The sequence below is a fragment of the Paenarthrobacter sp. NPDC090520 genome (assembly GCF_044769205.1).
In the GTDB taxonomy this organism is placed as follows: Bacteria; Actinomycetota; Actinomycetes; order Actinomycetales; family Micrococcaceae; genus Arthrobacter.
In genome coordinates this window covers 476,943-534,155 of record NZ_JBIVXM010000001.1, presented here as the reverse complement: position 1 = coordinate 534,155, position 57,213 = coordinate 476,943, and the positions used below count along the sequence as shown (strand labels likewise).

Annotated in this window: 51 protein-coding genes, 2 tRNA genes and 1 riboswitch (1 of these 54 cut by a window edge); of the genes, 9 read left to right on the top strand and 44 right to left on the bottom strand. The window is 64.9% G+C overall.

The genetic code is table 11. The features are described from left to right. The 11 genes from ACIQTZ_RS02550 to ACIQTZ_RS02500 all read right to left on the bottom strand — a co-directional run. Nucleotides 1-451, bottom strand: partial view of a ribonuclease HII gene (locus ACIQTZ_RS02550; RefSeq protein ID WP_402977231.1) — the 5' portion only. Its footprint begins 308 nt before the window's first position; the window shows 451 of its 759 coding nt (coding positions 1-451); the start codon lies at nt 449-451; the stop codon falls past the left edge of the window. Further along, a complete protein-coding gene (lepB, locus tag ACIQTZ_RS02545; protein ID WP_402977228.1) occupies nt 452-1,282 on the bottom strand; it encodes a signal peptidase I in 831 nt (276 codons plus the stop codon). Further along, nucleotides 1,283-1,957, bottom strand: a complete 675-nt coding sequence (lepB, locus tag ACIQTZ_RS02540) for a signal peptidase I (protein ID WP_402977225.1) — start codon at nt 1,955-1,957, stop codon at nt 1,283-1,285. Between the two features lie 79 nt (nt 1,958-2,036). After that, on the bottom strand, nt 2,037-2,390 hold the full coding sequence (rplS, locus tag ACIQTZ_RS02535; protein WP_090818948.1) for a 50S ribosomal protein L19: 354 nt from the start codon (nt 2,388-2,390) through the stop codon (nt 2,037-2,039). A 250-nt stretch (nt 2,391-2,640) separates the two neighbouring features. Then, nucleotides 2,641-3,441 carry a tRNA (guanosine(37)-N1)-methyltransferase TrmD gene (trmD, locus tag ACIQTZ_RS02530; RefSeq protein WP_402977222.1) on the bottom strand — a complete coding sequence of 267 codons (801 nt, stop codon included), beginning with the start codon at nt 3,439-3,441 and terminating at the stop codon, nt 2,641-2,643. Then, nucleotides 3,438-3,983, bottom strand: coding sequence for a ribosome maturation factor RimM (gene rimM / locus ACIQTZ_RS02525; protein WP_402977219.1), 546 nt, complete (start codon nt 3,981-3,983; stop codon nt 3,438-3,440). Before rimM ends, trmD begins: the two co-directional genes overlap by 4 nt. 130 nt (nt 3,984-4,113) lie before the next feature. Beyond that, on the bottom strand, nt 4,114-4,356 hold the full coding sequence (locus ACIQTZ_RS02520) for an RNA-binding protein (RefSeq protein WP_347107714.1): 243 nt from the start codon (nt 4,354-4,356) through the stop codon (nt 4,114-4,116). Between the two features lies 1 nt (nt 4,357). Beyond that, nucleotides 4,358-4,777 carry a 30S ribosomal protein S16 gene (gene rpsP, locus ACIQTZ_RS02515; RefSeq protein WP_017199647.1) on the bottom strand — a complete coding sequence of 140 codons (420 nt, stop codon included), beginning with the start codon at nt 4,775-4,777 and terminating at the stop codon, nt 4,358-4,360. Nucleotides 4,778-5,004: 227 nt separating this feature from the next. After that, nucleotides 5,005-5,445: a hypothetical protein gene (locus ACIQTZ_RS02510; protein ID WP_402977216.1), complete on the bottom strand. Its 441-nt coding sequence runs from the start codon at nt 5,443-5,445 to the stop codon at nt 5,005-5,007. Between the two features lie 112 nt (nt 5,446-5,557). Next, on the bottom strand, nt 5,558-6,430 hold the full coding sequence (locus ACIQTZ_RS02505; protein WP_402977213.1) for a VOC family protein: 873 nt from the start codon (nt 6,428-6,430) through the stop codon (nt 5,558-5,560). Nucleotides 6,431-6,508: 78 nt separating this feature from the next. After that, nucleotides 6,509-7,591 (bottom strand): amidohydrolase family protein, encoded by a 1,083-nt coding sequence (locus ACIQTZ_RS02500; RefSeq protein WP_402977210.1) that lies wholly within the window; start codon nt 7,589-7,591, stop codon nt 6,509-6,511. An 85-nt stretch (nt 7,592-7,676) separates the two neighbouring features. Further along, nucleotides 7,677-7,784: riboswitch (TPP riboswitch) on the top strand. Here ACIQTZ_RS02500 and thiC point away from each other — a divergent pair. After that, a complete protein-coding gene (gene thiC, locus ACIQTZ_RS02495) occupies nt 7,779-9,602 on the top strand; it encodes a phosphomethylpyrimidine synthase ThiC (RefSeq protein ID WP_400330495.1) in 1,824 nt (607 codons plus the stop codon). (Overlaps the previous riboswitch by 6 nt.) Here thiC and ACIQTZ_RS02490 read toward each other — a convergent pair. Beyond that, the gene (locus tag ACIQTZ_RS02490; protein WP_402977207.1) at nt 9,585-10,307 is read right to left on the bottom strand and encodes an alpha/beta fold hydrolase; all 723 of its coding nucleotides are present in this window, start codon (nt 10,305-10,307) and stop codon (nt 9,585-9,587) included. The genes thiC and ACIQTZ_RS02490 overlap by 18 nt on opposite strands. Before the next feature lie 59 nt (nt 10,308-10,366). Beyond that, nucleotides 10,367-11,944 (bottom strand): signal recognition particle protein, encoded by a 1,578-nt coding sequence (gene ffh, locus ACIQTZ_RS02485; protein WP_400269101.1) that lies wholly within the window; start codon nt 11,942-11,944, stop codon nt 10,367-10,369. 111 nt (nt 11,945-12,055) lie between these two features. Here ffh and ACIQTZ_RS02480 point away from each other — a divergent pair, with 111 nt between their 5' ends. Further along, a complete protein-coding gene (locus ACIQTZ_RS02480) occupies nt 12,056-13,456 on the top strand; it encodes a glucose-6-phosphate dehydrogenase (RefSeq protein WP_402977204.1) in 1,401 nt (466 codons plus the stop codon). Nucleotides 13,457-13,556: 100 nt separating this feature from the next. Here the strand turns inward: ACIQTZ_RS02480 and ACIQTZ_RS02475 are convergent, their stop codons facing one another. After that, nucleotides 13,557-13,895 carry a P-II family nitrogen regulator gene (locus ACIQTZ_RS02475; RefSeq protein ID WP_017199639.1) on the bottom strand — a complete coding sequence of 113 codons (339 nt, stop codon included), beginning with the start codon at nt 13,893-13,895 and terminating at the stop codon, nt 13,557-13,559. After that, nucleotides 13,892-15,229, bottom strand: coding sequence for an ammonium transporter (locus tag ACIQTZ_RS02470; protein WP_400330487.1), 1,338 nt, complete (start codon nt 15,227-15,229; stop codon nt 13,892-13,894). Before ACIQTZ_RS02470 ends, ACIQTZ_RS02475 begins: the two co-directional genes overlap by 4 nt. Nucleotides 15,230-15,445: 216 nt before the next feature. On the opposite strand from ACIQTZ_RS02470, the gene ACIQTZ_RS02465 reads away from it, so the two are divergent. After that, on the top strand, nt 15,446-16,681 hold the full coding sequence (locus tag ACIQTZ_RS02465; RefSeq protein ID WP_402977202.1) for an MFS transporter: 1,236 nt from the start codon (nt 15,446-15,448) through the stop codon (nt 16,679-16,681). Here ACIQTZ_RS02465 and ftsY read toward each other — a convergent pair. Continuing rightward, nucleotides 16,678-17,883, bottom strand: a complete 1,206-nt coding sequence (gene ftsY, locus ACIQTZ_RS02460) for a signal recognition particle-docking protein FtsY (protein ID WP_402943187.1) — start codon at nt 17,881-17,883, stop codon at nt 16,678-16,680. The genes ACIQTZ_RS02465 and ftsY overlap by 4 nt on opposite strands. Nucleotides 17,884-17,903: 20 nt before the next feature. After that, entirely contained in the window at nt 17,904-21,491 is a 3,588-nt protein-coding gene (smc, locus tag ACIQTZ_RS02455) for a chromosome segregation protein SMC (RefSeq protein WP_402977199.1), read from the bottom strand. Between the two features lie 347 nt (nt 21,492-21,838). On the opposite strand from smc, the gene ACIQTZ_RS02450 reads away from it, so the two are divergent. After that, nucleotides 21,839-26,737 (top strand): DUF4082 domain-containing protein, encoded by a 4,899-nt coding sequence (locus tag ACIQTZ_RS02450; RefSeq protein WP_402977196.1) that lies wholly within the window; start codon nt 21,839-21,841, stop codon nt 26,735-26,737. Nucleotides 26,738-26,897: 160 nt separating this feature from the next. Here the strand turns inward: ACIQTZ_RS02450 and ACIQTZ_RS02445 are convergent, their stop codons facing one another. The 9 genes from ACIQTZ_RS02445 to coaD form a co-directional block, all read right to left on the bottom strand. Beyond that, a complete protein-coding gene (locus ACIQTZ_RS02445) occupies nt 26,898-27,926 on the bottom strand; it encodes a TolB family protein (RefSeq protein ID WP_402977193.1) in 1,029 nt (342 codons plus the stop codon). Beyond that, nucleotides 27,923-29,209 carry an MFS transporter gene (locus ACIQTZ_RS02440; RefSeq protein WP_402977190.1) on the bottom strand — a complete coding sequence of 429 codons (1,287 nt, stop codon included), beginning with the start codon at nt 29,207-29,209 and terminating at the stop codon, nt 27,923-27,925. The genes ACIQTZ_RS02445 and ACIQTZ_RS02440 overlap by 4 nt, the downstream gene beginning before the upstream one ends. A 7-nt stretch (nt 29,210-29,216) precedes the next feature. Next, the gene (locus ACIQTZ_RS02435) at nt 29,217-29,915 is read right to left on the bottom strand and encodes a hypothetical protein (protein ID WP_402977188.1); all 699 of its coding nucleotides are present in this window, start codon (nt 29,913-29,915) and stop codon (nt 29,217-29,219) included. Continuing rightward, nucleotides 29,912-30,346 (bottom strand): hypothetical protein, encoded by a 435-nt coding sequence (locus tag ACIQTZ_RS02430; RefSeq protein ID WP_402977185.1) that lies wholly within the window; start codon nt 30,344-30,346, stop codon nt 29,912-29,914. Before ACIQTZ_RS02430 ends, ACIQTZ_RS02435 begins: the two co-directional genes overlap by 4 nt. A 60-nt stretch (nt 30,347-30,406) precedes the next feature. Next, entirely contained in the window at nt 30,407-31,354 is a 948-nt protein-coding gene (mutM, locus tag ACIQTZ_RS02425; protein ID WP_402977182.1) for a bifunctional DNA-formamidopyrimidine glycosylase/DNA-(apurinic or apyrimidinic site) lyase, read from the bottom strand. Nucleotides 31,355-31,357: 3 nt separating this feature from the next. Next, nucleotides 31,358-32,086, bottom strand: coding sequence for a ribonuclease III (rnc, locus tag ACIQTZ_RS02420; RefSeq protein ID WP_397325901.1), 729 nt, complete (start codon nt 32,084-32,086; stop codon nt 31,358-31,360). Nucleotides 32,087-32,109: 23 nt separating this feature from the next. After that, a complete protein-coding gene (gene rpmF, locus ACIQTZ_RS02415) occupies nt 32,110-32,313 on the bottom strand; it encodes a 50S ribosomal protein L32 (protein ID WP_207614841.1) in 204 nt (67 codons plus the stop codon). A 33-nt stretch (nt 32,314-32,346) separates the two neighbouring features. Continuing rightward, nucleotides 32,347-32,874: a YceD family protein gene (locus ACIQTZ_RS02410; protein WP_397325902.1), complete on the bottom strand. Its 528-nt coding sequence runs from the start codon at nt 32,872-32,874 to the stop codon at nt 32,347-32,349. A 168-nt stretch (nt 32,875-33,042) separates the two neighbouring features. Further along, nucleotides 33,043-33,543 (bottom strand): pantetheine-phosphate adenylyltransferase, encoded by a 501-nt coding sequence (gene coaD / locus ACIQTZ_RS02405; RefSeq protein ID WP_397325903.1) that lies wholly within the window; start codon nt 33,541-33,543, stop codon nt 33,043-33,045. Between the two features lie 35 nt (nt 33,544-33,578). Here coaD and ACIQTZ_RS02400 point away from each other — a divergent pair, with 35 nt between their 5' ends. After that, complete coding sequence (locus ACIQTZ_RS02400) at nt 33,579-34,817, top strand: aminotransferase class I/II-fold pyridoxal phosphate-dependent enzyme (RefSeq protein WP_402977177.1); 1,239 nt, start codon at nt 33,579-33,581, stop codon at nt 34,815-34,817. A 104-nt stretch (nt 34,818-34,921) separates the two neighbouring features. Beyond that, a complete protein-coding gene (locus ACIQTZ_RS02395) occupies nt 34,922-35,605 on the top strand; it encodes a spermidine synthase (protein WP_402977174.1) in 684 nt (227 codons plus the stop codon). Nucleotides 35,606-35,638: 33 nt separating this feature from the next. On the opposite strand, the gene rsmD is transcribed toward ACIQTZ_RS02395, so the two are convergent. Genes rsmD through thiL form a run of 4 tightly spaced genes read right to left on the bottom strand, consistent with a single transcriptional unit; the run spans nt 35,639 to nt 40,521 of the window. Then, the gene (rsmD, locus tag ACIQTZ_RS02390) at nt 35,639-36,205 is read right to left on the bottom strand and encodes a 16S rRNA (guanine(966)-N(2))-methyltransferase RsmD (RefSeq protein WP_397325906.1); all 567 of its coding nucleotides are present in this window, start codon (nt 36,203-36,205) and stop codon (nt 35,639-35,641) included. Nucleotides 36,206-36,241: 36 nt separating this feature from the next. Further along, nucleotides 36,242-38,497 carry an ATP-dependent DNA helicase RecG gene (locus ACIQTZ_RS02385; RefSeq protein WP_402977171.1) on the bottom strand — a complete coding sequence of 752 codons (2,256 nt, stop codon included), beginning with the start codon at nt 38,495-38,497 and terminating at the stop codon, nt 36,242-36,244. Then, complete coding sequence (locus tag ACIQTZ_RS02380; protein ID WP_402977273.1) at nt 38,487-39,485, bottom strand: DAK2 domain-containing protein; 999 nt, start codon at nt 39,483-39,485, stop codon at nt 38,487-38,489. Before ACIQTZ_RS02380 ends, ACIQTZ_RS02385 begins: the two co-directional genes overlap by 11 nt. A gap of 22 nt (nt 39,486-39,507) precedes the next feature. Next, nucleotides 39,508-40,521 (bottom strand): thiamine-phosphate kinase, encoded by a 1,014-nt coding sequence (gene thiL, locus ACIQTZ_RS02375; RefSeq protein WP_402977270.1) that lies wholly within the window; start codon nt 40,519-40,521, stop codon nt 39,508-39,510. 68 nt (nt 40,522-40,589) lie between these two features. Here thiL and ACIQTZ_RS02370 point away from each other — a divergent pair, with 68 nt between their 5' ends. Next, nucleotides 40,590-41,084 (top strand): DUF3515 family protein, encoded by a 495-nt coding sequence (locus tag ACIQTZ_RS02370; protein ID WP_400330447.1) that lies wholly within the window; start codon nt 40,590-40,592, stop codon nt 41,082-41,084. Nucleotides 41,085-41,127: 43 nt separating this feature from the next. Here ACIQTZ_RS02370 and ACIQTZ_RS02365 read toward each other — a convergent pair whose 3' ends face one another. From ACIQTZ_RS02365 to leuC, 6 genes are all read right to left on the bottom strand, one after another. Further along, a complete protein-coding gene (locus ACIQTZ_RS02365; RefSeq protein WP_402977168.1) occupies nt 41,128-42,267 on the bottom strand; it encodes a D-alanine--D-alanine ligase family protein in 1,140 nt (379 codons plus the stop codon). After that, nucleotides 42,267-43,319: an NAD(P)H-dependent glycerol-3-phosphate dehydrogenase gene (locus tag ACIQTZ_RS02360; RefSeq protein ID WP_402977165.1), complete on the bottom strand. Its 1,053-nt coding sequence runs from the start codon at nt 43,317-43,319 to the stop codon at nt 42,267-42,269. The genes ACIQTZ_RS02365 and ACIQTZ_RS02360 overlap by 1 nt, the downstream gene beginning before the upstream one ends. Then, entirely contained in the window at nt 43,316-44,101 is a 786-nt protein-coding gene (locus ACIQTZ_RS02355; protein ID WP_400330435.1) for a lysophospholipid acyltransferase family protein, read from the bottom strand. Before ACIQTZ_RS02355 ends, ACIQTZ_RS02360 begins: the two co-directional genes overlap by 4 nt. Before the next feature lie 12 nt (nt 44,102-44,113). After that, nucleotides 44,114-45,439, bottom strand: a complete 1,326-nt coding sequence (murA, locus tag ACIQTZ_RS02350; RefSeq protein ID WP_387436059.1) for a UDP-N-acetylglucosamine 1-carboxyvinyltransferase — start codon at nt 45,437-45,439, stop codon at nt 44,114-44,116. A gap of 218 nt (nt 45,440-45,657) precedes the next feature. After that, a complete protein-coding gene (gene leuD, locus ACIQTZ_RS02345; RefSeq protein ID WP_400330433.1) occupies nt 45,658-46,257 on the bottom strand; it encodes a 3-isopropylmalate dehydratase small subunit in 600 nt (199 codons plus the stop codon). A 10-nt stretch (nt 46,258-46,267) separates the two neighbouring features. Next, nucleotides 46,268-47,719: a 3-isopropylmalate dehydratase large subunit gene (gene leuC, locus ACIQTZ_RS02340; RefSeq protein WP_400330431.1), complete on the bottom strand. Its 1,452-nt coding sequence runs from the start codon at nt 47,717-47,719 to the stop codon at nt 46,268-46,270. Between the two features lie 110 nt (nt 47,720-47,829). On the opposite strand from leuC, the gene ACIQTZ_RS02335 reads away from it, so the two are divergent. Beyond that, on the top strand, nt 47,830-48,549 hold the full coding sequence (locus ACIQTZ_RS02335) for an IclR family transcriptional regulator (RefSeq protein ID WP_243541036.1): 720 nt from the start codon (nt 47,830-47,832) through the stop codon (nt 48,547-48,549). Nucleotides 48,550-48,568: 19 nt separating this feature from the next. After that, the gene (locus ACIQTZ_RS02330) at nt 48,569-49,105 is read left to right on the top strand and encodes a DUF1697 domain-containing protein (RefSeq protein ID WP_400330429.1); all 537 of its coding nucleotides are present in this window, start codon (nt 48,569-48,571) and stop codon (nt 49,103-49,105) included. A gap of 23 nt (nt 49,106-49,128) precedes the next feature. Here ACIQTZ_RS02330 and ACIQTZ_RS02325 read toward each other — a convergent pair whose 3' ends face one another. From ACIQTZ_RS02325 to ACIQTZ_RS02290, 8 genes are all read right to left on the bottom strand, one after another. Beyond that, nucleotides 49,129-50,748 (bottom strand): GTPase, encoded by a 1,620-nt coding sequence (locus tag ACIQTZ_RS02325; protein WP_402977160.1) that lies wholly within the window; start codon nt 50,746-50,748, stop codon nt 49,129-49,131. Next, nucleotides 50,745-52,529: a dynamin family protein gene (locus ACIQTZ_RS02320; protein WP_402977157.1), complete on the bottom strand. Its 1,785-nt coding sequence runs from the start codon at nt 52,527-52,529 to the stop codon at nt 50,745-50,747. The genes ACIQTZ_RS02325 and ACIQTZ_RS02320 overlap by 4 nt, the downstream gene beginning before the upstream one ends. A 99-nt stretch (nt 52,530-52,628) precedes the next feature. After that, nucleotides 52,629-52,701 (bottom strand) — tRNA-Glu (locus tag ACIQTZ_RS02315). A gap of 130 nt (nt 52,702-52,831) precedes the next feature. Next, nucleotides 52,832-52,903 (bottom strand) — tRNA-Gln (locus tag ACIQTZ_RS02310). A 137-nt stretch (nt 52,904-53,040) separates the two neighbouring features. Then, the gene (locus ACIQTZ_RS02305; RefSeq protein WP_400330424.1) at nt 53,041-53,769 is read right to left on the bottom strand and encodes an HAD family hydrolase; all 729 of its coding nucleotides are present in this window, start codon (nt 53,767-53,769) and stop codon (nt 53,041-53,043) included. Nucleotides 53,770-53,782: 13 nt separating this feature from the next. Beyond that, complete coding sequence (gene gltX / locus ACIQTZ_RS02300) at nt 53,783-55,303, bottom strand: glutamate--tRNA ligase (protein ID WP_402943240.1); 1,521 nt, start codon at nt 55,301-55,303, stop codon at nt 53,783-53,785. Nucleotides 55,304-55,415: 112 nt separating this feature from the next. Continuing rightward, a complete protein-coding gene (locus ACIQTZ_RS02295; RefSeq protein WP_400330420.1) occupies nt 55,416-56,192 on the bottom strand; it encodes a fumarylacetoacetate hydrolase family protein in 777 nt (258 codons plus the stop codon). Between the two features lie 31 nt (nt 56,193-56,223). Further along, a complete protein-coding gene (locus ACIQTZ_RS02290) occupies nt 56,224-57,036 on the bottom strand; it encodes an MBL fold metallo-hydrolase (RefSeq protein ID WP_402977153.1) in 813 nt (270 codons plus the stop codon). Between the last annotated feature and the right edge of the window lie 177 nt (nt 57,037-57,213).

Genomic DNA, 57,213 nt, shown 5'->3' with positions numbered 1-57,213 from the left:
GGCTGCCGTCCAGCAGCACAATGTCCGGGGTGACGCCGCCAGCCAGGATCTCGAACCAGGCGCGTGTGCCAGCGAGCCGGAGCGCCGCGATGATGCCGATCTCATCGATTTCCTTCGACGAGGCATGGCCCACCGCACTGGCAACGGCCCATTCCCGAACAAGTGGTTCAAGGCGGTCCCTGTCCTCAGGCTTGAGGAGTTTGCTGTCCCGGACGTCGGCAAGCAAGCCATGGTCCTGAAGGTCCACCACGGCAATTCCGACGCTGACAGGACCGGCCAAAGCACCCCTGCCGACCTCGTCCACTCCGGCCAGGAGCCGGGCACCGGACGCAAGGAAAGACCGCTCGACGTCCAGGGTGGGGAATCCCACCACGGTCTTGGGCTTCTTCTTGGCGGCGGCTTTGGCCTTGGGTGCGGCCGTGGTCTTGGTTCGGGTCGGAGCAGTTGCCATTTACTTTCCCGGAGTGGCGGCAGGTACGTTCTTGAAGACATCCGGGTAATTGTCCAGCACGGTCCATCGGTTGATGGGCCATGCTATGACCGTTGCCTTGCCTTCCACATCTTCAATGTTAACGAATCCACCATTGATTTCCTGGTGGCTGCGCGAATCAGCGGAGTGGTTGCGGTTGTCTCCCATGACCCAGACTTTGCCTTCGGGAACAACCACGTCGAACTGCTCCGGCCTGGGGACTTCGGCCGGGTTGATGTATGTTTCGTCCAGCGGCACGCCGTTGATGCTCAAGCGGCCACCTGCGTCACAGCACGTCACATGGTCTCCAGGGAGGCCGATAACCCGCTTGACCAGATGCTGCTCATTGTCGTCGGCCATCAAGCCTACAAATTCGAGGCTGTCACCCACCCAGTCCATGGGGCCCGCGGGCTTCTTTTCCACCGGGGTCAACCATCCCTGCGAGTCCTTGAAGACCACAACATCCCCGTGCTGAAGGTCGAAGGGTCCGGGCACCAGGAGGTTGATGAAAATGCGGTCGTAGACATCCAGCGTGTTCTCCATCGATTCCGACGGAATATAGAACGCCCGGAACAGGAATGTCTTCAACAGGAAGGACAGCACCAGGGCGATGGCCACCACCGTGGCGATCTCCTTGAGCCACACCAGGAGGACGTTCGAACGCTGTTGGGGTTCCTCCTCCCCGTTGGCGGCAGCACCGCCGTCGGACTCGCCACCGTGGTCGGTCGCGGACTCGCCGGCGTTGCTGGTTCCGTCCAAGAGCCGAGCGTCGTCGTCGTGCCCCTCGGGATTGTCAGGAACTCTGTCCGGCATTTACTGTCCGTTCTTCGATGGGTCGGCCTGCTCGGAGCGAGGCATCTCTGCAAATCTATCAAGTGGCCAGATGATCTGGACCGGTCTCCCGATAACCCGGTCCAGGGGCACCATTCCCCCGCCGGGTGCCCCCAGCAGGCCGCGCGAATCCGCCGACCGTGAACGGTGGTCACCCATGAGCCAGAGGCGGCCCTCGGGCACCACTACGTCGAACTTTTGCTTGCTGGGTTCGTCTCCCGGGTAAACATAGGGTTCCTCAAGTACCTGACCGTTCACTGTGAGCCGCCCGGAGGCGTCGCAGCACTGGACGTGGTCGCCAGGCAGTCCGATGACGCGCTTGACGTAGGTGGTGTCACTGCCCGTGAGGCCGAACCACTGGCCGGCAGCATCCACGGCGTCCACCAGAGGGCCTTTTCCACTGCTCAAGGGAGCGAACGAACCGCGGCCATCAAAGACAACGACGTCCCCCTGGCGGATGGGTGCCGAACCAAAAGCCGTCCGCGAGACGAGGATCCTGTCCCCCGTTTCCAGCAACGGTTCCATGGACTCCGAGGGGATGAAGTAAACGTCGATCCACAGGGACCGGACCAAACCACTGATGGCTACCGCAAGCACCAGTGCAAGCAAAACAAAACGCCAGCCCTGTCTCCGGGGCTGGCGTTCTGCTGTGTCCATGATTCGTATCCCTGGTGCGTTGCGGATTGCTCCGGAACCCCGGGCACGAATCCTGGACCCGTTGCGTAAGTTGGTGGACTTACTTGGCGAAGTCGCGCTTTTCCTTGATCTTCGCAGCCTTACCACGCAGTGCACGCATGTAGTAGAGCTTGGCGCGGCGGACGTCACCCTTGGTGACGACCTCGATCTTGTCGATGATCGGGGAGTGTACCGGGAAGGTACGCTCTACACCGACACCGAAGGAAACCTTGCGTACGGTGAAGGTTTCGCGAACGCCGTCACCCTGGCGGCCCAGGACGAAACCCTGGAATACCTGGACACGGGAGTTCTTGCCTTCAATGATGTTGACGTGAACCTTGAGGGTGTCGCCCGCGCGGAACTCCGGAACATCGCTGCGCAGCGAGGCTGCATCTACGCTATCGAGGATATGCATTAATCCACTCCTGGTGAACGCCACAGGTCATTCACTTTGGGTCACGGCGGACAAGCCCGGGGCACGGTGGCCCGCGGAAATTTCCGCCGAAGATTCATCGTGGCCGGCTTCGCCACTGATTGGCGTCGCCGGTTGTCCGACTGTTGGTCAAGCTCCCCCTGTGGCAGGTGCCAGCCCAGTAGACACAAGGGTTAATTCTGCCACATGCGGCAGAATCCGGCCAATCACCGGGTGGAATGCACGACGGCGGTCAGCGGCTTTCGTCGTCGTCAGCACCGCGGGCACGGAGGCGGCCATCCACGACGTCGTACCCCAGGTCCGCGAAGGCAGCGCGATCGGCGCGGAGCAGGCCTGACGCGTCGAACTCCGCCAGGAGGTCCGGCCGGCGTTCAGCGGTACGGCGGTATTGCTCGTGCCGCCTCCACTGGGCGATCTTGCCGTGGTTGCCGCTCAGGAGAATCTCCGGGACGTCGAGGTCCCGCCACGAGGACGGCTTGGTGTACACCGGATATTCGAGAAGGCCGTCGGAGTGCGACTCTTCCACGAGCGACTCCGGGTTGCCCACTACCCCCGGCAGCAGCCGTCCGATCGCTTCAACCATGGCCAGCACGGCCACCTCGCCACCGTTGAGGACGTAGTCGCCCAGGCTGACGGGCCTGACGGTGAAATGGTCGCGGGACCAATCGATGACCCGCTCGTCGATTCCTTCGTACCGCCCGCACGCGAAGACGAGCTGCTCTTCCTCGGCAAGCTCATAGGCCAACGCCTGCGTGAACCGTTCCCCTGCGGGCGACGGCACAATGAGGACAGGCTTCGCAGCGCCACCCTGCGCTACGGATTCCAAGGCTTGCGCCCATGGTTCGGGCTTCATGACCATGCCCGCGCCACCACCATACGGGCTGTCGTCCACGGTGCGGTGGCGGTCTGTGGTGAACGAGCGGAGATCGTGCACGTTCAGCTCCAGGATGCCGTCCTGGCGGGCCTTCCCAATGAGGGAGAGTTCCAACGGAGCAAGGTACTCCGGGAAAATACTGACGACGTCGATCCTCATTCAGGAGACTCCCCGTTGGCTTCTCCTGCTGAATCGTCGTTGATCTCAAACAGGCCGGCCGGAGGGGTGATGAGGATGTAGCCTTCCTCAATGTTCACTTCGGGAACGATCTCGTCCACGAAGGGGATCAGGATCTCCTTGCCATCCTGGCCCTCCACTACCAGGAGGTCCTGCGCGGGCATGGTGTTCAGCGCCGCTACCTTGCCTACGGTGTGGTTTCCCACCCGGGCCTGCAGGCCAACGAGTTCGTGCTCGTACCAGCCCTCTTCGGCGTCCTCGTCGAGGTCTTCGGTCTCGATGAAGAGCTTGGCGCCGCGGATGAGTTCGGCCGCGTTGCGGTCCGCAATCTCATCGAAGCCGAGGAGCAGGATCTCCTTGTTCCAACGCGCGCTGCGGACGGTGAGCGGTCCTGAGGAAGCGGGCTCCACCAGGAATTCCGTGCCGGCCACAAAGCGTTCGGACGGAGCATCGGTCAGCACCTGGACTGTGACTTCGCCGCGGATGCCATGGGGTTTGCCGATCCGTGCCACCTGGAGCTGCATGGGTTCCTCTGAATTCTGGTTTGACCGCAGGCCGGATGGCTGCGGCAGCTGGATTGTTCGATAAAGCAATCCGGCCCCTCCACCATATTCGGTGAAGGGGCCGGACCTAAGGCAAATGATGCTGAGCGCGTTACCGGCGACGGTCGGTGTCGACGACGTCGACCCTGACCTGATCGCCACCAGCCAAAGCTGCAACCACCGTGCGCAAGGCACGGGCGGTGCGTCCCTGGCGGCCGATTACCCGGCCGAGGTCGTCCTGGTGAACGCGCACCTCGAGGGATTCCCCGCGGCGGTTGTTCTTGGCACTGACCTTGACGTCCTCAGGACTGTCAACGATCCCACGGACCAGGTGCTCGAGCGCTTCTGCCAGCAAGTTACTCAGCCTCGGTGGTCTCTGCTTCAGCCTCGGCCGGAGCCTCGGCTTCGTCCTTCTTGGCCTTCTTGGTGATGGCTTCCGGAATGATGACGGAACCCTTCTCCGGAGCCACGAAAGCTTCCTTCGGAGCCTTGGTCTTCAGGGTGCCTTCCTGGCCAGGCAGGCCCTTGAACTTCTGCCAGTCACCGGTGATCTTGAGGATCGCAGCAACCTGCTCAGTGGGCTGGGCGCCAACGGAAAGCCAGTACTGGGCACGCTCGGAGGCGACCTCGATGTACGACGGCTCTTCGGTGGGGTGGTACTTGCCGATTTCTTCAATGGCACGGCCATCGCGCTTGGCGCGGGCATCCATGACGACAATGCGGTAGTACGGTGCGCGCATCTTACCGAAGCGCTTAAGGCGAATCTTTACGGCCACTTTTGTGGTCACTCCTGTTTCTGAAACGAGGGTGAACCCGAGGTTCTGCACCCGTGGGGCGGGCCATACTAAGGGGTTCGAAGGACAAGATACGTGCACGGAGAGAGGGGCCGCACCGATCGAGTACCTGTCCATTGTGCCAGATGGGACGCGCAATTACGACTTGGCCGGTCCAGCCCGGTGTGCCGTTGCCCACACACCGGCAACGGCACAAGGTGGTGAAAGGATCAGCCAACCGACCAGACGTAGAGTCCGGCCCGGTCCGCGTTCTCCACATCCGTGGCCAGCGCGGCGAGCTGCTGGACGTAGCCACGGGATGCGGTTGCGTCGAACGGCATGTCATCCTGCTCCGCCCAGGCGGCTGCGACGTCATCCAGGACATTGCCGTCGCCCTCGCTTTCATAAGTGAGGAGTTCGGCAAGCGCGCGCACCATGGCCTCGGGGACGCCCAGGAGCGCGTCGCTGGTGACGTCCACCAACGCCAGCTCGTAATCGGCGCCGGCAGCATGCACAGCCTGCCCGGCAAGATCGCCCAGTTGTTCAACTTCGAAATCAGTGATGCCATCGATCCGGACGGCGGACCCGGCGACGTCGGCGCCGCCTTCGAGGGCCGCGGCCCGCTTAAGTGCTTCGTCGTGGGTGGCTGCAAAAATTTCGGCAAAGCCCATGGGAACTACTCTCATTCCGTCGTGCTGACAAGTCGCGGAAACGGACCCGCAGGCTCCCTTCCCGCCACTGCCCAGCCTAGTGCAGCCGGCACCCGACGGGCGCGACACGCCCTTAGCGGACGGCAACCCGCAAGTGGTTCCGCCAAGGGTCTTCGAAACGCAGTTCCTTCCCGGTGTGGTGGCTCTGCAGCCCGGCGACCTTGAGGCGGTCAGCCAGGGCCTGCACGTCGTCGTCTCCAGGGACTTCGATCAACACTTCACCGAGGCCCAGGGTGTCGCGGCGCGGTCCTGCGCCGCGGCTGTTCCACACATTCATCGCCATGTGGTGGTGGTATCCGCCGGCCGAAACGAACAGCGCCTGGCCATGCCACCCGGCCGTCCGCTCGAAGCCGAGGGTGTCCACGTAGAACTTCTGCGCCGTGGCCACGTCACCCACCTGCAGGTGGACATGCCCGATCCCCGCGCCGGCCCGGGCCTGTCCGGTCACAGCCTCTTCACTCAGGTACTGCTGGAGGTAGGCCTGCGGCGGAAGCGCCACGTTATCCATCACCACGTTCTTCCCGTCCCACTGCCAGACCTCGCGGGGCTTGTCGTAGTACAGCTCGATGCCATTGCCTTCGGGATCGGTGAAATAGAAAGCTTCGCTCACCAAATGGTCCGCGCTGCCAACGAAGGCCCGCGGCTCGTACTGCGCGGCGGTCGCAATCGTGGCGGCCAAAGACGGCTGGTCTTCGAAGAGGATTGCCGTGTGGAAGAGGCCCGCCTCGCCCCGACCGGGGATCTGAAGGCCGGCAGCGGGGGCAAGGTGGACCACAGGCTTGCCCAAGCGGCCCAAATACACTCCGCCGTCCTGCTCCGCTACCACCTGGAGACCCAGGGCGCGCTGGTAGTAGTCGCTCATGACTTTCATGTCGCCGACCTTGAGCATCACCGTGCCCATGGTGAGTTCGGCAGGCAGCAGGTCCTGGGTGGATGAGGTGGTCATATGAAACTCCCGGTAATGAAGGTGGCCGCTGTTCGGCGCGTTCTACTTATCTAAATTACTTGAAGCTTCAATTTATTCCTAGCGGATCACCGTTCCACGCAACACCACACTCTTCAGCTTGTGGACTGTGGCCAGCTCCTGCCGCGGATCAGCAGCGCAAAGCACGACGTCGGCACTCGCGCCTTCGCTGATGGCGTCGGCTCCCAGCCACTCACGGGCGCCCCAAGTGGCAGCGTTGAGCACAGCGGCAGGCGGCAGGCCGGCGTCGTGCAGTTCCTGCATTTCGTCCGCGATACGGCCGTGGTTGATGACGCTCCCGGCGTCCGTACCCGCGTAGACGGAGACTCCTGCTTCGAAGGCCTCCAGGACGCGTTCGCGGCGCCGCTCCCACAGGGCAGTCATGTGCTGCGCATAGTCGGGGAACTTGGGCCTTGCTTGTGCGGCGATGTCCGGAAAAGTAGCGATGTTCACCAGCGTGGGGACGATCGGCACCTGCTGCTCCACCAAACGGGGCACATGCCGCGGCAAGAGACCGGTAGCGTGCTCGATGCAGTCAATGCCGGCGTCGAGCATCTGGTCCACGGTGTCTTCGGCGAAGCAGTGCGCGGTCACGCGGGCCCCTTCGTCGTGCGCAGCGGCAATGGCATCCTTGACCACGGCGGCAGGAAATGACGGGGCGAGGTCTCCAACGCCACGGTCTATCCAGTCGCCCACCAGTTTGACCCAGCCATCGCCGGCGCGGGCTTCCTTGCGCACTGTCTCCACCAGCTCTTCGGGCTCCACCTCGTGGCCCAGGCCTCGAAGATAGCGGCGGCTCCGCGCGATGTGCCGCCCTGCCCGGATGAGCCGCGGGAGATCTTTGCGCTGCTGGACCCAACGGGTATCGCTGGGTGAACCGGCGTCCCTGATCAGCAGCGTGCCGGCGGCGAGGTCGGTTTGCGCCTGGGCCAAGGTGGTCGCCTCATCCACCGATCCGCCCGGACCGAGGCCGATGTGGCAGTGGGCGTCCACGAAACCCGGGAGGACCCAGCCATCCAGCACGGCGTCCGGCCGGGCCGCGGGCCGGATGAACGTCAGCAGGCCATCCACGGACCATAGCCCCCGGCGCTCGTCCTCGGCTCCGAGCAGCACGGGACCGGTGAATTCGATGATGTTCGCCATGGCAAAAGCCTAGTGCTCCCCCACGAGCCACGCCCTGCCGGATGGCTTGTGACTGGGACCACCCAGGGAGCTGTGGTAGCTTCGTCTACGACCACACGGGGGCCCTTGCAGGGGCTGAGATCGGACTGAGGCAGTCTGCGACCGTTGAACCTGTCCGGGTAATGCCGGCGAAGGAAGTGAGTAATCCTTGAGCACCACAGAAACACAGCACAGCCCTGCCCAAAACCAGTCTGCTACGGCAGAGGAGACGGTCACGCAGTCGCTGAAGTCCCATTCGCTGGCCTGGCTGGAAGATCCCCGCCACGGCATCCGCGTACCGGTCACCGAAATCGCGTTGGAACCATCGCCGAACGGCCAGGCCAACGCTCCCTTGCAGGTGTACCGCACCGCCGGGCCAGGCAGCGACCCGGTAGTGGGCCTGCGTCCTTTCCGGCAGCCCTGGATTGAAGAACGCAGGGACACGGAAAGCTACAGCGGCCGCGAACGCAACCTGCTCGACGACGGCAAGTCGGCTGTCCGCCGCGGGGCGGCCTCGGCGGAATGGAAGGGTGCCCAGCCCGTTCCCCTCCGCGCCATCGAAGGCAGGACCGTCACGCAAATGCACTATGCCAAGCAAGGCATCGTGACCCCGGAAATGCGCTTTGTGGCGCTGCGGGAAAACTGCGACGTCGAACTGGTTCGCAGCGAAGTAGCGGCCGGCCGCGCCATCATCCCGAACAACATCAACCACCCTGAGTCCGAGCCGATGATCATCGGCAAGGCGTTCCTGGTGAAGATCAACGCCAACATCGGCAATTCAGCCGTGACCAGCTCCATCGCCGAGGAAGTCGACAAGCTGCAGTGGGCCACCCAATGGGGCGCAGACACCGTCATGGACTTGTCCACCGGTGATGACATCCACACCACCCGCGAGTGGATCATCCGGAACTCCCCCGTTCCCATCGGCACCGTTCCCATCTACCAGGCGCTGGAGAAGGTCAACGGCGAAGCCAACAAACTCACCTGGGAGATCTTCCGTGACACGGTGATTGAGCAGTGCGAACAGGGCGTGGACTACATGACGATCCACGCGGGGGTCCTCCTTCGCTACGTTCCGCTGACGGCCAACCGGGTGACGGGAATCGTTTCGCGTGGCGGCTCCATCATGGCGGGCTGGTGCCTGGCCCACCACGAGGAGAACTTCCTCTACACCCACTTCGATGAGCTGTGCGAAATCTTCGCCAAATACGATGTCGCGTTCTCGCTCGGTGACGGACTGCGTCCCGGTGCCACCGCCGACGCCAACGATGCCGCGCAGTTCGCCGAGTTGGACACCTTGGCCGAACTGACCCAGCGTGCATGGGAGTACGACGTCCAGGTCATGGTGGAAGGGCCGGGGCACATCCCGTTCCACCTGGTCCGGGAGAACGTGGAACGGCAGCAGGAATTGTGCAAGGGCGCCCCGTTCTACACCCTGGGACCCCTCGTGACGGACGTCGCGCCCGGCTACGACCACATCACCTCGGCCATTGGAGCCACGGAGATTGCCCGCTACGGCACGGCCATGCTGTGCTACGTGACTCCCAAGGAACACCTGGGCCTGCCCAACAAGGACGACGTCAAGACAGGTGTGATCACGTATAAGATCGCAGCCCATGCCGCGGACCTCGCCAAGGGACATCCCGGTGCGAACGAACGCGACGACGCCCTCTCCAAGGCGCGCTTCGAATTCCGTTGGCGGGACCAGTTCGCCTTGTCCCTGGACCCGGTAACCGCGGAATCCTTCCACGACGAGACGCTTCCGGCCGAACCGGCCAAGACGGCACACTTCTGCTCCATGTGCGGACCCAAGTTCTGCTCGATGCGCATCAGCCAGGACATCCGGGATGAATACGGTTCTGCCGAAGCCCAGGCAGCGATTGCGGACATGTACAGCGGCATGCGGGAAAAGAGCCAGGAGTTCCTCGCGGCAGGAGGCAAGGTCTACCTGCCCGAGCTGCAGGTGCCTGCAGGGTCAGGACGCGCGAACTGAGCTGGCCCGCCCAACCTCGGCGATGAACTTCCGGATGATCCGGTCTCCATCCGCCGAGTCCTGGGGCCGGTGCCCTCCCGCCGCCGCGCAGCGGAGGGCACCGGTTTCCTGCAGATATGCTGCGATCTCCTCGTAGAGCGGTTCCCAACCGCCTGTGAGGACCAAGGTAGGTACTCCCGGAACGATGTGCAGTTGCGCTTCCCACGGGGGTGCCTGCAGCCGCAGCCTCTTGGCGGAACGCCTGGCCTCGGGTGTTTCCTGCCCGCCGGCCTCGGCAGAAAAGGCGCGCCGGAAGTATTCGCGTTCGTAGTCGGCGTCGTTCAGTTGGTTCCGGATCTCGAAAAGCGGTTCCATGAGGGCACGGTGTGAAGCCGTGGCGGGCAACTCCGCTGTCAAGGACAGGCACGCAGGCTCAACAAGGACCAGGGAATGCACCAGGTCCGGGCGCTCCACCGCCGCAAGCATGGCGGAGATGGCGCCTTGCTCGTGTGCCACCACGTGCCCACCGCCGGAGCTGGCCAGCGAATCAAGCAGGATTGCGACGTCGGCAGCCACATCCGATTCCTCGGGTTCCGCCACGGGGTGGAACCCGTGGCGGCGCAGGAACAGGGCGTCGTAGTCCAAGGCCATGCCATGTTGCTTCGGCCACGCCGCCGCGCCGAAACTGCCCAATCCATGGACAAAAACTACGCGCTGCTTGTGCATTGGATCAGCCTATTCCCCGGCACCGACATCCAACCGGCCGGCAGTTGGGCTGGACCTGGCTACTTGCCCAGGAACTTGTCGAAGCCCTTGGGCAGGTTCAGCGAGGACGGATCGAAGTCCGCAGCACCCTGGCCGAAAGCGGCGCCCTTCGGTGCAGAAGCCGCTGCGGCCCGCTTTGCCTCGGCATCGCGCAATTCCTGCGCGGCCTTGGCCGGGTTGCCGGAACGTGCCTTCTTCTTGGGCGCGTTCTTGCCGCCCTTGCGGCCGCCACCGGGGCCACCCAGACCTGGCATCCCGGGCATACCCGGCATGCCTCCACCCTGGGCAAGCTTCTTCATCATTTTCTGGGCCTGGCCGAACCGCTCCAACAGGCCGTTGACCTCGGACACGTGGACACCGGAACCCCGGGCAATACGGGCCCGCCGCGAACCGTTGATGATCTTGGGCGCAACGCGCTCGTGCGGAGTCATGGAACGGACAATCGCCTCGACGCGGTCTATCTCACGCTCGTCGAAGTTCTCCAACTGCTGGCGGATGTTCTGGGCGCCAGGCATCATCATGAGCATCTTCTTCATGGAGCCCATGTTGCGGATCTGCTGCATCTGGGCCAGGAAGTCGTCCAGCGTGAAGTCTTCCTGGTCGGCGAACTTCTTCGCCATCCGGGCCGCTTCGTCCTTGTCCCAGGCCTTCTCCGCCTGCTCGATCAAGGTCAGGACATCGCCCATGTCCAGGATGCGCGAGGCCATGCGGTCCGGGTGGAAGAGCTCGAAGTCGTCGAGGCCTTCACCGGTGGAGGCAAACATGACCGGCTTGCCCGTCACGGACGCAACGGAGAGCGCGGCACCGCCGCGGGCGTCGCCGTCGAGCTTGGACAGCACGATGCCGGTGAAGTTGACGCCCTCGTCGAAGGCCATGGCCGTGTTGACGGCATCCTGGCCGATCATGGCGTCGATGACGAAGAGAACCTCGTTGGGGATGATCGCCTGGCGGATCCGCTTCGCCTGGTCCATCATCTCGGCGTCGACGCCGAGCCGTCCGGCGGTGTCCACGATCACGACGTCGTGCAGCTTCTGGCGGGCTTCCGCCACGCCGGCCTGGGCAACGGCCACGGGATCCCCCGCGGGGTGCTCAAGTTCCGAGGTGGCACCGGGATGCGGCGCGAAGACCGGAACACCTGCGCGCTGGCCCACCACCTGGAGCTGGGTGACGGCGTTGGGGCGCTGCAGGTCGCAGGCCACCAGCAGGGGGCTGTGGCCCTGGGCCTTGAGCCACTTGGACAGCTTGCCCGCAAGGGTGGTCTTGCCGGCACCCTGGAGGCCGGCCAGCATGATGATGGTGGGGCCGTTCTTGGCCAGGCGGATGCGGCGTGTTTCGCCACCGAGGATCTCCACGAGCTCCTCGTTGACGATCTTCACGATCTGCTGGCTCGGGTTCAGCGCTGCCGAAACTTCGGCACCGAGCGCCCGCTCACGGATCCGTGAGGTGAACTCGCGGACCACCGGCACGGCAACATCCGCGTCCAACAGGGCGCGGCGGATCTCACGGACGGTGGCGTCGACATCCGCTTCGGAGAGACGCCCCTTGCCACGGAGGTTCTTGAAGGTTGCTGTCAACCGGTCAGAGAGTGAATTGAACACGCGCCGCGCACTTCTTTCGATGGTCTTCGGATGGCGGCCAATGCGGCACACCGGAGGGGACTCGACTATCTAGGGTATCAAGTCACGCTTCCAAGATGGCATGCTGGCACGGTGACCGACAAAACAACTGTGAAAACGTTGCTCATCCTCGGAGCCTCCGGCGACTTGACCGGCCGCCTGCTCCTGCCGGGCCTCGCCGGGCTCCTCGCCACGGGCCGTGCGGCCGGTCTTCGGCTGGTTGGCGCCGGATCGGACCCCTGGACTCCGGACCAATGGCGGAAGCGGGTGGACGAGGCCTTCGCGGCGGCGGCCTCCAAAGCCGACGCCACGGTCAAAAAGTCCCTCACCGCCGTGGCCGGATCCACCAGCTACCACCAGGTGGACGTCACGGCGGATGGTCCGCTGGCAGACCTCCTGGGACAGTTGGAGGGACCGGTTGCCATCTATTTCGCCCTGCCGCCGCACATCAGCCAGAAAGCCTGCGAGGTCCTCCGCCGCGAACAGTTACCCACGGGAACCCGCCTGGTGATGGAGAAGCCGTTCGGTTCCGGTGAAGAATCCGCCCGGGAACTCAACAAGACCCTGGCCACCCTGGTGCCCGAAGACCACGTCCACCGCGTGGACCACTTCCTGGGCAAGGCGACCGTGCTCAACATCCTTGGCCTGCGCTTCGCCAACCGTTTCCTGGAGCCGGTGTGGAACCGCAACCACATCGAGAAAGTGGAGATCGTCTTCGATGAAGACCTTGCCCTCGAGGGCAGGGCACGCTACTACGACGGTGCCGGCGCCCTGCGGGACATGATCCAGAGCCACTTGCTCCAGGTCCTGGCGCTGTTGGCCCTCGATGCCCCCGCCACCCTCCATGAGCGGGACCTTCGCGATGCCATCGCCACCGTGCTGCGTGCCAGTACCGTGAAGGCACCGTATGCGAAGAGCACGCGTCGCGCCCGGTACAGTGCGGGAACCCTGGGCGGACGGGCCGTGCCGGACTACACGGCCGAAGAAGGCGTGGACGCCGCACGGAATACGGAAACGCTGGCCGAGGTGGAGGTCAGCGTGGACAACTGGCGGTGGCAAGGCGTCCCGTTCATCCTCCGTTCCGGCAAAGCCATCGGCCGCAAGCGCAAGGAAGCCGTGATCACCTTCCGGCCCGTTCCGCACCTTCCCACGGGCTTCTCCGGCGTCGATTCCCCCAACCAGCTCCGGATCGGCTTTGGACCCGATGTCCTGGAACTGGATGTGGACGTGAACGGCCCGGGCGACATCTTCAGCCTGGACCGGGCCAGCCTCGTGGCGGAGTTGAACGCCCCGGACCTGCTGCCCTATGGCGAAGTCCTGGAAGGCATCCTCACCGGGGATCCGCTGTTGTCCGTCCGCGGGGACACTGCCGAGGACTGCTGGCGCATCGTCGAACCAGTCCTGCGCTCCTGGTCGCGTGGCACCGTCCCGCTGGAATCGTACGACGCCGGCAGCGCAGGGCCGGCGGGCTGGCCCGCCAACGGCGACGCCTAGGCAGTCGCGGCGTCCCGCCGTCGTCGTCCTCCGCCGGTGGCACCGCACGCAAAAGGGGCCGGATACCTGAAGGTATCCGGCCCCTTTCCGTTGGCGGGTCCTAGATGGCGGCGGCGCCGCGCTCACCGGTCCTGACCCGTACTGCTTCGTAGACATCCACGGTCCAGACCTTGCCGTCACCGGCACGGCCGGTGTTGGAACTGGCGATCAGGACATCCAGGATGTCGTCTGCCTGCTCGTCCGTGGCAAGGACCTCGATCCGGATCTTGGGCAGCAGGTCCACGTTGTACTCGGCTCCGCGGTACACCTCGGTGTAGCCGCGCTGCCGGCCGTAGCCGCTTGCTGCACTGACCGTCAGTCCCTGGACACCGTAGGCTTCCAGGCCTTCCCGGACTGCTTCGAGCTTTTCCGGACGGACGATCGCGGTGATGAGTTTCATGCCTGGACACTCTCCTTGCCGGCGGCGGGGGTCTTGGTTTCTGCAGCTGCCTCGGACTTGCCGGTGACCAGGTCATGCAGTGGCTGGAAGCTGCCACCGTGGCCGCTGACGCCGAACTCGTAGGCGGTTTCAGCGTGCAGGCTGAGGTCCACGCCCACGTTCTCCTGCTCCGTGGAGACCCGGAAGCCCATGGTCTTGTGGATGGCGAGGGCGATGATGAGGGTCATGACGGCCGAGAAGACAATGGCGATGCCTGCCACTGCGAGCTGCGCCCACAGCTGGGCGAAACCGCCGCCGTAGAAGAGGCCGCCCGGGGTGACCCCTTCGCTGGGGACTGCGATGAAGCCGAGGGCCACGGTACCGATGATGCCGGAAACCAAGTGGACGCCAACAACATCGAGGGAGTCATCGAAGCCCCAGCGGAACTTGAGGCCGACTGCCAGGGCCGAAGCCACACCGGCAACCACGCCGAGGCCAAGGGCGCCAACGGGGCTGACGTCTGCACAGGCCGGGGTGATGGCCACGAGGCCGGCCACAACACCGGAGGCTGCGCCGAGGGAGGTGGGGTGGCCGTCGCGGATACGCTCAGTGATGAGCCAGCCGATCATGGCTGCGGCGGGAGCTGCGAGGGTGTTGATCCAGATCAGGCCACCCTGCTCGGCCGTGGCAGCTGCACCGCCGTTGAAGCCGAACCAGCCGAACCACAGGATGGCAGCGCCCAGCATGACGAAGGGGATGTTGTGCGGCCGGTGGTTGGGATCCTTGCCGAAGCCGCGGCGGTTGCCGATGATCAGGACAAGGATGAGGGCCGCCACACCGGCGTTGATGTGGACCACGGTGCCACCGGCGAAGTCGATCGCGTGGCCCAGGGCCTGGCCGATTGCGCCGTCAGGGCCGAAGAGACCGCCGCCCCAGACCATGTAGGCCAGCGGGCAGTAAACCAAGGTGACCCACACGGGGACAAAGAGGGTCCAGGCGCCGAACTTGGCGCGGTCTGCGATGGCGCCACTGATGAGGGCCACCGTGATGATCGCGAAGGTTGCTGCGTAGCCGATCTTGATCAGCGCGTCCGGCGTCGAACCGGCGCCCTCAAGTCCGAAGGTGGCGAACGGGTTGCCGACGATCTGCAGGAAGCCTTCGCCGGAGCTCATGGATGCCCCCCACAGCACCCATACGACGCCGACGATGCCGATGGAAATGAAGCTCATCATCATCATGTTCAGGGCTGCCTTGGCACGCGTCATGCCACCGTAGAAGAATGCCAATCCAGGTGTCATGAACAGCACGAGCGCCGCCGCCACCATGACCCATACGTGACCTGCGGTAAGTTCCATGGTGCACGTTCCTCTCTTGCTAGTACTGCGGTTCCAACCGCTGTCCTGACGCCTTTTGCGTCCTGCAATAGAGTTTTGTGCCGCAGTGTTTCACCTGCGCAGGAATTAGATTGCGGGCCGGTTACAACAACCTCCCCAACGTAAATGGTGCATCACCGCGTTGTTACGGATATGTTTCATGCGTCACACACCCCGAAAATGAAGGACCAGCACCCCATGCCTCAGTCGCCCCGATCCGCAGAGAAGCCAAGGATCAGGCCTGACAGGGAACCGCTCCCCCGCGACATCAAGGTGATGCTCGCCGCAGCGTTCCTCATTGCATTGGGCTTCGGCCTGGTGGCCCCGGTGCTGCCGCAATTCGCCACCACGTTCGACGTCGGCGCGACAGCCGCCGCTGTGATCGTCAGCATCTTCGCGTTCATGCGGCTGGTCTTCGCGCCGGCCGGAGGTGCGCTGATCGGCCGCTTCGGGGAGCGCAATGTCTACGTCACGGGCTTGCTGATTGTTGCCGCGTCAACCGCGGCCTGCGCGTTCGCCCAGAACTACTGGCAACTGCTGGTCTTCCGCGGACTGGGCGGCGCCGGTTCGGTCATGTTCACCGTTGCCGCCATGGGGCTGCTCATCAGGCTGGCGCCTCCCGAACGCAGGGGCCGGGTTTCGGGAGCCTACGCGTCGGCGTTCCTGATCGGCAGCGTGCTGGGCCCCGTGGTGGGCGGACTCCTGGCCGGGTTCGGGCTCCGGGTGCCGTTCCTGGCCTATGCGGGGGCGCTGCTGGTGGCAGCCCTCGTAGTCAGGACCATGCTCAGCGGTGCGGGAACGGATGGCCCGGAGGCCGGTCACGCTCCGGCCATGCCCTTGCGGGAAGCCCTGCGCGACTCGGCCTACCGGGCAGCGGTCTTTTCGAGTTTCGGCAATGGCTGGGTGACCTTCGGCGTGCGCATGGCCACCATCCCGCTCTTCGCCACGGCCGTGCTGCAGTCACGGCCGGAAACTGCGGCCTGGGCCCTGGCTGTTTTTGCCGTGGGCAACGCCTTGGCCCTGACCTTTTCCGGGCGCCTTTCCGACGCTTGGGGCCGCAAGCCCCTGCTCGTCCCCGGGCTGGCGATCACTGCCGTGGCATCCGGGGGCATCGGCTTGACGGCTGATCTCCCGGCGTTCTTCGCAGCCTCGGCAGTGGCCGGATTCGGTTCGGGACTGCTGGGCCCTGCCCAGCAAGCCGCCGTCGCCGACGTCATTGGCCGTGGACGCTCCGGCGGCAAGGTGCTCGCCGTGTTCCAGATGGCCGCGGACACTGGCGCGATCATCGGCCCGGTGGTCGCAGGCCTCCTGGCCGACCAACTAGGCTACGGCTGGGCCTTTGGAATAACAGGAGGAGTGCTCCTGGTCACCGCTGCAGCCTGGCTGCCTGCGCGTGAACCCTCGAAGCACTCCTCCGTGGTTGCTGAAGACTAGTTCAGCAGGGCGTCGACGAAACCCTCGGCTTCGAACGGAGCGAGATCGTCCGGGCCTTCGCCGAGGCCGATGAGCTTGACCGGCACGCCCAGCGTTTTCTGGATCGCGACCACGATTCCGCCCTTGGCCGTGCCATCCAGTTTGGTGAGCACGATGCCGGAGATGTTCACCACTTCGGCAAAGACACGTGCCTGGTTCAGGCCGTTCTGTCCGGTGGTTGCATCGAGGACCAACAGGACCTCATCCACTTCGGCGAGCTTCTCGATGACGCGCTTGACCTTGCCGAGCTCGTCCATGAGGCCGGTCTTGTTCTGCAGGCGGCCGGCGGTGTCCACCATGACCACGTCCACTTCCTGGTCGATGCCTGCCTTCACGGCCTCGTACGCAACGGAGGCGGGGTCGGCGCCGTCGATGTCCGACTTCACCGTGGGAACGCCAACGCGCTGGCCCCACGTTGCCAACTGCTCGGCCGCTGCGGCCCGGAAGGTATCGGCAGCGCCCAGCAGGACGTCCTTGTCTTCGGCCACCAGGACACGGGCCAGCTTGCCTACCGTGGTGGTCTTGCCGACGCCGTTCACGCCAACAACAAGCACGACGGCGGGCCGGTCGCCTTGGCGGGCGACGTTCAGCGAGCGGTCCATGCCGGGATCCACGAGCTTGATGAGTTCCTCCCGCAGCATCGCCTTGACGTGCTCGGGGTCGCGGGTGCCCAGCACCTTCACGCGTTCACGGAGCGCCTCCACCAGTTCCATGGTGGGTTCGGTACCGAGGTCGGCCAGGAGCAGGGTCTCCTCCACCTCGTCCCACACGTTCTCGTCGATCTTGTCTCCGGAGAGCAGGGCCAGGAGGCCCTTGCCCAGGACGTTGTTGGACTTCACCAGGCGGGCGCGGAGGCGGGCCAGGCGGCCTTCGACGGGAGCCGGGGTCTCCACGGCAATGGTTTCCAGCCCGGCGGCGTCATCCGGGGCCACGGCCTCATCGATGGAGCCGTCAAATTCGGGGGCCGGCGCCTTGACGGCGTCGGGACGGTCCTCCACCAGGGTTCCGCCGCCTGCTGCCGGCGACTGGAGGGGGTCGTTGGCGTCCCGCGTTCCGGGATATTTCGCCCCGGACTTCCGGGCCTTCAGCAGCACCGGCACCAGTCCGCCGACCACCACGAGGGCAGCGACAATGGACAGAATAATGGGTAGGAAATCGTTCACTCCCCTACCTTCTCATAAAGCTATGCCCCGGCACCGAGCCGCTGGCTGATGACGGTTGACACCCCATCCCCCCGCATGGTGACGCCGTAGAGGGCATCGGCAACTTCCATGGTGCGTTTCTGGTGCGTAATGACGATCAGTTGGCTGGACTCCCTGAGTTCCTCGAAAATGGTGATCAACCGGCCCAGGTTGGTGTCGTCCAGGGCAGCCTCCACCTCGTCCATGACATAGAACGGCGAAGGTCGGGCCTTGAAGATCGCCACCAGCAGCGCAACGGCCGTCAAGGAGCGTTCGCCTCCGGAGAGGAGGGACAAGCGTTTGATCTTCTTGCCGGCAGGCCGGGCTTCCACCTCGATGCCCGTCGTCAGCATGTCGTCCGGATCCGTCAGCACCAGCCTGCCCTCTCCGCCCGGGAAGAGGCGGGCGAAGACGTGGTCGAACTGCGCCGACGTGTCCGCGAACGCTTCGGTGAACACCTGCTGGACGCGTGCGTCGACTTCCTTGATGATGTCCAGGAGGTCCTTGCGGCTGGACTTGAGGTCCTCCAGCTGGGTGTTCAGGAATTGGTGACGCTCCTCAAGGGCGGCGAATTCCTCAAGCGCCAAGGGGTTGACCTTACCCAAGGCGGCGAGTTCCCGCTCGGCCTTCTTAAGGCGCTTCTCCTGCTCAGTGCGGACAAACGGGATCCCTTCGACGATGGGTTCGCCGTCCTCGTCCACCGGTGCCCTGAGGGCAGCCCATTTGTCAGTACTCGCCGCTGCCGGAACGGGAACTGGCTGGTCGGGTCCGTAGTCGGTCACGAGTTGCCCTGCGGACATGCCGAGTTCTTCGATGGACCGGGCCTCCAAGGCTTCGATCCGCAGGCGCTGCTGTGCCCGGGCAAGCTCGTCCTTGTGGACGGAATCGGTCAGCTCGGCCAGTTCCTTGGCGAGGGCCTCGTTTCCCGACCTGACCTGGACGAGTTCGGACTCCAACTGCTCCCGGACCTGCTCCGCATGGTCACGTTCCCTGCCCGCGAGCTCTACGGACACATCGAGGAACCGCTGGGCGTGCTCAACAGCCAACACCACCGCTGCGGCCCTTTGTGCCTGCGCGCGCCGACGCTGCGCCCGACGGGCCGCTTCTTCACGGGCACGGCGTTCCGTCGCCGCCGCGCGCTCCAGCGAAGCCGCGCGGTTGCTGACTGCACCCAGTTGTTCCTCGGCCGTGCGCAGGGCAAGCCGCGCCTCCATTTCAAGGGCGCGCGCATTCCTGGCCTGCAAGGCGAGTTCGTCGCGCTGGTCCGTGGACGGCTCATCGTCCGGTGCTTCCTGTGCCGCTGCGAGCCGCTCGGCCGCCACCTCCAGATCGAGCTGGGCCTCGGCAATGTTCGCTTCGGCCTTTGCCAGGGAAGCAGCCAGCCTGTCACTCTCGCCGACAGCACTGCGCAGCACCGAGTTAAGGTGCCCCAGCCGTTCCGCCACTGCGGCAAGCCGGGCGTCCGATTCGTGCAACCGTTCCATTGCGGCATCCGCGCGGTCCTGAATTTCGGCACGCCTCGACTCGGCGCCGGCCAGGGCGAACCGGCCGCGTTCCAAAGCCGAGACGACCTCGCGGAGCCGGGTGTCGGCGTCGTCCACTGCCGCCTGGATCTCAAGCAGTGAAGGCGCCGCGGCCGACCCGCCCTGGACGGTGACGGCGGTGAAGACGTCGCCGCTCCTGGTGACGGCCTTGAGCCGGGGATGTTCCGCGACAACCGCGGCCGCCGCTGTGAGATCCTCGACGACGACCGCCCCCGCCAGGAGTGACACCGCACCCTGCGCAGCAGGGTCCGGGACCTTAACGACGTCCACGGCCCAGCGGGTGCCGGAAGGAAGGTGAATCCTGGCGTCGGCATCATCTCCGTCCTGGGACACGGAGTCCGCCAGGAGAAGGACGGCCTTCCCGGCGTCGTCTTCCTTGAGGAGTTCAAGAGCGGCGAGGGCACTCGTGGCATCGCTGGCCACCACGGCGTCCGCCGCATGCCCCAGGGCGGCCGAGACCGCGGCCTCGTAGCCGCTTTCGATGGCGAGCATGCCCGCCAGGGGACCAACAATTCCGGGCACATCCCCGGCAAGGAGCCGTTCCGAGCCGTCCTTGCGGTTGAGTCCCAGTTGCAGGGCATCGCGTCGGGCCGTCAGGGCGTCCCGTTCACGGAGCCCCTGGCGCTCCGCCGTTTTGAGGTCCTCTATCTCGGCAAGGACCGATTCAAGGGCATCGCTGGCGTCCTCATATTCGGCGTCGAGGCTTTCTTCGCCGTCTTCCACGCCCGCAACCTGGGATTCGAGGGCCGTGAACTCGCTCTGGGCCAGGCGGCGCCGCTCGTCGCCGGCCCCCAGCGACTCCCGGATCCTGCCCCGTTCAGCCTCGGCAGCCTCGGCCCGCGAACGCGCTGCCGCCACCTGGCCGGCAAGCCTCGCGAGGCCCTCACGTCGGTCCGCCGCAGCCCTGAGCATGGCGGTGAGCCGTTTGTCCTCGGCGGCCGCGAGCGACTCGGCGGCATCCTTGGCAACCGTGGCCTCCATCAACGCAGCCTGCTTGGCCAGGAGGTCATGCTCCAACGCGGCTTGCTCTTCCCGGACCCTGGCCGCCTGGCGGTCGAGTTGCTCGGGATCGCGTCCCGTATCAGGGGTGGCCTCGGAGGAACCGAGGAGCCGGCGGCGTTCCGCGGCGAGGGAACCCAGCGAGCGCAGGCGTTCACGGGCTGCCGACAACTGGTACCAGTGGTCGCGTGCGGCATTGAGGCGTGGGGTCGCCTGGGCAGCTTGTTGTTCCAGCGCGGCTTGGCTTCGGCGGCCGTGCTCCAGTTCCGTTTCGACAATGAGGCGGCGTTCCTTGAGCGCTGCCTCGTCGGCGACGTCCTGCTCAAGGCTTGAGGTCAACTGCACGAGGTCGTCGGCAAGCAGGCGGGCGCGGGCATCGCGGACATCGAACTGGACGGTTTGTGCGCGCCGGGCAATCTCTGCCTGCTTGCCCAAGGGCGTCAATTGACGCCGGATTTCGGCAGTCAGGTCGCCCAGCCGGGCCAGGTTGGCCTGCATGGCTTCGAGCTTCCGGACGGTCTTTTCCTTGCGCCGCCTGTGCTTCAGGATCCCGGCCGCTTCCTCGATGAATCCCCGGCGGTCTTCGGGGGTGGCATGCAGGACGCGGTCCAGTTGGCCCTGCCCGACGATGACGTGCATTTCACGGCCCAGGCCGGAATCGGAGAGAAGTTCCTGGATGTCCAGGAGCCGGCAGGGGGCGCCGTTGATCGCATACTCTGACCCGCCTGCGCGGAACAGCGTTCGGGAGATGGTGACTTCGCTGTATTCGATGGGCAACGCGTTGTCTGCGTTGTCGATGGTCAGCGATACGTGGGCACGTCCCAGCGGCGGCCTGCCGGAGGTGCCGGCGAAAATGACGTCCTCCATCTTTCCGCCGCGGAGCGTCTTGGCTCCCTGTTCCCCCATGACCCAGGCCAGCGCGTCCACCACATTGGACTTGCCGGATCCGTTGGGTCCCACCACCGCAGTGACGCCTGGCTCAAAGTCGAACGTCGTAGCCGACGCAAACGACTTGAATCCGCGGACAGTCAGACTTTTCAGATGCAAGGTGTTTCGGTTCTCCTGGAATTGCCCCGGTGACGGTATCCCCCAAATCTACTGCGGTTTACTCGAAATCCGCGGATTCGAGGCCGGAAAGCCTTGCGGCCGGACCGTCGCAACCCTACACTCCTGCCAAGGGTTACTTGGCGTTCGCGTTCCGGTAATCCGGTTTGGTCTGAGGGTCCAATCGGTCCAACCGGGTTCCGGTCTGTGGTTCGGAACACGGGCACAGGTACCACCCAAAGGTATTTTCAACTGAAGATCATGGTTTGACCCTGGCTGGGGAGCGGCAAGCGGGGAACGCGCTGTATGCGCGGTCCCGTCGTTGCAATAGGCGTACCCCAGGAGTTCAGATGCCCGGTCCTTCAGCTTCCCGGCCACTGCGGTTCTTCAAGGGCTTCTTCGTGCCCTTGTTGATCGCCATGTTCGCGTCACTACTGCCGTTCACCGTCCCTGCGGCGGTGGCGGCAGATCCTTGCAACCCCGTGGTGAATGCCATAGCGTGCGAGAATTCGAAACCCGGCAGTCCGCCGTCGGAATGGGACATCACGGGGGCGGGCGACGACACCCTGCAGGGCTTCGCCACGGCCATCAGCGTCAACGCGGGCCAGCCCATCCAGTTCAAGGTGGACACCTCCGCGTCCAACTACACCATCGCCATCTACCGCACGGGCTGGTACGGCGGCAACGGTGCCCGCAAGGTTGCGGACGTCACGCCGTCGGCTTTCAGGCAAAACCAGCCGGCCTGCCGAAGCGACATCACCACCGAACTTTACGACTGCGGAACGTGGGCCGTTTCGGCCACTTGGCAGGTGCCCGCCACGGCGGTTTCCGGCGTCTACATCGCTTTGCTGACCCGACCGGATACCGGCGGGCAAAGCCACATCATTTTCATAGTGCGCAACGACGGCAACCGCTCGGCCGTGGTGTTCCAGACATCGGACACCACCTGGCAGGCCTACAACACCTACGGCGGCGCCGACTTCTACCAGGGTGCTGTCAACGGACGCGCCTACAAGATCAGCTACAACCGGCCGATCGCTACCCGGGAAGGTCCCGACGGCCGCGACTTCTACTTCGCCAACGAATACCCCATGGTGCGCTTCCTGGAGCAAAACGGCTACGACGTCAGCTACATCAGTGGACTCGATACCGACACCCGGGGCGCCGAACTGCTGAACCACAAGGTCTTCCTTTCGGTGGGCCACGATGAGTATGTCTCCGGCAACCAACGGACCAACATCACCGCTGCCCGCGATGCCGGAGTCAACCTCCAATTCCTTTCCGGCAACGAAATGTACTGGCGTACCCGGTTCGAGCCTTCCAGCGTTGACGGCACCGCCGGGCGTACCTTGACGTGCTACAAGGAAACCTGGTCCAACGACAAGATCGATCCCAGCACCCAATGGACAGGAACATGGCGCGACCCCCGCTTCGCGTCCCAGGCCAATGGCGGCGGCCTGCCCGAGAACGGCTTGACGGGCACCCTGTACATGTCCAATTTCTCCGACCTCCCCGTGACTGTCTCGGCCGAGGAAGGCAAAACGCGGCTGTGGCGGAATACTTCGCTGACTTCCATGGCCGCCGGGACCAAGACGGCCCTGGCCGCACACACCGTGGGTTATGAGTCGGACGAGGACCTGGACAACGGCTTCCGGCCGGCGGGACTCGTCAGGCTGTCCACCACCACCGGCCCCGTAACCGAATACCTGCAGGACTTCGGCAACACCGTCAAGGCCGGCACCACAACCCACAACGTGACCCTGTACAAGGCCGCGAGCGGTGCACTGGTGTTCTCCGCCGGCAGCGTCCAGTGGACATGGGGCCTGGACCAGGAACACGATGGCAACGGCGCCCCCGCCGATGCCCGCATGCGCCAGGCCCAGGTGAACCTGTTCGCTGACATGGGGGCCCTGCCGGCAACCCTGGCATCCGGGCTCGTCGCCGCGACGGCGAGCGCCGATAAGACCGGCCCCACGGCAACCATCAACGCTCCGGCGAACGGGGCCACCATTGCCCACGGCGCCAGCGTAACGGTCACGGGAACGGCCACGGACGCCGGCGGCGGAGTAGTGGCCGGCGTCGAAGTCTCCACCGACGGCGGCGCCTCCTGGCACCCTGCCACAGGAAAGGCTTCGTGGAGCTACACCTACATCCAAAAGGGCCTCGCAACAGCCACGGTACAGGTGCGGGCAGTGGACGACAGCGCCAACATTGGCGCGATAGCCACGCGGAACCTGACCCTGAGCGGCCCGTATACGGTCTTCGGCCAGACTGTTCCGGCCACCGTGGATTCCGGTGACGGCGGTGCGTACGAAATGGGCATGCGGTTCACGCCGTCCGTGGACGGCTTCGTGACCGGCGTCCGGTTCTACAAGAGCACAGCCAACACCGGCACGCACATCGGTTCGCTGTGGAATGCCGCCGGTGCCCGCGTGGCCACTGCGACGTTCGCCAATGAGACCGCCTCGGGTTGGCAGACCGTGTTGTTCAGCCAGCCTGTTCCTGTGGCCGCCGGCCAGAAGTACACGGCTTCGTATTGGGCTCCGAGGGGCCACTACGCCACCAAGGACTTCCAATGGGCCTACTCCGGGTTCAACGATGCCCCGATGAAGGTTGCCGGGGGCTTCGGCGCCGAACCCGCGGGCGTGTACAGCACCTCTCAGGAATATCCGACGGCCAGCTTCAACGGCGGCAACTACTTTGTTGACGCAGTGTTCAGCACAACGGACACCTCGCCGTTGACCGTTTCAAGCCAAACACCCATCCCGTCGTCTTCGAGCGTTTCCGTCTCCACCACGGTGAGCGGTGTCTTCTCGAAGCCCGTCACTGCCGGCACGGTTCAGTTGAACGTCCGCACTGCCGCAGGCACGGCCGTTGCGGGCACCACAGCCTACGACGCCGTGGCCCGGAAGGCGACGTTCACGCCGTCGGCCGCTTTGGCCTTCAGTACGCAGTACAACGTGACGCTCGCCGCGACGGCCACCACCGGCGGCACGGTTACGTCCGGAGGGACGTGGCAGTTCACCACTGCCGCGACCGTTCCGCCACCGGGCTCGTGCCCGTGCAGCCTCTACAACGACAGCGTCACTCCCGGCATTGCGCAGATCCAGGACGGTGTGCCGTTGACGCTCGGAGTACGGTTCACCAGTGTCTCGGCCGGCCAGGTGACGGGCATCCGGTTCTACAAGTCGGCCGGCAACACCGGCACGCACACCGGCGCCCTGTACTCGGCCACGGGAACGCAGCTTGCCACGGTCACGTTCGCCAATGAAAGCAGCGCAGGTTGGCAGACGGCCATGTTCAGCCAGCCTGTCCAGATGGCGGCCAACACTGAATACATCGCCGCCTACAAGTCGCTGACGGGAACCTACTCGGCAACGAGCAACGGCTTCGGCTCAGGAATGAGCGTGGGTCCGCTGCGGACGGTCTCCGACGCCGGCGCCTACTCGTACAGTCAGGATTTCCCGAGTTCCCGTTCGACGGCGAGCTACCTCGTTGACGTCGTCGTGATGGTTTCGGCGCCGCCATTCACCGTAGGCAGCCAGTCGCCAGCGGCGGGCGCCTCCAGCGTCCCGCTGAACACACCGGTAAGCGGTGTCCTCTCGGAAGCAGCCTCGAATGTGGCTTTGGCCCTGAAGACGGCCAGCGGCACAACCGTTGCGGGTACGTCCGCCTACGACTCGGCAACCCGCAAGGTCACGTTCACGCCCACCAACCCGCTGGTGGCTGCGACGAGTTACACGGCAACGGTAACTGCCACAGCAACGTCCGGCACGCCGATCTCGGGGAACAGTTGGACCTTCACCACGGTGCCTGCACAAGGGACTCCCGGCGTGTGTCCCTGCACGCTCTACCAGGACACCGATACGCCCACCACTGCCGAAGTGAACGACGGCGTGCCGCTCGCCTTGGGCGTACGGTTCAGCAGCGACACTGCCGGCCAAGTCACAGGTATCCGCTTCTACAAGTCGACCGGAAACACCGGAACGCACACCGGATCGCTGTACACGCTGGCCGGACAGCAACTAGCTACCGTGACCTTCACGAACGAATCGAGCACGGGCTGGCAGACGGCAACGTTCAGCCAACCCGTAAGCATCCAGGCAGATACTGAATACATCGCCGCCTACAAGACTCCAACGGGCAAGTATTCGTACTCAAGCGGCGGATTTGGTGATGGCTTCACCAGTGGCCCGTTGCGGGTGGTTTCTGATTCCGGGACATACTCCTACAGCAGCGACTTCCCGAACACCGCTTCCACGGCAAGCTACCTTGTGGACCTTGTGTTCGCCCTTCCGGCACAGCCCCTGAGCGTCACCGCCCAGGTACCTGCACCAGGGGCCACGGCGATTCCCACGGACGTGAAGCCATCCATCTCGTTCTCCACGGCGGTCAACCCGGGCGTCACGTTCACCCTGACGGCGAACGGATCTTCGGTGGCCGGGACTGCGGCGTTGTCCGCTGATTCACGGACGGTAACGTTCACCCCCGCAGCGGCCCTTCCGGCCAGCACCGTCATCACGGCCAACGTGTCCAACATCGGAAGCCCGCAAGGACAGACCCTGCCACCGAGCACCTGGCAGTTCACGACGGCGAGCGCGGCCGCCCAGCAAAGCACCATCTTCGGGACACTGGCCCCGCAGGTGGCGGCGTCCACCGACACCAAGTCGGTGGAGTTGGGCACTGCCTTCACCGTCTCCACGGCCGGCAACGTGACAGGTATCCGTTTCTACAAGGGCACCGGCAACACCGGGACGCACGTGGGGTCGCTGTGGAACTCGGCGGGAACGCGCCTGGCACAGGTGACGTTCACGAATGAATCAGCCACGGGTTGGCAGACAGCCACCTTGTCCACTCCGGTCGCCCTGTCCACGGGCCAGACGTACGTGGTGTCCTACCGGGCGCCCAACGGCCGCTACTCGTACACGCAGGGCTTCTTCAACACCACGTGGACCAGCGGCCCGTTCACCGCTTCAGGGCCCAACAACGGCCTGTACCGTTACGGGACCGGCGGCGTGATGCCGAACAGTTCGTGGAATGCCACCAACTACTTTGTAGACGTGGTGTATTCCACCGGCGGCCAGACGCAGTTGCAGGCTCCGGCGCAGACACAGACGGCCACACCAACGCCGACGCCGACCCCCACGACGACTGCTACGGCTACGGCTACGGCAACGCCTTCACCCAGCCCTTCTCCTTCACCGACGCAGTCCGGTGGACTGTTCTGCGGCCTGTTGGGGATTTGCTGACACCCGGACAGCAGGCCTCGTAAGCTGCCGGCGCCCGGTCCTTCCTGAACTCCAGGACCGGGCGCCGGCATGTGCCGTGCACGGGCATTTTGCCGGGCACCGCCGAGACGTTCAACCACCCCGCGGCGTAGGCTTCCACCTGGCTACCCGACGGCGGCCTTTACCTCACCACACTGGGCGACCACGCATGGGCGATGAACAGGCCCGGCTGCGCGGCGGGGTCGGTGCCGAGCTGCCAGATGTTGCTGTCCCCTTCGGTGGTCTCGTCAGCCAATCCGTAAAGAACAGTGTTGTTGTCCAGCCACTCGATCTGGTCATCCACACTGCGCTTCTCCGACAGGACAGTTTCCTTGCCCGAGGCAAGATCCAGGATGGCCACCCGCCAGTGGGCGGTGAGCGGACCGGCGTCGTTCTTCTTATAGGCGATGCGCGTGCCGTCCGGCGAGATGGACGGGCATTCCACGTTGTCGTGGACGGCGGTGAGGGTCCTTGCGGAGAGGCTTCCCTTGACCAGCCAGATCCGCCCGGACGAGGCCGCAGTGGCGTAGAAGGTATCACTCTGCCCCGGGACGAACGTCACTCCCCACAGGTTTCTGTCGGTCGCCAGCAGCCGCTCGCCGTTGACCATCAGGGCGAAGTCCTCAAGGTTGCCCAGGCTGCCGGAGTCCTGCGTGATTTCGGTGGCCGTGGAGAATCCCGCGGTCGCATAGGAGTGCCCGGTGACGAACACCGTGGTGGCAATCAGTGAGCCATCCGGGCTGATCCGCGTACGGCTGGGGATGCCCGTCAGGGGCCAGGACCGTTGTTGCTGCCAGTCCCGGTTCAGGACGTCTGCTTCAAAGGCCGTCACCAGGCCGCGGTTGGCCTTGAGGCACACCACCTCGGAGGACGTGCCGTACACGCGGTCGCACGCTTGTTCACTCACGGCCCGGGTACCGCCCGGCGCTGACAACGGCACGGTCGCGGCGTTGCCGTAGCCCTGCCCGGCGGCCGTATTCCTGAACAGCACGAAGGGAACGGAAGGCAGCGTCTGGCCTGCGGTGACGCCAACTGATGGAGCTGCCGTCCGGCTTTCCTCGAAGCGCTGGTAGGCGTTCACTGCGTAGACCCCGGCCCCGGCCAGGACGAGGGCTGTCACCGCCAGGAGAATGCCCCAGCGCAGCCTCCCGCCGGTCAGCAGCGCGCTCATGCGCGGCCCACACGGGGACGGGCTCCGGGAAGGATGAACATGACGGCCACCAGGGCGCAGGCGAGCAGGATCCCCGCCAGCAGTACAGCCATCGAAGCGCCCACGGCGTACCACAACACACCGAAACCGGCGGACGCCGTCATCCGGGTCAGGGCCACCACCGTCTGGGCCGAAGCGATGCCGGTGGCCAGTTTTCCCTGTGGCGTGAGTTGGGCCGCCAGTGCCGCCAGCACACCGTCCGTCGCGGCATAGAAGGCGCCGAGGAGGACGAGGCAGAGGATGGTGGCCCAGAGCCCGCCAAGGGGTGCGGCCGCCAACAGGTAGCACGCCAGCAGGGCGAGGTGTCCGGCGATGAACACCGGGACTTTGCCGAACCTGTCGGCCAGCCGGCCCAAGGGAACGGCCAGCGCCAGGAAGGCCACGTTGGTGCCGACGAACAGGAGCGGGAACCATTGCACCGCGAAGGAGTCCCGGTCCTGGAGGACCAGGTAGATGAACCCGTCACCGATGGTCACCAAGCCCAGCAGGCCGGCGGCGATCAGCAGCCGCCCGAGGCCCGGCTCTTTCAAGTGCTTCCACGAGAAGGCGAAGATCCGGCGCTGCTCCTTGGGGAGCGCCTTATCCAGCCCTCCTGCCCGCAGGTCCGGCACCACAAGGCCCAGGACGGTCACGCCAATCACGGCGAATGCCAGCGACACCACAAAGACGGTACTGAAGCCGTTGGGAATGACCAGCAGCACCAGGAAGGCGATCAGTGGGCCTGCCGCCGCACCGATGTTATCCAGCATCCGGTGGATGCCGAAGGAGCGTGCCAGGTGTTCGGGCTGCGCGGACACCGTGATGAGCGCATCCCGTGGAGCGGTGCGGATTCCCTTGCCGATGCGGTCGCCCGTCACAATGGCGGCGATGGCCCAGAACCCGCCTGCGAACAGGAACCCGATCCTGGCCAGCATGGACAGGCCGTAGCCGGCCAACGCGATCCGTTTCGGGTGGCCGCTCCGGTCTGCGGCCCACCCCGCGGCAATCCGGACGATCGCGCTGGCGCCCTGGTTGATGCCGTCAATAAAGCCAAAGGCGATGGTGGACAGCCCCAGGAACCCGGTCACATACAGCGGGAGGATGGCCGTAACCGATTCCGAGGAGACGTCCGTGACCATGCTGACAATGCCAAGCCAAATGATGATGGGCGACAAACGAAACGGCACCTCGTGGGGAAGTGCCGTTTGCGTGCCTTCCGGCTTTTCCTTTTTGCCGCCGCTGCGATCGGAGAGAGAAATGTACATGGTGCCCCTAGTCCGCCGTCGAGTGCAAGCTGCCCAAAAGTTGGAACCTCGAGTTGCCGGTGCCCGTCGTCGACACAGACACGGTCACAGTATCGGTGCCCCGCACGAACCTCGCTGCGACGGCGCCATCGCCGGCAGGAGCGTCCTCCGACCAGAATCCGTGCGGCACCAAGGAGGCACGGAAGGAGTCCAGGACTGCCTGCTGGGTGTTGCCGACGATCCCGTCCGCAGAAACCTGCATGACGTCACCCGACGTCGAAATGCTGGTTGAGCCCACAGTGGTGCCTGCGGGGAGGGCCAGGATGTCGCTGGGCCAGCCGTCCACTACCTTGCCGCTCGCCGAGCCCGCAGGAGGCAGGCTTCCCTTGAGGAGTGGAGCCGGTGCCGACGGCGCAGGGAGCCCCGTGGGGGTGGAGGTCACGGGTGGAAGGACCTCCAGCGGTTTGGCGCTGGGCTGCGCCCCGGAACCTTCCGCTCCTGCCGAACTGCCCGACGTCGGGCCTCCGGACGGCTGCTCCCCGGCGCCGGAGCCGGCGGTGTTCCCCGGGCCCGGGGTGGCGGCCGACGTTGCCGCCGGGCTGGCGGAGGAGGATCCCTGGGCTGTGGTGGCCGAAGGCCGCATCGCCATCTGGTCAAGGACCACAGCGATCACCGCAATCACCAAGGCGAGGCCCAGTCCGGCAATCACCCAGCGCCGGGCGTTCATGGCTTACCCGGACTTGCCGCGCCGCCCAGCAACTGGTGCGCCCGCGCTTCGAGGCCATCGTCGACGAAGTCGTAGATGAACGATGCCAACCAGATCACCACCGTTGCAGATATCCAGCCAACAGGGCCGTTGATGAGGAATCCATGGGAAAACATGCCGGTCAAGAGGAGGATGAGCACGGTGGCCACCAGCCCGGCAAGGACGGTGGCACCTTTGGTCACCAGCCACGTCCTGGGGCGGCTGGTGCTTTGCGTGCGCCGACGGAACAGCCCAAGGACCAGGGGCTTGACCAGGATGGTGGCCGCAGTGAACACGATGACGGCCCAGAGGAACCCGGCGCCCAAACGGACCCCGGGTAAAACTGACGCCACCCACAAGGTGATGGCGTTGAAAACCAGTGCGATGGCGATTTTGACCGCCAAGCTTTTCATGGGGACAGTAAACCATTGCCACCCGGAATCCGGAACAGTTTTGCCCCTGTGAAACTCCGGTTACCAGCGCCCGTTCCGGGGACGCGGTTGGCACACCGGACACGTGTAGGAAGAACGGTTCATGAACTGTTCGCGCTTGATCGTGGTGTGCAGGCCTACAGACTCGCAACGGCGGCACTTTTTGCCTTCCCGGCCGTACGCATTAAGGGAGCGCGCGAAGTAGCCGGAGTCACCGTTGACGTTGACGTACAGCGAATCGAAGCTCGTCCCGCCGGCGTCGAGTGCGGCACTCATGACCTCCCTGACGGCGTCCACCAGGCGCTCCGCATCGCCGCGCCGCAACTTGTCCGTTGGGCGGGCGTAGTGCATTTGCGCCAACCAGAGGGCTTCATCGGCGTAGATGTTGCCAATACCGGAGATCAGGGACTGGTCCAGGAGTGCCCGTTTGAGCCCGGTCCTCTTCGCCTTCAGCTTCCGGTAGAAGGTATCGAAAGAGAAATGCGGGTCCAGTGGGTCACGGGCGATGTGGGCTGCTTCCTCGGCGATCTCCGGCAAGGGCGTCTCCCCCAAGCCACCGGGGCCGCCATCCGAGGTGGGAATCAGGGACGTCACGAACAAGCCGCCGAAAATCCGTTGGTCGACGAACCGCAACTGTTCCGGCATATCGTCGGCCGCGCTCAGCCTGATGCGGACCTTGAGGTGTTTTTCGTCCGGAACGTGGGGATCCTGCATGAGCAATTGCCCGCTCATGCCCAGGTGCGCCATGAGCGCCACCTTGGGAAGCGTCAGGTCTGCCCTGTCCATGGCCAGCGGCATCCACAGGAATTTGCCGCGGCGCACCACGTCCAACACCGTGGCGTGTTCCAGGTTCCCAATGAAGTCCTCCGCACCCAGCGCATGCCGGCGGATGGAGCGGGGGTCGATGACGTCCACACCGGTGATGCGGCGGCCGCGTACCCAACGGGCTAGCCCGCGACGCACCACCTCTACCTCGGGAAGTTCAGGCATGGGTCAGGCGGAGGCCGGCCCGGCCGCAGCTTCTTGGCCTGCCGGGCTCTGTTCCGGCGCGTTCAGGGCACGCCATGCATCCGCCGCGGCCTCCTGCTCGGCTTCCTTCTTGGAGTGGCCGGATCCGCGGCCATACGGTGTACCGCCGATAATCAGGACGGCTTCGAAGGTGCGGGCGTGGTCCGGCCCGGAACCTTCCACGGCGTAGTGGATGGCGCCGAGCTGCCTGCTGGCCGTCAGTTCCTGGATGCTGGTCTTCCAGTCGGTACCTGCACCGAGGGCTCCGGCGTCCTTGAGCAGCGGACCCACCAAGCGCATGACCAGCTGGCGGGCGGTCTCCATGTCATTGGAAAGATACGTGGCGCCGATCAGGGCTTCCATGGTGTCGGCGAGGATGGACGCCTTGTTCTTGCCGTCGGTCAGCTTTTCGCCTTGGCCGAGGTAGATGAACTCGCCAACGCCAAGTGTCCGGCCGATGCCGGCCAGGGCGCGCGTACTGACGACGGCGGAGCGCCTCTTGGCGAGTTCGCCTTCGGGGAGCTCGGGGTGCTCGCGGTACAAGGAATCGGTAACGGAGAATCCCAGAATGGAGTCGCCGAGGAACTCAAGGCGCTCATTGGTGGGGATACCCCCATTCTCGTACGCGTAAGAGCGGTGTGTCAGAGCAAGACGAAGCGTCTCGGTGTCAATGAAGACACCGAGACGCTTCAGAAGCTCTTCAGTTGAAGACATCCTTTGTCAGCCTGTGCGGCAGATCAGGCGTCTGCGACCTTGCGGCCCTTGTATTCAAGGAACAGCGCGGTGCCGGCGGAGTCGGTGACGACCTTTGCCTGGTGCGGCAGGCTGTAAACGACCTGACCGTTTTCGATGGTCTTGACCAGGGCGGGGGCAGTTGCCTTCCACTGGGCACGACGTGCGCGTGTGTTTGCGCGAGACATTTTCCGCTTGGGAACAGCCACGGCTATCTCATTTCTCTCTTAGTCCAACAGTTACTAATCAGTTTGCCGGTCAGTCTTAGCCAGATCAGCTAGGGCAGCCCAGCGAGGGTCCAGGACCTCGTGGTGGTGCCCCGGCTCGTCTTCCAGGCGCACTCCGCATTCGGAGCAAAGGCCCTGGCAGTCTTCCCGGCACACCGGCTGGAACGGCAGCATGGTGACTACTGCGTCCCGCAACACCGGCTCAAGATCGATCAGATCGTGCTCGACTCGACGTTGCTCTTCATCGTCTTCTTCGGCTGAAAGCTCTTCGCCTTCGTAGAAGAAAAGTTCTTGCACATTGACCTCAAGGTCATACGCAAGGGGATCCAGGCATCGACCGCACTCACCGGTTACGCCGACGATTGCGGTTCCAGATACCAAGATTCCTTCGTGTACGGCCTCAAGCCGAAGATCCAGCTCGACATCCGAGCCTTCCTTCACACCAATGAGTGCCACACCAAGATCACTTGGTGCAGGTACATGCTCCTTGAGCGTTCGCATGGTCCCGGGACTGCGTCCAAGGTCCTTGACTACCAGCGCCAAGGGCGAACTTGCATCTCGTTTAATGAGAACTCCTGTAGAACATATGACCGACGTACCATCTTAGCCTGATCACGCTTGAGGACTCAAACCGGCGCCGCGCACGCCAAAGGGCTCGGGACATCGGTGGGGAATCCTCCGGCAGGGGACTGCGAAGGCACGGGTTACAGACTACCCGTTACGCGGCAGTTCTGCCGGAGGCTCGCCCGCAAGGAGCCGCCTGAGGACGGATTTGGGAACGAAATCGGAAATATCGCCGCCCAGGGCGTTGATTTCCTTGATCAGGGTGGAAGACAAGTGCACGTAATGGGCTTCTGCCGGAAGGAACACGGTCTCGACGCCGGAAAGTTGCCGGTTCATGGTGGCCATGGGCAACTCGTAGTCGAAGTCCGAGGACGACCGCAGGCCCTTGACGATGGCCGAGACACCACGTCGGCGGCAATATTCGGCCAGGAGCCCTTCGCCCATGGGCTCCACGATGATTCCCCGCAACGACGCAAGGGTTTCGCGGGCCATTTCCATCCGGTCCTCAAGGCTGAACCGGTATTTCTTGGCGTAGTTGGTGGACACGGCCACGATGACTTCGTCGAACAACCCGGCGGCGCGGGCGATCACTTCGAGATGGCCGTTGTGTATCGGGTCAAAGGATCCTGGGCATACCGCGCGTCTCATGAGTCGAACCTACCCCAAAGCTTCACCGGGATACCATGGCTGACATGTCACCGGCAGGAAGCAGCGCACCAGTCCACACAAGCACTCCCTGGCAGCGGGCCGCGACGGGCGCCAACCTGCTGGCGCCCGATGGGAAGCTCGGCGTGACGATCTTCGAGGAGATGACCACCTTGGCCATGTCCACGGGCGCCATCAACCTGGGCCAGGGCTTCCCCGATGAGGACGGACCCGCCGAAATGAAGGCGGCGGCGCAGGCCGCGATCGCTGAAGGCGCCAATCAATATGCGCCGGGGAAGGGCATCCCGCAATTGCGCGAAGCAGTCGCCCACCACCAGGAGCGCTTCTACGGCCTGGCCCCGGATCCGCTCACCGAGGTGGTCATTACCACCGGCGCCACCGAGGCCATCGCCGCGTCCCTGCTGGCGTTCGTCCAGCCCGGCGACGAAGTCCTGACGTTCGAGCCGTTCTACGACTCGTACGGCGCGATCATCGGCCTGGCAGGTGCCACGCATGTGACCGCTCCCCTGCTGGCCCCAGACTTCCAGCCGGACCTTGACGCCCTGGAGCGCGCGTTCAGCCACCGCACCAGGGTGGTCCTCCTGAACAACCCCCACAATCCCATGGGCTCGGTGTTGACCCGCGAGGCGCTGGCCAAAGTAGTGGAACTCGCCACGAAGTACGACGCCATCATCGTCAGCGACGAAGTCTACGAACACCTGACCTTCGGGGTGGCCCACCTTCCGGTTGCCACGCTGCCCGGTGCCGCCGAACGGACCATCACCATCTCCTCCGCCGGAAAGACCTTCTCCTTCACTGGATGGAAAATCGGCTGGTTGAGTGGTCCTGCGGAGCTGGTAGCGGCTGCCCGCACGGTCAAGCAGTTCCTCAGTTACAGCTCCGGCACACCGTTCCAGAGCGCAGTGGCGGTGGGGCTCGCGCTGCCGGACAGCTTCTACGCGGAAATCGCAGGCACACTGCAGCACAAACGCGATATTCTTGCCGAAGGCCTCCGGGCTGCAGGATTTGGGGTCTACATCCCCAGCGGAACCTACTTCATCAACGTGGACACGGCCCCGTTGGGAATCAGCGATGCAGTGGATCTGGCACGACGACTCCCGGACCTGGTGGGCGTCGCTGCCATTCCGGTTCCGGTCTTCTGCCATCAGGAAGGAGCCGAACGCACCCGGAGCCTCCTGCGCTTCGCCTTCTGCAAGAAAACCGAGGTTCTCCAGGAAGCGGCGTCACGACTCGCAACGTTGAAGGACCGGCTCTGAACCGCCCCGACGGCGGCCGCGGGGCCACCCGCTTCCTCCGTGCAAGCGGCGTCCACGCCAGCATCAAGGCTGACACCCTGGTACCCGGCAGCTACATCCTCAGCATGGGCGGCGCCGAACAATCCCACGTTAATCTGGCCAACCCATTGGAGATCTTCTACGAGTACCTGCGGCGGATCGGCCACGTGGTGGATCTTGCAGCGGCCCCTGGAGCGCCCGTTTCCGCCCTCCACCTCGGTGCGGGAGCTTTGACGCTGGCCCGCTACATCCAGGCAACGCGTCCGGGCTCCGGGCAGCACGCCGTGGAACTCGAACGGGAGCTGCTGGACTTCGTCCTCCACCAGTTGCCCATGCCCGAGGGGACACGGCTCACGACGCATATCGCCGACGCCCGGGCCGCCTTGGCGGAGCTTCCTGCCGAACTGCGTTTCGACGTCGTCATCCTTGATATCTTCTCCGGCCCGGACGCTCCGGCCCACATTGCCTGCACCGGCTTCTATGAAGAGGCGGCTCAGCGGCTCAATCCGGACGGAGTGCTGATAGTGAACGTGGGCGACGAACCAGCACTCACCCTGGTGCGCAGCCAGGTGAAAGCCATGCGGGAAGCGATGGCTGACGTTGCAGCCTTCGCCGAAACCGGAATGTTCGAGGGCCGGTATCCGGGCAACATCATCCTGGTGGGGACGCAAACGAGGTGGTCTCCGGATTGGACGTCCGAGCTCCTCGCCCGTGGACCCCACCCGGCCACCGTCCTGACTGGCGTAGACCTGGACAAGATCTCCGGCTAGGCGGGTTCTTCCGGATGGGGCAATGCCGGATCCTCAGGCAGGCTCGGCGAACCACAGCATTGTCTCGCCGTACTTCTTGTCCGCGAAGCATTCCAGGGCTTCCGGCCACGTGGGTTCGGCGCTCCGGGATGAGCGTTCCACCACCACCACGGCACCTTCGTCCAGGTGGGGCGCCAGCTTGGCCAGGACCGCACTGAGCGCGGGTTCCTCCAAGGGATAGGGCGGGTCGAGGAACACGAGGTCCCACAAAACAGCCTCGCCGGCGCGTTCCAAGAAGGACTCCACCTTGGAACGGTGGACGGAGACCTTCTTGCCGCCCAGGACCTGGTTGACCATATCCGCATTGCGCTGGCAGATGTCGCTGGCTCGGCCATCGAATTCAACCAGTTCAACGCTCCGCGCTCCCCGGCTGGCACTTTCGATGCCCAGGGAGCCCGAGCCGGCGTAGAGGTCCAGCACCCGTGCGTCGTCAATCACGGCCAGCGACTCCAGCCGCGAAAAGAGCGCTTCCTTGACCCGGTCCGTCGTGGGCCTGGTGGCGGTACCGGGCACACTGGTGAGCGGGTTTCCTCCGGCGACGCCGGCGATGACCCGGCTCATGCCAGGCCTCCGGGCACCAGCCGGGTTCCACTGTTGCTAACCGCGTTCAAGGAACGCCTCCTTTTCGGGATTCAAGTACTCGTCAATGGCTGCAGCCAGTGCCGGCTGACGATCCAGGGACGGATCCCCGGAAACCAAAGCCTGTGCGTCCGCACGGGCACAGGCAATCAGGTCCTCGTGTTCCAGGACGCGCAGCAATTTGAGGGTGGAGCGGCCGCCCGACTGCGAAGCCCCGAGGATGTCCCCCTCGCGCCGCAGCTTCAGGTCTTCCTGGGACAACTCAAAACCGTCGGTGGTGGACGCGACGGCATCCAACCGGCGACGGCTGGGGTGCCCGGGTTCCAGGGTGGTGACCAGGAGGCACGTCCCGGGCAGTCCGCCACGGCCAACGCGGCCACGCAACTGGTGCAGCTGCGAGATGCCGAAGCGGTCGGCGTCGAGGATCACCATGAGGGTGGCGTTGTGGACATCGACGCCCACCTCGATCACGGTGGTGGAGACCAGCACCTTGGTTTCATTGGCTGCGAAGGACGCCATGGTTTCCGACTTCAGCTGCGGATCCTGCCGCCCATGCAGCGGCGCCAGGGGCACGCCGGCCAGCGACGGCTCCTCCAGGAGGCTCTCGACGACGGCGGTCACCGAGGCGAGTTCGCGGGACGGACCTTCCTCTGACAATTCAGCGTCGGTAGGTTCCTTTTCTCCGGGGCTGAAGTCGCCGTCGTCGTCCGAACCGATTTTGGGGCAGACCACGTAGACCTGGTGCCCGGCTTCAACTTCTTCCCGTGAGCGCTTCCAAATCCGGTCCACCCATCCGGGGTTTTCCGCCAGGCCCACTACATGCGTGGAGATGGGAGCGCGGCCCGCGGGCAATTCATCCAGGATGGACGTCTCAAGATCACCAAAGACCGTCATGGCGACCGTCCGGGGAATGGGCGTGGCGGTCATAACCAACAAATGGGGTGGCCGCAGCGCCTTGGCCCGCAGGGCATCACGCTGCTCCACGCCAAAACGGTGCTGTTCATCCACCACGATCAGGCCGAGGTCCTGGAAGCTCGTCTTGTCGCTCAAGAGGGCGTGCGTACCGATGACGATCCCGGCGTTGCCGGAGGCGGCGTCGAGCATGGCCTGTTTCCGTGCCGCGGTTGGCATGGAACCCGTCAGGAGCGTGACCTGGACCCCTTGCTGCCCGGTGTCCCCTCCGAGCATTCCGGCGCCGCCGAACAGTTGGTCCCGTGCCAGCGGTCCCAGGGTCCGTCGAATGGAATCGAAGTGCTGGGCAGCGAGCACCTCCGTGGGAGCCAGCAGTGCGGCCTGGCCCCCGGCGTCCACTACCTGGAGCATCGCCCGGAGGGCAACGATCGTCTTTCCGGAACCCACCTCGCCTTGCAGGAGCCGGTTCATGGGGGTGTCGCGGGCGAGCTCTTCGGACAGCGTCTTGCCCACCGTGGCCTGGCCGGCAGTCAGGGTGAAGGGCAGGTTCCGGTCAAACTCCGCCAGCAGTCCCCCGGCAGCCGGGCGCCGGGCTGTCGCTTCCTCGGCAGCCAACTGTGCCCGCCGCCGGGCCAGGGCCGTTTGCAGGACCAGCGCCTCTTGGTACCGGAAACGGCCCTGGGCCCGCTGCCAGTCCTTGGCAGTCTCCGGTGAATGGATCAAGCGGTAGGCATCGGCCACGCTCAGCAGGCCGTCCCTGGCAACGACGGATTCGGGGAGCGGATCAGCCAGAGCATCGAGGTCCAGGGTTTCCAGCAGTGCTGTGATGACCTTGTGGATGGACCAGCTGGTGAGCTTGGCAGTGGCCGGGTAGACCGGGATGGGCATGGCCGCAAGCTTCTCGGGATCGATTGAACCCTCAGCGTCAGGGTCTTCATCCAGCAGGAGGAAATCCGGATTGGTCAGGCCCAAGGCGCCGGCGTACCGCGTGACCTTCCCGGAGAACAAGGCCCGGCGGCCCTGCAGGAGCTCGGCCTTGGCACGGAATCCGTTGAAGAAACTGACCTTCAAGGTGCCGGGAACCTGGCTCCCACCGGCCTCGTCCGTCACCACGATGTCCGTGATGGAACCACGGCGGGCGCGCATCTGCCGGGTGCTGTTGGAAACCACCCGGGCAATCAGCGTCACTTCCTCGTCGAGGGGAAGGTTGCTGATGGGCGTCAGCTCCCCACGGTTGAGGTACCTCCGCGGAAAGTAGTTGAGCAGGGAGCCGGTGGTCCGCAGTCCAAGGTGCTTTTCAATGACGGCCGCGGAGCGCTTTCCGATCCTGCGTTCAAGCGGCAATTCCACTTCAGTCGTCATGCCCGCCCATTGCGTCGCGTGGCAGGGCCAACTGGCTGACCGCTATGTCCGTGGGCTCGCCCAACGAACGGATCAGTGCCACGGCTGGTTCAGGATCCGGAACGTGGACGTGGACCCGCCACCGGTAGCTGGCATCCACCGGGGAATCGTCGTCGTCGTCTTCGTTCCGCGAGGCACCGCCCACCTGGCTCATGATGACGGAGTCGCCCATTTCGTCCAGGCGCTGGCGCAGGATGGCAGCGTTCAAAGGGGAAAGCTCAATGGTGCACATGACCTCCACCCCGTCGTCGGCAGGCATGTGCTCGTGGATATGTGGATCCTGGAGTTTGTAGCCGTGCAAGCCGTCCAGGAGTTCGTCCTGCAACTCTTCACCGAGCACGGCCGAACGCAGGCAGTCCAGCACCAGGAGCATGCCAACGCCACCGGCATCCACCACCCGTGCTTCATGGAGCGGAGCGAGCTCGTCCTCGGTACGCACCACAGCCTGGTATGCGGCCTCAACGGTGGCATCCAGTGCCAGGCCGAGTGCGTGGTTGCTGTCGTCGCCGTTCTGGGTTGCGTCCACGGCCTGTGCCGCATGCGCGGCCGCCTCCAGGACGGACAGCATGGTGCCGGATACCGGTTCGCTCAACGCGGACCAGGCCCGGATCTGCGCCCGGTTCAGGGCCGTGGCAAGCAACGGGGCGCTCAGCCTGGACTTGCCCGCCAGCGGCTCTGCCGCCGCACAGAGGAAGACGGCGAAGAGTGTTCCCGAATTGCCCCTTGCCTGTTCCATGGCAGCCTGCCCGGCCCGGGCCAGCACGGCGCCAACGTCGTTTCCGGTGTCAGGGGCCTCCGGGCCGTTACCCAGCGCGCCAGCCGCGGCGCGGACCGTGAGATACAAGTTGGTTCCGGTATCGCCGTCGGCGACGGGGAAGATGTTGATCGCATTGAGGCGGTCGCTGTGGTTGCCGAGGACCACCTCAGCCTTGCCGAGCCAACGCTTCATGGCGTGCGCATTCGCTGCGATCTTAGTCTGCAAAGTGATCCCATCCCACGGTGTCAGCAGCCTGCCCGGCAATCCGGACGCCGTCGCCTTGTGACCCGGCAACCGCCTGAACTGAGCCTATCGCAGTGAAGCCGTCAGGTAACTGGATATCTGCTGGGAAGGTGGCCAGCAAACCATGGTCTTCTCCTCCACCCACCACCCACGGCATGGGATCCTGGCCAAGCAACGCAGCGACGGGTTCCAAGGCAGCGGCATAGCCCTTCAACGCCACGGGATCAAAGTCGAAGACGGCGTTGCTCGCAGCGGCGAGCCGGCCGGCGTCGCGCATTAACCCATCCGAAATGTCCATCATGGCCGTGGCACCGGCACGGGCAGCCAGCGGTCCGGCAGCCAGGGGCGGGGTGGGCCGGCACTGGCTGTCCGCCAGGGACCGCTGCTCCGCGGTCCACTCGGTGACGGGAACGTGGCTCTCCAGCAGTGCCAGACCGGCAGCCGCGCGCCCCAGCGTCCCGGCCACCGCCACGACATCCCCGGCGCGGGCGCCCGAACGCAGCACGGGCTCCAGGCCACCCAGTGAACCCACGACGGCGACTGTCACCGCGATCTCCCGGCCACGGCCGAGGTCGCCACCGGACACCGAACAATCCGGTGCTCCGAGGGCAACGATGGCGGCGGTGAGACCGTCGGCGAAATCCTCCACCCAGGCCACCGGCGTGGCTGGTGGCATGGTGAGGCTGACCACCAAGGACGTCGCTTGGCCGCCCATCGCGTTGATGTCGCTCAAGTTCTGCGCGGCGGCCTTCCAGCCGACGTCGAAACCTGTGGTCCGGTAACCGCTGTTCCAGGCAAGGCGGAAATCCTGGTCCTGGGTCTGAGTATCGATGGAGATGAGGGTGCGGCCATCCGGAGCCGCCACCATGGCGGCGTCGTCCCCCGGCCCCAGGAGGATGCTGGCGCTGGTATTCAAGCGCGGAAAAATCCGGGAAAGGAGCTGGGACTCGCTCACGTGGGCGACTGTCAATGGTTCAGCTGGCAACTGTTCTGCGGGCACGCTCCTACGCTATCGCGGGCAACCGACAGAATAATGCGGGATAGGCTGGACTGATGCACCGAAAGACCCTTCGCCGGACATCGGCGGCACTTGCCGTGTCCGGAATCGCCGCTCTTGCCTTGTCTGCCTGTTCCCCCGCCGTGGATGTCTCGCCGGCCGCCGACGCCGCCAATCCCGCGTGCGCGCCCCTGATGGTGGCCCTTCCGGACAAGATCGGCGACGCGGCGTTGCGCAAGACCAACAGCCAGGCAACGGCGGCGTGGGGGGATCCTTCGCAGGTCATCCTAAGGTGCGGGGTGAACGTCCCGGGCCCCACTACCGACCGTTGCGTCAGTGTCAACGACATTGATTGGGTCATCAAGGAAGGCGATCCCTACTACACCCTGACCACGTACGGCCGGGAGCCAGCCACCGAAATCCTCATGGATCCGGACAAGATCAGTTCGGCCACGGTCCTGGCAGACCTTGCGAACGCAGCAGGCAAAATCAAGGCCACCCGACAGTGCGTGGGCCAGGAAGACCTGCAGGACCTGCCGTCCACCAAGTAGGGCGGCCGGCAGGTTCCCTTATATCAGCAGAGCTTAGTGTGGATCAGCGGAGTCCGGTCTTGCGGGTCAGCGCCAACTGGATCAGTTCGTCGATCAGGTCACCGTAGGCAAGGCCTGAGGCGGCCCACATCTGCGGGTACATGCTCTTGGGCGTAAACCCGGGCATGGTGTTGATTTCGTTGATGATCAACCCGCCCGAAGGCGTGTAGAAGAAGTCCACCCGACTGAGTCCTTCGGCTCCTACGGCGTCGAAGGCGACGGCGGCCAGTTCCCGGACCCGTGCAATGGCTTCCTCAGGCATGTCGGCCGGGCAGCTCAGGGCTGCTGCGCCATCATCGACGTACTTCGCGGCGAAGTCATAGAACTGGTGTTCTCCCGCGGCCACGGCGATCTCGCCGGGCATGGAGGTCCTGGGAGCATCCGTGCCGCGGCCCTGCAGCACGGCACATTCGATTTCGCGGCCCACAATGCCCGCTTCGATGACCAGCTTCAGGTCATGGCGGCGGGCCTCTTCGATGGCTGCGTCCAGCCCTTCCAGGGAATCGACCTTGGAAATGCCCATGGACGATCCCGCGCGGGCGGGCTTGACGAAGACCGGATAGCCAAGTTTGTCCACGCGCTTGCGTACGGCCTCGGCATCGGTGAGCCATTCACGGTCCGTCACGGCGACGTAGGGGCCAACCGTCAGGCCGGCGGCCTCGAAGACCACCTTCATGAAATGCTTGTCCATGCCCACGGCCGATGCCAGGACTCCGGCGCCGACGTAGCGGGTGTCCGAAAGTTCCAGGAGCCCCTGGACGGTCCCGTCTTCGCCCCACGGTCCATGGAGCAGGGGAAAGACGACGTCCACGGAACCAAGCTCCTGGGGGACCGCGTTGGGCTCGGTCACCACAAGCTGGTGCGCTCCGCCGATCTCGGCCAAGGTGACGGTCTTGTCCGAGGCTGCCACTTCCGGCAGTGCTGCCGAGCTCAGGGACCACTGGCTGGTGTCCCCGGAAGCGAGGACCCATTGCCCGGACTTGGCGATGCCGATCGGCACAACCTCGTACTTGGTGGTGTCGATGGCCCCCATGACGCCGGCAGCCGTGACGCAGCTGACCGCGTGCTCGCTGGACCGTCCGCCAAAAAGGATGGCAACGCGGGGTCGCCGGCCTGCTGCGGGAGTGGTTACTTCAGTGGCCATCAGTAGTCGCCTTCGGACTTCAGTGCCCGGGCCAGCAGTCGCGGGCCCAGGTCATCAACGGACATCTTGCCTTCAAGGACCGCAACAACGGCTGCGGTGATGGGCATCTCAACATTCAATTTGCCGGCCAGTTCGTGCACGGCGGGGCCTGATTTGATGCCCTCGGCTGTTTGGGTCATGCGCTCCGAAACCTGCTCGAGGCTCAATCCTTCGCCCAGGAGCCGCCCTGCGGTGTGGTTCCTGGACAAGGCTGACGAGCAGGTGGCCACGAGGTCGCCGAGCCCGGCAAGGCCGGCCATGGTATGTGCCTCGCCGCCGAGCGCCAGGGCCAGCCGGGAGGTCTCCGCCAGGCCACGCGTGATAACGGAGGCCTTGGTGTTGTCCCCCATCTGCTTGCCCTCACAAATGCCCACCGCCAAGGCGATCACGTTCTTGACGATGCCGCCGATCTCCACGCCAACAACATCGGTGCTGGTGTAGGGGCGGAAGTAGGGAGCAGTGCAGCACAGCGCGATGGCTGCGGCCGTTTCGGCGTCGCTGCAGGCAACCACGGAAGCCGTCGGCTGTTCCCTGGCGATTTCCATGGCCAGGTTGGGTCCGGACACGACGGCCACGCGGGAAGCGGGGATCCCCAGCTCCTGGGCGATCACCTCGCTCATGCGGGCATCGCTGCCAAGCTCCAGGCCCTTCATGAGGGACACCACAACAGCGTTGGGTTCCAGCAGCCGCTTCCACTCCCCCAACTGGGGCCGGAGCGACTGCGCCGGGACTGCCAGGACCACCAGGCCCGCGCCCTGCAGGACTTCTGCCACATCGGTGGACGCCGTAACGCTGTGCGGTAGCCCGATGTCCTTCAGGTACTGTCCGTTGCGGTGCGATGCATTGATGTCCGCGACGACTTCCGCGCGGCGGCCCCACACCTGGACGGTGCGGGCGGCGCCTGCGGCGGCCGCCGCGTCCGCGAGGACCTTGGCAAACGTGGTGCCCCATGAGCCTGCGCCCAGGACAGCTACCTTGTCCGGAGCGGGGATGGCAGGTTCAGGAAGGGTCATTTGCCGCCCTCGGATTCAGCGGGCCTGTCCTTGCCGGACTCGGCTCCGCGTTCAACAAACCGTCCGTGCTTGCTCTGTTGGTGGACAGCCGGATCCCAGCGCTGGGCCGGCGGCTCTTCACCGCGGAGCGTCGCCAGGAGTTCCGTCACCGCATCCATGATGACGTCGGTTGCCTCGGTCAGGGTGGTCCGGTCCATGGGCCGGTCTGCGAAAGCACTCAAGTCAACGGGTTCCCCGATCAGGACCCGTACCGTTTTTCGAGGGAAGATGTGGAAGCGCTTGGCGTACCGGGGAAAGACTTCATGGGCACCCCAGTGGGCCATGGGTACCACCGGAGCGCCTGTTTGCAGGGCCAGGCGGGCCGCCCCGGTGTGGCCCTTCATGGGCCACAGATCCGGATCCCTGGTCAGCGTGCCCTCCGGATAAATGATGATGGCGCCACCGGCGTCCACCACCTCTTTGGCCACCTGCAGCGAGCGGTTGGCACCCGCCGTCGAGCGCTCCACGGGGATCTGCCGGGTGGCCTTCAAGAGGGCACCCACCACGGGCGCCTTGAACAGCCCCGACTTCGCCAGGAAGTGCGGAGGACGTTTCTGGTTGTAGAGCATGTGGCCGATCACGATGGGGTCGATCTCGGTGCAGTGGTTCGGGGCTGCGATGAAGCCACCCGCGGGAAGTTTTTCCGTGCCCTCCCACTTCTTGGCCATCAGGATATTCATCAATGGACGCGCGATGCTTGCCAGCAACACGAACGTGGCACGGCTCTTGGCCGATTCCTTCAAAGGAGTCCCCTGCTACTTGGTGGTGGTGATATCGAAATCGGCGCCCAGGCCGGCGAGTTTTTCGGTGAAGCGCTCGTAGCCGCGGTTGATGATGTCAATGCCCGTGACCCGGGAAGTTCCCGTGGCTGCCAACGCGGCAATGAGATGGCTGAAGCCGCCGCGGAGGTCAGGGATGTCGATCTCGGTTCCGCGCAGCGGCGTGGGTCCGGAAATGACTGCCGAATGGAGGAAGTTGCGCTGGCCGAAACGGCACGGAACGCTGCCCAAGCACTCGCGGTGCACCTGGATGTTGGCACCCATGCGCGCCAGGGCGTCGGTGAAGCCAAAGCGGTTCTCGTAGACGGTCTCATGCACGATGGACACGCCTTCGGCCTGCGTCAGCGCCACCACGAGCGGCTGCTGCCAGTCGGTCATGAAGCCGGGGTGGACGTCCGTTTCCAGCACCAAGGGCGTGAGCTTTCCGCCGGGGTGGTAGAAGCGGATGCCGTCGTCGCCGATGTCCATTCCGCCGCCCACCTTGCGGTAGGTGTTCAGGAACGTCATCATGTCCCGCTGCGAGGCGCCTTCGACGAAGATGTCGCCACGGGTGACCAGCGCGGCTGAAGCCCACGACGCCGATTCGTTGCGGTCCGCGAGGGCGCGGTGGTTGTAGCCGCGAAGGTCCTTGACGCCCTCAATGCGGATGGTGCGGTCCGTCTGGACGCTGATGATGGCGCCCATCTTCTGCAGCACGGCAATGAGGTCGATGACCTCCGGTTCGGTGGCTGCACCGGAGAGTTCGGTGATGCCCTCCGCGCGCGTGGCGCTGAGCAGCACCTGTTCCGTGGCACCAACCGAGGGATACGGCAGCGAGATCTTGGCGCCATGGAGGCCATGCGGAGCGGAGATGTGGATGCCACCAGGGCGCTTTTCCACGACTGCGCCGAACTGGCGCAACACGTTCAGGTGGTAATCGATGGGGCGGTCGCCGATCTTGCAGCCGCCAAGGTCCGGAATGAACGCCTCACCGATCGCGTGGATCAGCGGCCCGCACAGCAGGATCGGGATCCGGGAATCCCCGGCGTGCGCATCGATGGCCGTGCTGGATGCCGTCTTGGCGTCCTTGGGGTCCAGCGTCAGGTCGCCCGTCGCGGCGTCCTTGGCCACGGTAACGCCGTGGAGCTGCAGGAGGCTGGTGACAACCTCCACGTCCTTGATCTCCGGCACGTTCCGCAGCACGGACGGCTCGCTGCCCAGCAGCGCCGCAACCATGGCCTTGGGTACAAGGTTCTTGGCCCCGCGCACGGTCACTCGTCCAGTCAAAGGGACCCCACCGCGGATTGTCAGAACACTACTCATCTATACCGGTTTCCTCACGACTACTCGCCCCCCATACTTTCAAAGGCTCCAGCTAAGCATAGAAGCTCGCGTTACCGAACCGAAATGCAACGGCTGCGCGGCGGGGATATCCCCGGCCTTGCGTGGGCCCATGAAAAAAGACCGGCAAGCCCTTCGGAAAGGGCTGTCCGGTCTTCTTTCGGGGTGTAAACCCACCCCTGGCGCTTGCCGCGCAGGCTTTAGCTTTTTGCGGGAAGCGTCGTCGGCTTGAAGGATGGCCGGGTGGCCTCGTACGCCGTGATGTCTTCTTCGTGCTGCAGGGTCAGGCCGATGTCGTCGAGGCCTTCCAGGAGGCGCCAACGGGTGTAGTCGTCAATCTCGAACGGTGCCACGACATTGCCGCATTCCACCGTCTTGGATACCAGATCCACCTTCACTTCGGCGCCCGGGCTGTTCTCCAGGACCTTCCAGATGAGTTCGATGTCGTCCTGGGCCACTTGGGCGGCCAGGAGGCCCTGCTTCCCGGAGTTGCCGCGGAAGATATCGGCGAAGCGGGAGGACAGGACGGCCTTGAAACCGTAATCCTTGAGCGCCCATACAGCGTGTTCGCGCGAGGATCCCGTACCGAAGTCCGGCCCGGCCACCAACACGGAGCCGGACGCGAAGGGCTCCTGGTTCAGGATGAAGGACTCATCCTTGCGCCATGCCGCAAACAAGGCGTCCTCAAACCCGGTACGGGTGATGCGCTTGAGGTACACAGCAGGGATGATCTGGTCCGTGTCCACGTTGCTCTGGCGCAGCGGGACGCCGATGCCGGTGTGGGTAGTGAATGCTTCCATGGGAATCCTCCTAGACTGCGGTTCCGGTCAATGTGCCTGCAGAGGCCGGTTCAAGGTCCGACGGCGAGCTCAAGGTGCCGCGGACAGCTGTGGCTGCAGCCACTACGGGAGAGACCAAGTGGGTTCGGCCGCCCTTGCCCTGCCGGCCTTCGAAGTTGCGGTTGGACGTTGATGCGCACCGCTCCCCCGGCTCCAGCTGGTCCGGGTTCATGCCCAAGCACATGGAGCAACCGGCGAAGCGCCACTCGGCACCGAAGTCCTTGAACACTTTGTCCAGGCCCATGGCTTCGGCTTCCAGGCGGACACGGGCGGAACCGGGAACCACCAGCATGCGCACGTTCGGGTCCTTCTCACGACCGCGGATGATGTCCGCAGCCGCGCTCAGGTCCTCGATGCGCGAGTTGGTGCAGGAGCCCAGGAATACCGTGTCCACGCGGATGTCCTTCATGGGGGTTCCAGCTTCGAGCCCCATGTACGTCAGCGCGCGTTCTGCGGCGAGTTTGGCGTTCTCGTCGCCGAAGTCCTCGGGAGAGGGAACCTTGGCGGAGAGGGACACGCCCTGGCCCGGGTTGGTTCCCCAGGTCACGAACGGTTCCAGCGTGTTGGCGTCCAGGTCCACCTCTACGTCGAACGTGGCGTCCTCATCGGTGTGGAGCGTGTTCCAGTATTCGACGGCGGCATCCCAGTCGGCGCCTTCCGGCGCGTGGGGACGGCCCTGCATGTAGTCGTAGGTGGTCTGGTCCGGAGCCACCATGCCGGCGCGTGCACCGGCCTCGATGGACATGTTGCAGATGGTCATGCGGGCATCCATGGACAGTGCGCGGATGGCGGAACCACGGTACTCCAGGACGTAACCCTGGCCACCGCCGGTACCGATCTTGGCAATGACGGCGAGGATGATGTCCTTGGCCGTGACACCGGGGCGCAGGGTGCCCTCGACGTTGATGGCCATGGTCTTGAACGGCTTCAGGGACAGCGTCTGGGTGGCCATGACGTGCTCCACCTCGGAGGTGCCGATACCCATGGCCAACGCACCGAAAGCGCCGTGCGTGGAGGTGTGCGAGTCGCCGCAGACCACTGTCATGCCGGGCTGCGTCAGGCCGAGCTGTGGGCCGACGACGTGCACGATGCCCTGTTCCTTGTCGCCCAGGGAGTGCAGGCGGACACCGAACTCCTTGCAGTTGGCGCGCAGCGTCTCGATCTGCGTCCGGCTGGTGAGGTCCGCGATCGGCTTGTCGATGTCCAGAGTGGGGGTGTTGTGGTCCTCGGTGGCGATGGTGAGGTCCACGCGGCGCAGCTTGCGGCCGGCCAGGCGCAGGCCCTCGAAGGCCTGCGGGGACGTCACCTCGTGGACCAGGTGCAGGTCGATGAAAAGAAGATCGGGCTGGGCATTGGCTCCTTCGCCTTCACCCTTGCGCACAACATGCGCGTCCCAGACTTTCTCGGCCAGTGTCTTTCCCACGGCCTGCTCCCTTCACTGTTGGTTGTTCTGCATCCACTGAATCAGCACGGCTGCCAAATAGACCAGTGAAACAACTTGCATCTCAGATATTGAGACGGCAATATCATTACATGGACAATTCTAGTGGAGTCGGTGTCATTGATAAAGCGGCCCAGGTACTGGACGCGCTCGAGGCAGGGCCCACCACGCTTGCACAACTCGTGGCCGCCACGGGCCTGGCCAGGCCCACGGTCCATCGGCTCGCGCTGGCCCTGGTCCACCACCGTTTGGTGAGCCGCGATATTCAAGGACGGTTCGTCCTCGGCAGCCGCCTTGTGGAACTCGCCTCGGCCGCGGGCGAAGACCGGCTCATCGCCTCCGCCGGTCCCGTGCTGATCCAACTCCGCGATGCCACCGGCGAAAGCGCCCAGATCTTCCGCAGGCAAGGCGACTGGCGCGTGTGCGTCGCCTCGGCCGAACGCCCCATCGGTCTTCGGGACACCATCCCGGTGGGAACGCAATTGTCCATGAAGGCCGGCTCCGCCGCCCAAGTGCTGCTGGCGTGGGAAGACCACGACCGTCTCCTTGAAGGACTGCAGAACGCGCGGTTTACGCCCACCGTCCTTGCTGGAGTACGACGCCGGGGCTGGGGTCAGAGCCTCGGCGAACGCGAGCCCGGGGTCGCCTCGGTTTCGGCTCCGGTCCGCGGGCCGTCCGGCCGCGTCATTGCCGCCGTGTCCATCTCGGGACCGATCGAGCGCCTCACCCGACAGCCGGGCCGGCTTCACGCCGAAGTGGTGTGCAATGCGGCCCGGGTCCTCACCGAAGCCCTGCGCAAAAGCAACGACTGACCGACGGAAGGGTGGTCCCATGGAGAATTACGCTGTGTTCCTGCGCGGCATCAACGTGGGTGGCATCAACATCAAGATGGCGGACCTCAAGTCAGCCCTGAAGGACCAACCCTTTTCCCAGGTGAAGACACTGCTGGCCAGCGGCAACGTTGTACTGCAGAGCGGACTGACGCCGGCGAAAGTGAAGTCCGGCTTCGAAAAGTGCCTGCGGGACTCGTTCGGCTATGACGCTTGGGTGGTGGTGCTCACGGCAGGCCGCGTGGGCGAACTGGTGGCCGCCTGCCCGTATCCCGCTGACGACAAATCCACCCATAGCTATGTCACTCTGGCTTCCGACGCGGCAATGCTGGATGAACTCGTGGAGGCGGGCCACGCCTTGGACAGTGTGGAGCTGACCAGGCTGGGCCCTGAAGCCTTGGCTTGGCTGGCACCAGCCGGTGGAACGCTGGACAGTCCATTCAGCAAACTCACGGCCAAGGCCCGCTACAAGGCAGGAACCACCACCCGCAACCTTCGCACCTTGATCAAAGTCAGGGACGCCGCAACGTCACTCTGACGCCCCGGAACGGATCCTCGGCGTCAGCCGCCCCGCGCTGCCTTCAGTGCAGCATTGAAGGCCTCCAGGCGGGTAATTTCCACCTCCACCGGTTCAACGATGTGCTCTTCTGCCACGAGCCCCACCGCGGCCCGCAGCCGCCTGGAAGCTCCCTTGGCGCGGACCCGGGCAGCTCCGGCGCCCAACATCCGCCCGCCAAGGGCCAGCACCACTCCGAACAACACTCCTCCGGCGACCATGAGCGTGGGCCAGGGCCAGCCTTCCGTCCTGGGGACCTCGGGGATGGGCAACTGGAAATAGCCCAGGGCCGCCATGACGCCCAGCCAGGCAAGGCCACCGACGGCCAACAGCAGGGCAAGCCACTGGAAAGCGTTGAAGAGTGCCCACCAAAGGGGGCGCCTGGACGCCTTGAGGTCCGTACCCGCAATGGCCTGGTCCAAGGCATCCGGCAGCTGTTCCCGCCCGTCCCGGGCAACGCCACGAATGGCCGCCCGCCACGGTCCGGGAGCGCCCGCCGAAGCGTCATCCACGAACGCCCTGACGGCTGCGTCCGTTCGGGCCCGCCCCGGCGCCCCGGCGGGTGGAAGCGAGGTCCTGTTCAGTTCCGGTTTGGCGTCGTCCCTGCCCAGGTTCAGCCGTCGCAGTGGATCGGGACGGAACCGGAGAAGCCACCGCGTCACGGGCCAGCCGGTCCTGCGTGCCGATTGCCGCTTGAAGGACCGCTCGACGGCGTGCACCACCAGGGGAACATTCGCCGCTGTGGCCAGCTCTGCAACCAAGTGTGCTTTCGCTTGTGATGAGACACCGTGGGCTTCCCCGTCGCCGGAAACCTCCGCGAGGCCGGAGGCCGCCCTGGCCACGTCAGCCGAGAGCCGCTGGGTGGCAGCCTCCCGCTGGACCACGACGTTTCTGATGGCTCCGCGGACGGCCGCGACGCCGTCGCCCGTCACAGCAGAGGTGCCGAAAACCGGCACGCCGGCCAGGCCATCCTGCTCCAGGATTCCCCGCAGCGAATCCACCACGGCGTTCCCATCCGCAGCGTTGAGTTTGTCCATCTGGTTAAGGACAACCAGGGTCACGGCACCGTGGGTGGCCATGGGACGCAGGAAGCCGTGGTGAACGGCGGCATCGGCATACTTCTGGGGATCCAGTACCCACACCAGGACGTCCACCATGCCCGCGAGGCGCTCGACCAGCTGGCGGTTCTCCACGGTGGTGGAGTCGATGTCCGGCAAGTCGAGCAGGATCAGGCCGGCCTCGCCTCCAGCGAAGTCCGCGACCTCCGGCAGCGCATGCCGGTCACGCACGTCCAGCCAGTCCAGGAGCGGCCCGCTGCCTTCTTCACCCCACACCGCGGCCAGCGGCGCTGACGTAGTGGGCCTGCGTGCCGCCGCCGTGGCGAGGTTGCTGCCCGAGACAGCGTTGAAGAGTGAGGACTTCCCGCTGCCGGTCGCACCGAAGAACCCAACCACGGTATGCCCGGTCGACAGGGAGCGCCGCGAGGCAGCACGGTCCAGGACGTCGTAAACCGCCTCCAGCTGGGCATCGGCCAGGACTCCAGCCGCCAATTCCCGGGCAGTATTGAGGGAATCCAACCGCTCCTGAAGCCTGGATGCCGAGCGGACCTGGGAGTGACGGCTCATGCCACGCCCGCCAGCCGGCGCAACTCCCCGGCATGGCCGAGGAGCTTGCTGCCATCCCCCTGGCCTTCCGCCGGCAGCCGGTCCAGGAACCGCTTCTCTTCGCCATCGAGCAACCGTTGGCAGTGCGCTTGCAGGTCCTCGCGGGCTTGCCGGGCCAAGCGGCGCACGGCATCTTCGCCGAAGACAGCCTCGAGCACGCGTTGGCCCACCACCGCCGTGCCGCCCGCTATGCCGATCTCAAGGCCACTCAACCCCGCCGTCATGGAAAAGACCACCACCATGAGCGCTGCCCCCAGTCCATTCACGCCAAAAGACAACCACCGCGCCTGCGTGCGTTTGCCCTGGCCCTGCGTGCGGATCAGCTCCATGAGGCCTTCCTGCCATTGGCGTATTGCCGCGGCGGCCACGGCATCAAACCCGGGCGACGTGCCGGAAAGATCGTCCCCGCCCAGCAGCTGCCGCCCGGCCGGCTCGGAACGCCACCTTCTGTCCACGTTCTCCGCGGCATTGGCTGCCTCGTCCAGGATCACCGCTTGCAGTCCTGACTCGATCGCAGTCTCCACCTTGACGGCCGGGGCAGGTTCGCCGCGGAAATAGGCGCCCACGCGGTCCCGCAGCCGGCCGATGTTCTGCTCCAGAGTCCTGAAGAATTCGCCTGTTCCCACGAAATCCTGCCAGCGTGCCAGCACCTCGCCCCGCAGTAACGCCCCGTCCTTGGTGGCATCCAGGATCCTCCTGAGCGCCGCGGCATACTCGTCGTTGGCCGTGGCACGGAGGTCTTGCGCAGCGGCCTCCTGTGCGGTTGCCGCGGCGGCAATCCCCTCCAGCCGGGTGCTCACCGCTTTGACGGCACCGTTGAGCGTGCGCCTGGCGACGTCGGCACGGCCGGCCGCGTCGGCAGCCAGGGCCACCAGCCACCGCTGCAAGGGTTCCACCGATTCACCGGGCAGCATGCCCAAGCCGTCCAAGGCACTCTCCCGCACAACAAACAGCTGTGCTTCGCCGAGTCCTTGACGTTCCAGCATTGCCTGCAGATCGGTCCTGACTTCCTCCTCCGCCGCTGGCGGCACGCGGTCCAGAACCACAGCCACGGTGATGTCCCGCGAAGCTGCATCCAGAAGCAGCCGCCAGGGAACGGCGTCGGCATAGCGGTTGGCAGTGGTGACAAAAATCCAAAGGTCTGCTGCGGCCAGCAATTGGCCGGCCAGCCGGCGGTTGTCATCAGAAACCGAATCGACGTCCGGGGCGTCCAGGATGGCTATCCCCTGCGGTACATCCTGGTGTGCCACGAGGACCAGCGAGGTCAGGGCGCCGGCGTCCGGTGTGGGCCCGGCCTGGTTGGCGGGGAGCGGAACCACGGCAACGCTCCCGCGGATCCGGGCCAGCGTGGGGAGAATGCGGGTGCCTTCGAACCACTCGGCGTCCCGGGGGTTGTGCAGGAGAATCGGCTGGCGCGTGGTGGGCCTGATCGCCCCCGCGCGCGTCACTGGATAACCCACCAAGGCGTTCACAAGGGTCGACTTGCCGGCACCGGTCGACCCGCCAACCACTGCCAGCAGGGGAGCGTCCAGGCTGCGGTAACGGGGAATGATGTAGTCATCCAACTGAGCCAGGACCTCGGCTATCCATCTGCGCCCCTCCCCGGCCTCGGGAAGCGCCAAGGGCAGGGTGGTACCGGAAAGATCGGCCCGTGCGGTTTCGAGGGCATGCACCGCACCGTCAAACGAATTTCCGGAATGAGGGCCGGTCCGCGGCTGTGGGGAATCCTGGTCTGCGGTCACTGCTTCATCATGCCAGCCCTGTGCCGGGGATAGGTTGGAAGCAGGGGCCATTGTGGAAAAAAGAAATCCCCCGGAGCGCTGCTCCGGGGGATTCATGTGTGACCCCAGCGGGATTCGAACCCGCGTTACCGCCGTGAGAGGGCGGCGTACTAGGCCGCTATACGATGGGGCCCTGCACTTTTCTATCACCGTTTCCGGCGATCAAGCTGAATGAGTATTTCATACTTTCAGCTTGTTTCCAAATCGACGAATCAATTCGGATTCTCCATGAATTCCAGTAAATTTTTACTGCAATTCCAGAGCTGGGATACCAGGACTCGAACCTAGAATGACGGTACCAGAAACCGTAGTGTTGCCAATTACACCATATCCCAAAGTGACTTTCGGACCGGAGATGATCACCGCGGTTTTCCCTTGGTTTTTCCCTCCGTGCCCCTCAGCACGAGTAATTACTCTACCCGAGACTTTTGACCTGCACAAATCGGAAGAGCGTTACCTGCGTCACAGGGTCCTACGTCCGTGCAGACGCCTCGAGCAGCAGACCGGACAGGGAATCAACCTGGCGTCCGGCAAAGTCCTCCACGACTTCCCCGGTGCGGTTCAGCCATACTCCCACCAGGCCCGCATCGCATGCTCCGTCAGCGTCCAGCAAGCGGTTATCGCCGACGTACAAGGTCTCCCCTGGCGTTGTCCCCAGCAGGCGAACCCCTTCGAGGTAAATGGCGGGATCGGGTTTTGCGGCGCCAACGGTGTCCGTCCCCACGAGGACCTTGATCCTCTCCAGGCCGGCACCGTTCAGCTTGGCTCGCTGGTAGTCGTGCACGTTGTTGCTTACGGCACCGTAGGGAACGCCGGCGGCATCCAGGGCATCCAGTACGCCGGAAACATCGTCGAATGCCCGCACGTAGGCCGTCTGCCGCTGGTGGTATTCGGCAACCCACGCCTGGGATTCCTCGCCTTCGGCAAGCTCCACCCCGAAGTGACCCAAAGCAGCGCGTCCCCGGAGCAGCCTCTGCTCGTTGAAGGTCAGTTCCCCCGCCAGGTAGCGGTCGTAGAAGTGCGTTGTTTCATGGGTGAAAATGCGTCCGAACTTCACCCACCCGGCCTGGTCCAGGCCGGGCAGGAGATGTTCGCTGACGTCACGCAACGCCGTGGTCATGGCGTACTCAAGGTCCACCAGGGTGTCGTCGATATCGAACAGCACCCCGCGAATGGTGCCGAAAGAGCTTGCAATCGCCATGCCGGATCCGTCCCTAGCCGCGGAAAGCGCGGACCCGGGCCAAGGAGGAGTCCTTGCCAAGGATGACCATGGATTCGAAGAGCGGAGGCGAAATGCGGCGACCGGATATCGCGGTACGGACAGGGCCGAAGGCCGCACGGGGCTTGATGCCAAGATCTTCAACCAGTGCCTGCTTGAGCGCGGCCTGGATGTTCTCGGCGGTCCACTCCCCGATCGGCTCCAAGGCGGCGAGGGCAGCGTCCAGGACTTCCTCAAGGTTTGCCGGCAATCCCTTGCGCGCGTCATCGGCGACGTCGATCGCGTCATCGGCCTTGAACAGGAAGGCCAGCATTTCAGGTGCTTCGCCGAGCAAGGCGATCCGTTCCTGGACCAGCGGAGCAGCTTCCCGGAGGATCTCTTCCTGGCGCGGTGTCAGGATCTCACCCACGAAACCGGCTGCACGAAGGTAGGGAACCAGGCGCTCTTCGAACACCCCGGGCGCAAGCATGCGGACGTGGGTGCCGTTGATGGCTTCTGCCTTCTTGAGGTCGAAGCGCGCCGGGTTGCCAAGGACATCATGGATGTCGAAGTTGGCCACAAGCTGCTCAACCGTGAAGATGTCCTCGTCCGCACTGAGCGACCAGCCCAGCAGCGACAGGTAGTTCAGGAGGCCCTCGGGGATGAAGCCCCGCTCGCGGTGCAGGAACAGGCTGGACTCGGGGTCACGCTTGGACAGCTTCTTGTTGCCCTGGCCCATGACGTACGGCAGGTGCCCGAACTGTGGCATGTACTCGGCCACGCCGATGGCGTACAGGGCCCGGTACAGGGCGATCTGGCGGGGCGTCGAGCTCAGCAGGTCCTCGCCGCGGAGCACGTGCGTGATGCCCATGAGGGCGTCATCCACGGGGTTCACCAGGGTGTAGAGCGGAGCACCGTTGGCGCGCACCACGGCGAAGTCGGGAACCGAGCCTGCCTTGAACGTGATGTCCCCGCGCACCAGGTCCGTGAAGGTGATGTCCTCATCCGGCATGCGCAGGCGCAGGACTGCCTCACGGCCCTCCGCCTTGAACTGGGCGAGCTGCTCCTCGGTCAGGTGGCGGTCGAAGCCGTCGTAGCCGAGCTTCGGGTCGCGGCCTGCAGCCTTGTGCCGGGCTTCGATTTCATCCGGCGTGGAGTACGACTCATAGACGTGTCCGCCCGCCTTCAGCTTGGCGATGACGTCCTGGTAAATATCACCGCGCTGTGACTGGCGGTAGGGCTCATGCGGTCCGCCTACCTCAACCCCTTCGTCCCAGTTGATACCCAGCCACTTCAAGGCGTCCAACAACTGGTGGTAGCTCTCCTCGCTGTCGCGGGCGGCGTCCGTGTCTTCGATGCGGAAGATCAGCTTGCCGCCGGTGTGGCGGGCATAGGCCCAGTTGAAAAGGGCGGTGCGGATCAGGCCGACGTGCGGCGTACCCGTGGGCGAAGGGCAGAAACGGACGCGGACCGGAGTCTCGGCGTTGACGGCAGGGATGGCGCTGGAGGCAGCGTTCGACGCAGAAGCAGTAGTCATAGTGCTTCCAACTTTACCGCTTGGCGTCCGCCTGTTTTTCCCTCCGGAAGCGCCCGACGGAGGCACTCAGGCGAGTGCCTCCGTCGTCGGGCCGTTCGGAAGACCGGCTTGGTCAGCGGCGGACAACGGGGTTGGAGAGGCGGCCCAACCCTTCGATCTCCACCTCGATGCGGTCCCCCTCGGAAACCAGGCCAACGCCCGCCGGCGTGCCGGTCATGATGACGTCGCCGGGAAGCAGCGTGAAGGCGTGGGAAACGATCGAGACGAGTTCGCGAACGCCCCGGATCATCTGCGTGGTGTTGCCATCCTGGCGCAGTTCGCCGTTGAGGCGTGCCTGAATGTCAACGTCGTCGGGATCGAGTTCGGTTTCGATCCAGGGGCCAAGCGGAGCCGACGTGTCGAAGCCCTTGGCGCGTGCCCACTGGAGGTCAGTCTTCTGGACGTCGCGGGCGGTGAGATCGTTGCCGCAGGTGTAGCCAAAGATCACGTCGTCGGCCCGCTCTTCCGGGACGTCCTTGCAGATGCGGCCGATCACGACACACAGCTCGGCTTCGAAGGAAATCTCCTCGGAGAACTCCGGCAGGACGATCGGATCGTTGGGGCCGATCACCGCAGTGTTGGGCTTGAGGAACAGCAACGGGTACTGCGGCACCTCGTTGCCCAGTTCCGCGGCGTGCTCGGCGAAGTTCCTGCCGACCCCGATGACCTTGCTGCGCGGGATGATCGGGGCCAGCAGCCTCACATCCTCAAGCTTGTGCTTGGTGTGGGTGGGCTCGACGCCATTGAAGAACGGGTCGCCGTTGATGACAGTGATTTCCTCACTGCCGGGCTCGCCGTCCACGACGCCGTAAAGGGGATCAGAATCAACTACAAACCGGGCGATACGCATGGGCTCAAGCCTACAGTCCGGCGAGGCGCTTTCAGCCGCGCAGGTAATCCAACTGCGCGGCCACCGACGTTTCAGCCACCCAGCGGACAGAAGGATCGACGTCGGCGTAAACCACGTCGGTGACTTGGGCGATGGTCGCTTGTTGGCCAACGCGGGCCAGGGCGGCGCGGATCTGGTCAAGGCGCTGCTCGCGGTGGTCACGGTACTCGCGGCACTTTTCATCGAGCGCCGGCAACACCGGGCCATGCGCGGGAAGGAGCGTTGCCGGGCCGAGCGCTTCAAGCCGGTCCAGGCTTGCCAGGTAATCGCCCAGCCGCCCATCCGGATAGTCCAGGACGGTGGTTCCGCGGCCCAGGATGGTGTCGCCGGTGAGGACCGATCCTGTGGGGCCATCGGCAGGGAGATGGAAGCATACCGAATCGGAGGTGTGGCCGGGTGTGGCAAGGACGCGGATCTCCACCCCGCCGGCATAAATCACCTCGCCATCCGTGAGCGGCTCCCCTCCGTGGCAGTGCTCCACCATGGCTGCCCGCACGGGAGCTCCCGTCAGCTCGTGGAAACGCGCCGACGCCTCGGTATGGTCTGCGTGGCGGTGCGTAATCAGGACCACGTCCACATGACCCGCCGAAGCCAGCGCGGCCAGGTGCGGCCCATCCTCCGGCCCCGGGTCGACGACAGCCACATGGCCGGATCCCGGGGCGCCGATGACGTAGGAGTTGGTGCCGTCGAGGCTCATCGGGCCGGGGTTCGGGGCCAGCCGGAACCTCGTCAGCTCGCTGCTTTGCTGGAAGTGCGGTCGGGGCTGGGCAGAGGACCCGGTGTGCAGTGCGTCTTCGGAAGTCACTGTCCTATCTTGGCACCCCTCCGACGCTCTCTCACCAAATACCCCCTTCCGCCCGACGCTCTCTCACCAAATACCCCCTTCCGCCCGACGCTCTCTCACCAAATACCCCCTTCCGCCCGACGCTCTCTCACTCAAAAGGCGCGCGTGAGAGAGCGTTCCACGAAACAGGCGACTCGA

What these genes read in the sequence shown, in the direction of transcription:
- ACIQTZ_RS02510 (WP_402977216.1), bottom strand. Translation starts at nt 5,445, where the DNA reads ATGGGCTTTGCCGAAATTTTTGCAGCCACCCACGACGAAGCACTTAAG.
- trmD (WP_402977222.1), bottom strand. Translation starts at nt 3,441, where the DNA reads ATGAGGATCGACGTCGTCAGTATTTTCCCGGAGTACCTTGCTCCGTTG.
- murA (WP_387436059.1), bottom strand. Translation starts at nt 45,439, where the DNA reads ATGAGTAGTGTTCTGACAATCCGCGGTGGGGTCCCTTTGACTGGACGA.
- ACIQTZ_RS02500 (WP_402977210.1), bottom strand. Translation starts at nt 7,591, where the DNA reads ATGGCGAACATCATCGAATTCACCGGTCCCGTGCTGCTCGGAGCCGAG.
- ACIQTZ_RS02470 (WP_400330487.1), bottom strand. Translation starts at nt 15,229, where the DNA reads ATGGAACTTACCGCAGGTCACGTATGGGTCATGGTGGCGGCGGCGCTC.
- ACIQTZ_RS02435 (WP_402977188.1), bottom strand. Translation starts at nt 29,915, where the DNA reads ATGAACGCCCGGCGCTGGGTGATTGCCGGACTGGGCCTCGCCTTGGTG.
- coaD (WP_397325903.1), bottom strand. Translation starts at nt 33,543, where the DNA reads ATGAGACGCGCGGTATGCCCAGGATCCTTTGACCCGATACACAACGGC.
- ACIQTZ_RS02400 (WP_402977177.1), top strand. Translation starts at nt 33,579, where the DNA reads ATGGCTGACATGTCACCGGCAGGAAGCAGCGCACCAGTCCACACAAGC.
- lepB (WP_402977228.1), bottom strand. Translation starts at nt 1,282, where the DNA reads ATGCCGGACAGAGTTCCTGACAATCCCGAGGGGCACGACGACGACGCT.
- rsmD (WP_397325906.1), bottom strand. Translation starts at nt 36,205, where the DNA reads ATGAGCCGGGTCATCGCCGGCGTCGCCGGAGGAAACCCGCTCACCAGT.
- ACIQTZ_RS02365 (WP_402977168.1), bottom strand. Translation starts at nt 42,267, where the DNA reads ATGGCCACTGAAGTAACCACTCCCGCAGCAGGCCGGCGACCCCGCGTT.
- ACIQTZ_RS02490 (WP_402977207.1), bottom strand. Translation starts at nt 10,307, where the DNA reads ATGCACAAGCAGCGCGTAGTTTTTGTCCATGGATTGGGCAGTTTCGGC.
- ACIQTZ_RS02465 (WP_402977202.1), top strand. Translation starts at nt 15,446, where the DNA reads ATGCCTCAGTCGCCCCGATCCGCAGAGAAGCCAAGGATCAGGCCTGAC.
- rnc (WP_397325901.1), bottom strand. Translation starts at nt 32,086, where the DNA reads ATGTCTTCAACTGAAGAGCTTCTGAAGCGTCTCGGTGTCTTCATTGAC.
- ACIQTZ_RS02360 (WP_402977165.1), bottom strand. Translation starts at nt 43,319, where the DNA reads ATGACCCTTCCTGAACCTGCCATCCCCGCTCCGGACAAGGTAGCTGTC.
- gltX (WP_402943240.1), bottom strand. Translation starts at nt 55,303, where the DNA reads ATGACTACTGCTTCTGCGTCGAACGCTGCCTCCAGCGCCATCCCTGCC.
- mutM (WP_402977182.1), bottom strand. Translation starts at nt 31,354, where the DNA reads ATGCCTGAACTTCCCGAGGTAGAGGTGGTGCGTCGCGGGCTAGCCCGT.
- ACIQTZ_RS02325 (WP_402977160.1), bottom strand. Translation starts at nt 50,748, where the DNA reads ATGAGCCGTCACTCCCAGGTCCGCTCGGCATCCAGGCTTCAGGAGCGG.
- ACIQTZ_RS02385 (WP_402977171.1), bottom strand. Translation starts at nt 38,497, where the DNA reads ATGACGACTGAAGTGGAATTGCCGCTTGAACGCAGGATCGGAAAGCGC.
- ACIQTZ_RS02295 (WP_400330420.1), bottom strand. Translation starts at nt 56,192, where the DNA reads ATGCGTATCGCCCGGTTTGTAGTTGATTCTGATCCCCTTTACGGCGTC.
- ACIQTZ_RS02430 (WP_402977185.1), bottom strand. Translation starts at nt 30,346, where the DNA reads ATGAAAAGCTTGGCGGTCAAAATCGCCATCGCACTGGTTTTCAACGCC.
- rimM (WP_402977219.1), bottom strand. Translation starts at nt 3,983, where the DNA reads ATGCAGCTCCAGGTGGCACGGATCGGCAAACCCCATGGCATCCGCGGC.
- ACIQTZ_RS02305 (WP_400330424.1), bottom strand. Translation starts at nt 53,769, where the DNA reads ATGGCGATTGCAAGCTCTTTCGGCACCATTCGCGGGGTGCTGTTCGAT.
- ACIQTZ_RS02335 (WP_243541036.1), top strand. Translation starts at nt 47,830, where the DNA reads ATGGACAATTCTAGTGGAGTCGGTGTCATTGATAAAGCGGCCCAGGTA.
- leuD (WP_400330433.1), bottom strand. Translation starts at nt 46,257, where the DNA reads ATGGAAGCATTCACTACCCACACCGGCATCGGCGTCCCGCTGCGCCAG.
- lepB (WP_402977225.1), bottom strand. Translation starts at nt 1,957, where the DNA reads ATGGACACAGCAGAACGCCAGCCCCGGAGACAGGGCTGGCGTTTTGTT.
- ACIQTZ_RS02330 (WP_400330429.1), top strand. Translation starts at nt 48,569, where the DNA reads ATGGAGAATTACGCTGTGTTCCTGCGCGGCATCAACGTGGGTGGCATC.
- ACIQTZ_RS02445 (WP_402977193.1), bottom strand. Translation starts at nt 27,926, where the DNA reads ATGAGCGCGCTGCTGACCGGCGGGAGGCTGCGCTGGGGCATTCTCCTG.
- ACIQTZ_RS02370 (WP_400330447.1), top strand. Translation starts at nt 40,590, where the DNA reads ATGCACCGAAAGACCCTTCGCCGGACATCGGCGGCACTTGCCGTGTCC.
- ACIQTZ_RS02450 (WP_402977196.1), top strand. Translation starts at nt 21,839, where the DNA reads ATGCCCGGTCCTTCAGCTTCCCGGCCACTGCGGTTCTTCAAGGGCTTC.
- ACIQTZ_RS02505 (WP_402977213.1), bottom strand. Translation starts at nt 6,430, where the DNA reads ATGACCACCTCATCCACCCAGGACCTGCTGCCTGCCGAACTCACCATG.
- rplS (WP_090818948.1), bottom strand. Translation starts at nt 2,390, where the DNA reads ATGCATATCCTCGATAGCGTAGATGCAGCCTCGCTGCGCAGCGATGTT.
- ACIQTZ_RS02380 (WP_402977273.1), bottom strand. Translation starts at nt 39,485, where the DNA reads ATGAAGCGTTGGCTCGGCAAGGCTGAGGTGGTCCTCGGCAACCACAGC.
- ACIQTZ_RS02395 (WP_402977174.1), top strand. Translation starts at nt 34,922, where the DNA reads ATGGGCGGCGCCGAACAATCCCACGTTAATCTGGCCAACCCATTGGAG.
- ACIQTZ_RS02440 (WP_402977190.1), bottom strand. Translation starts at nt 29,209, where the DNA reads ATGTACATTTCTCTCTCCGATCGCAGCGGCGGCAAAAAGGAAAAGCCG.
- ACIQTZ_RS02475 (WP_017199639.1), bottom strand. Translation starts at nt 13,895, where the DNA reads ATGAAACTCATCACCGCGATCGTCCGTCCGGAAAAGCTCGAAGCAGTC.